A 57,671-nucleotide genomic window follows, 5' to 3' on the forward strand; every position below is an offset into this window, starting at 1 on the left:
TGAGTATGGTGAAAATAACGTTGTTTATGAAGAAGAGTGGCTTAATAATAAGTCAAAACAGATATTAGAAAAGGCAAATATACTTATACTTTCATATGAATTAAACAATAAAGAAGAAAGAATTGGATTGCTGAAAAAATATATCGAAAAGATGAAGTATCACATTATTATATTTCCTAAGACCATATCAGGAGATATAAATATAAAGTGGAATACTACTTTAGTTCCAGTTATTTATATAACACCTGATAGAGAGGAAGGGATACTTAAAAGCAATACAACAAAGAGAGAGGGAGTAATAACAAGTTTAGATATTTTTCCTTATGCAGCAGGTTTGTTTGACATACCAACAGACAGGTTTATTGGCGGAAGTTTTAAGGTTATACCTAAAAGTAAACCAATTGTACAATGTAAAAACTATTTAAAAGAATTTCTCAACCTAAATATTATAAAATACATTTTTCATGGAATAATCATAGTATTGCAGCTATTTGTGATATTTGGCAAAAAGTTAAAAAAGCAAATACGAAAGTTTTTGATGAATACGATACTTTCAATTATATTTTTTTCTCTTTTGTTTGGATTTTTTAAAATACATAGGAGTATTTTCATATACTTCATAATAGTTTCATTGTCTTCATTTTTACTATCATTCTTATTAGTTAAAAAAGAAAATGCTGCATATAATATATCTATTTTTACAAATATACTTATTCTTTATGGGATTTTTTTAAATAACAACATAATATATGATTCGTTTATAGGATATAACAACATAGTAGCTGGTGGAAGATTTTATGGATTAAACAATGAAATTATGGGGGTTTTATTAGCAACTTCAATAATAGTGTATTTTAGTATAAGAGAAAAGATAAAAGATAGAATAGTTTTTTTCTTATTTCTTATAATGTATTTTCCATTAATAATATTGGCTCTGTCTGGGGAATATGGGGTTAATTTTGGAGGCTATATAACTTCTATCTTGATTTTTTTAATTTTAATATATGAAATGTTTTACTACGATAAGAATAATAAAAGTATTATTCTACTGATAGGATTCAGTTTTATATTTCTTTTATCAAACTTTATAGTACAGTTCAATGGATATAGTTTAAACCATATTGGAAAGCTGTTATCAAGAATTGAGATAGTTGGTTTTATTGAATTGTTTGATTCAATAATAAATAAAATGAAGCAGCTTACTATAATGGTTTTAATCCCACCTTGGAGTATTATTTCTCTAGGTCAGCTTTATTATATTTACAAATTATATAAAGATAAGAATATTTGTATAAGAAATTTAAAAAATTCAGAGGTTGGTAAATGTATTTGTGTAATATTTATTAGTTCTATTATTTCGGTTTTTATAAATGACACAGGTATAATATCTTTTGTATATATGAATATTTATCTTATTGCCGTCTTGATTAGTTTACATAATACAAAATTAAGGGCATTGCTCTAGTGCAATGCCCTTTAGCCTTTTTCCATATATACTATATACTAAAAATGTCATTTATGCAAGAAAAAAATAAACTAACTAAGATTTAAAGAGTTTATTAATATTCTTTATTTTATATAGTAATACATGTGTATGAAATATACTTTATTTTTTTATTCTTTTCATATAAAATTACTTTACTGTACTTTACGGAGATGGGAGAGATAATATGTTAGCCAATAAACATCCAGATTATGAAAAAGAAAATAAAAACTTAAATACTACTTATGATTGCATATATGATGAGATAATGCATTTAGAAAAAGAAATTAAAAAGATGGATGAATCGATTAATAAGCTGAAAAAATCGACTAGAGGTAATTATAGTGATGAAATGGTAGTAAAGACTACGATACAAGAAGCTAATAAAAGGAAATATAGGCAGTTGATAAGGGCTCAGTATAAACCATACTTTGGACGGATTGATTTTAGAGAATTAGGTAAAGATGAATTTGAAACTTTTTATATAGGTAAAACTAGTGTTATAAGAAGGGGGGATGAAAAGAGGTTAGTAGTTGATTGGAGAGCACCGATAGCTAGTCTTTATTATAGTGGAGAATTAGGGGATGTGATGTATACAACACCAGATGGTCTAATAATTGGAGAATTAGAGTTAAAGAGACAGTATGAAATTGAAAATAAAAAGCTTATAAATATCTTTGATAAGGGACTTACTCCAATGGACGAATTTCTGCAACAGGCGTTATGGCAAAAGAAGGACAATAGGCTAAAGGATATAGTTACGACTATACAAAGTGAACAAAATGATATAATAAGAGCTGATAAAGATGCGACCTTGATAGTACAAGGGGTTGCTGGTAGCGGTAAGACTACAATAGTTTTACATAGAATAGCCTATCTAATGTATACCTATCAGGATGTATTTACTCCAGAAAATATCCTAATTATTGTTCCTAATAATCTATTTTTAGACTACATTTCAGATGTGCTCCCAGATTTAGGTGTCGAAGAAATTAATCAGGCTACTTATGAGGATTTAGCAATGAAATTGCTTAACAAGAGATATAACTTGAAATCGGTTGAAGACAAGCTTATTAAATTAATAGAAAATAGTGGTATAAATGACAAATATTATGAAAATATTAAATATACATCCTGGTTTAAAGGTTCAATGATATTTAAAAAGATTTTAGATAAATATATAAGAGATATGATTAAAGATTTCGTTCCTAAGATAAGCTTTAAGGTTTTAGATTACGATGTGTATTCATACGAAGAAGTAAAAGAAATGTTTGATAAGGATTTTAGTTACTTGCCTGTCATACCTAGAATAGAAAGAATAAAAAAATATATAAAAGCTAATATAGATGAAAGAATAGAGAAAATTGTAGAAAGTATTAATGAAGATTATCAAAAAATAATAGCTAAAATAAAGAAATTGGATTTAAGTGAGGAAGAAATAAGGCAAGAACTTATCAAGTTATATGATGAAAGGGATAAAAAAATAAACGAGGTAAAAAAAGCTGTTCAAAGCTCAATAAATAAATATTTTTCCATGTGGCCAAAAATCGATATAGATGAGCTGTATAAAAGCATTATTACAGATTTTGATGTAATTAAGAAGTATTCAAATGGAAAAATAGAAGATGAAAAACTTAAGTTTATAATTAGTTACTGCAAAGATAGTTTTGAAAACGATGAAATAGAAAGAGAAGATTTACCAGCTATATTATATTTGAAAATGAAACTGTTAGGTTTAGAATTAAAAGGTAAATTCAGCCATATTATAGTAGATGAAGCACAAGATTACAGTCAGTTACAGATGTATATTTTAAGAAAGTTAAATATTGGTAATTCTTTTACGATAGTAGGAGATTTATCTCAAGGGATACATTCATATAAAGGGATTGGCAGCTGGCAAGATTTAATAAAAGAAGTATTTGATGAGGATTCAACCAAATATTTAACAATAAGAAAGTGCTACCGTTCTACTATGGAGATTATGAATTTTGCCAACGAAGTAATAAAAAATTGGAAAAAGGAAGATATTACTTTTGCAGAGCCAGTTTTAAGATCAGGAGATAAACCTTATATAATAAGAAAGAATAGTGAAGACGAAATTATTGAAGATATAGTAAATAGAATAAAAGGGTTAAAAGATAAGGGATATAAGTCAATAGCAGTTATTTGTAAGACAAATAAGGAAAGTAAAGAAGTCTACGAAAGTCTTAAAGAATATAAAATTACAGATTTACATTTGATTACTGATAAAGATATTACTTATGAAAGTGGTGTGGTTGTAATTCCAACATATTTAGCTAAAGGATTAGAATTTGATGCAGTTTTCGTTCATGATTGTTCAGAAAAGTCTTATCCAAATAATGAGATTCATATAAAGCTTTTATATGTTTCAATAACAAGACCTCTACATGAATTGTATATATATTATAAAGATAAACCATCAGCATTAATTAAAAATATATCTGAAGAATTTTGTAATAAAGGTTAAATAAAAGCTGAATAGTAAACAGAGAACAGAAACCATAGACTCTGTTCTCTATTACTTATTTTATATTAAAATTCTTATCCTTTGATACATCAATAAGTAAGATTATAGAAATTATATTACTTATAGTCCCAATACCTATAACTAATTTATATCCACCTAACTCAAATAGTGATGGACCAATAATAGTAAGCAATAATGCACATGCAGAAATAACAAAATATAATAGTGTCATAAATACAGTTCTTCTATTTGGATATATTTCAGAGCATATAGCTTGAAATGCTGACCAGCCACCATCTAGTCCTAATGCATAAAGAAAGGTTAATGGTATAACCAGATATATTGACTTAATGTAAGGCAATGGTGCTAAAACTAAAGTCATCAAAATAAAGCTTAAAATGCCATACTTCATTTTTCCTATTTTATCGCTTAATATAGCTGCTATAATAACACCTGTTACAGTTCCCAAAGCAGTTAAAGTAAAAACATAACCTATATAAGATTGACTTAAGTTAAAATTATGTTTTAACCAAATAGAAAGGTAACTAAACATAAATATTGGTGCAAGAACTAATGAAAACTGAATTATTAAAAACTTAATAGTTATGGGCTTTTTTGTTATAGAAATTACTTCTTTAAAATTAAGTTCAGAAGAACATGAAATATGTTCGTTATGGTCTTTTGGTAGTTTTACAGATAAAAACAGTATCATAATAGATAATACAGAAACAGACCAATACAGATAATGTATGTTGAAATATTTAACCATATTAGTACTATATATTGGGCTTATAAGAATAGCAATAGCAAATGCAATTCTTAAAATACCAGCACCCTTTCCTCTATTTTCGTAAGGAATAAAATCACTTATGTATGAAAGTAAAGAGGCAGTTAAAGTGATATTTCCTATTCCTATTAACATTCTACCTAAACCAAATACTATAGGGGATGGTGACCATCCAGTTATAAATGTACCTGTTAGAAAGGCTACAATTGCAAATACAATAGCATTTTTCTTACCATATTTATCCGCTGCCATACCAAATAACGGTGAAAATAGACCTATCATCGAAAAACCTAAATTTAGATATATTACGCTACTTTCTTTAATGCTAAAGTAATTAGATAAATAAGGAACAATCGGGCTTATAAAGCTTGATTCAAACGATATAACAAATTGTATAAAAAATACTACAAATAGAGTAAAGTACAAATTCAAAATACCACCCCCAAAACATTTATTAAGACTATTATCGTTTAAAATTATCGAAAAGTAAAGCTACCAATCAATATTCAGAAATTTTAGTATTTTATATTAGATTTGATTGACATACTTGTAATAATATTCTATAATACTTGAAAACCTTTAACAAATGAGCAATGACGATAATTGATAGGAGGGGGAAAATGATAAAAAAATTTATTTCATATTATAAGCCTCATATGAAATTATTTATTTTAGATATGGTATGTGCTTTTTTTGTTGCAGTATTAGACCTAGTATTTCCTATGATAACAAGACAAATAATTAATGACATAATACCAAACGGTAAGATAAGAACATTATATATCTTTACAATAGTATTAGTAGTTTTATATATTTTTAGAGCTGTTTTTAACTATATAGTTGATTATTGGGGGCATGTAGTTGGTACTAGAATGGAACACGACATGAGAAGAGATTTATTTGCTCATCTTCAAACATTAGATATAAGTTACTTTGATAATACCAAAACAGGACAAATAATGTCTAGAATTGTAAATGATTTAAATGAAATATCAGAATTGGCTCATCATGGACCAGAAGATTTATTTTTATCAATAATAATGCTTATAGGTTCTTTTATTATACTTATGACTATAGATTGGAGACTTACATTAATAGTATTTATTTTTGTTCCTGCTATGATATGGTTTGCTATTACAAAGAGAAAGAAAATGACAGAGTCATTTAGAAATGTAAGGAAAAAGATAGCTAATGTAAATGCTCAGCTAGAAAACAGTATTTCAGGAATAAGGGTTGCAAAATCTTTTGCAAATGAAGAATACGAAATGCAAAAGTTCAGTATAGGTAATAGAGAATTCAAGGAATCTAGAGAGTTTGCGTTTAAATCTTTGGCTGAATTTTTTACAGGTATCAATTTTCTATCCAACATGTTAAATGTTGTAGTTGTAAGTGTTGGTGGCATATTTGTATACAAAAAGATAATTAATACTGGAGATTTAGTTGCGTACCTTCTTTATGTAAATTTCTTTATGCAGCCTATTAGAAGACTTACTCAATTTACTCAGCAATATCAAACAGGTATGACTGGTTTTGAGAGGTTTATGGAAATCTTGAGTATAGAGCCCAATATTGTTGATAAAGAAGGAGTTATAGAGCTTAATAATGTTAAAGGTAAAATTGAGCTAAAGAATATATCGTTTAGCTACAATGACAAAAAGAATAAAGTTTTATCAGATATAAATTTAACTATTGAAGCTGGTAAGACATTAGCACTAGTTGGACCTTCAGGAGCAGGTAAGACTACTTTATGCCATTTAATACCTAGATTTTATGAAGTTGATTCAGGAGAAATTTTATTAGATGGAATTAACATTAAGGATATTTCTATTAAATCTTTAAGACGAAATATAGGATTAGTTCAGCAAAATATATTTTTATTTACAGGTACTATAAAAGAAAATATTTTATATGGTAGACCAGATGCTAGTTTTGAAGAAGTAGTTGAAGCTGCTAAAAATGCTAATATACATGATTTTATTATGAGTTTGCCAAATGGATATGATACATATATAGGTGAAAAGGGAATAAAGCTTTCAGGAGGTCAAAAGCAAAGAATATCAATAGCTAGAGTGTTCTTGAAAAATCCGCCTATACTTATTCTTGATGAGGCAACATCTGCTTTAGATAATGAAACAGAGATTATTATTCAACAGGCTTTAGAAAGATTATCAAAAGATAGAACAACTATTGTTATTGCACATAGGTTGTCTACTGTTAAAAATGCAGATGAGATTGTAGTATTAACTGATAAAGGAATTCAAGAAAGAGGAAAGCATGAAGAATTAATCAAGAAAGACGGTTTATACGCTAGACTTTATAAGGCACAATTTAAAGGCTTTATACCAGATAATGTTGCTTAGAATATTTAATGTTTAAAAGAAAAAATATCGGGTATTTAGTTAAAAGATTTGTATATTAATTAAGTAACTTATTACAATCGTAGTTGGAGTATGGAGAATAGAGGAAAGGGGGATAAAAATGGCTGTTTGGAAATGTACAGTTTGTGGAGAAACTAAAGAAGGTAGATGTAGACCTAAAACTTGTCCAAAATGTGGTGCACCTAAAGATAAGTTTGAAAAAGAGAAGTAAAACAATCTTAAAAGCGGCGTTTGCCGCTTTTTATACGTTAATAAAGAAATAATACATATAGATAATTTTATTGAAAAGAAGGTGTTGATTTAGATGTTTAAATGGAAAGATGAATATTCGACTAGAATAAATATTTTTGATGAAGAACATAAGAAACTTTTTGAAATAAGCAACAGATTATATGATTTGATTAATCTAGATGATAAAATAGATAGATATGATGATATTATGGAAGTTATGCATGAAATGGAAGAATATGCAAAGTATCATTTCAAACATGAAGAAGAACTTATGCAAAAATATAACTATCCACCAAGAGAGTTTTTTAAACATATATCAGAACATAAAACTTTTTTCATGGAAGTTGAAAAGGTTATGTCTAAAGATATTGATGAAGAACAAAGAGAAGTATCTGAGCATTTAGTTACATTCTTGGTTGATTGGATTACAAATCACATATTAAAAACGGATATGAAGTATACTGATTTTTTTGCTAGTAAAGACATTTAGGACTAGAAAAAATAGCTCATATGAGAATTTAGCTCGTGTGAGCTTTTTTTTGTTTTAAATTAGGTGTAGCTTATAGAATGAAGAAGGCTAAAGTTTTATAAAATTTTAACTATAAAGAGGAGCTTTTTAATTTTTGTAGAAGTTAATTGAAAAAACTAAAACTTAAAAAAGAAGGTTATATTATGTTTTTTAAGACATCTGATGGAATAGAATTATTCTATGAAGTCTATGGCGAAAAGAAAGATATTCCTGTGGTTTTTATACACAGTCATTATATAAGGTTATATTGACACTAGAGTAGGGAAGTGCTATAATAATAATGCAAACGGTTGCATAAATCTCGACAATTTTTTCTATAACAAGTTTCTAATAAGAGGTGAAATATGAATCTACAAGCAATTTATCACAAACCAAAGAGTAATTTTTGTTATGCATATGATGAAAACGTTATTCATATAAGGTTAAGAGCTGCAAAAGGAGATATAAAGAAGGCTGTCTTGATATATGGAGATAAGTATCAGTGGGATAAAAGACAAGAGTTAGTCATGGAACTAACAGGCTCTGATGATCTTTATGATTATTTTACAGTAGAGGTTAGCCCTAAAAACAAGAGACTTGCATATTATTTTAAGGTCCAGGGAGATGCAGGTGAATTTTATTTTACTGAATGGGGACTTATAAAAGATATTGATGAAAAAGAAGTGTATCTACATTTTTTCCAATATCCATATATGAATAAAGAAGATATTCATAAAGTACCAGAATGGGTTAAAGATACAGTATTTTATCAAATATTTCCTGAAAGATTTTTCAATGGTGATACATCAAATGACCCAGATAATTTAACAAAGTGGGGAGAGCTACCTACTTCAAATAGTTTTTATGGTGGAGATTTAAAGGGGATTATTGAAAAGCTTGATTATTTAGAGGAATTAGGTATTAATGGTATCTACCTTACTCCAATATTTGAATCACCGACTAATCATAAATACGATACTAAGGACTATTTTAAAATAGACCCTCATTTTGGGGATTTGCAGACCTTGAAGGAACTAGTTTCTAAATGTCATGAAAGAGGCATTAGAGTTATTTTAGATGCAGTGTTTAACCACTGTGGTTATTTCTTTGAACCATTTCAAGATGTTATTGAGAAAGGTAAAGAATCACCTTACTATAACTGGTTTCATATACACAAATGGCCAATAGAAACTAATCCTCCAAGTTATGATACATTTGCATTTGTATATCATATGCCTAAGCTAAATACAGATAATCCAGAAGTAAGAGAGTATTTATTGAAAGTTGCTAGGTATTGGATTGAGGAAGCAGATATTGATGGTTGGAGATTAGACGTTTCTGATGAAGTGAGTCATGATTTTTGGAGAGAGTTTAGAAAAACGGTTAAAGGTGCTAAAGAAGATGCTTATATAGTAGGAGAACTTTGGCTTGATGCTTATCCGTGGCTTAGAGGTGACCAGTTTGATGCAGTAATGAATTATCCGGTTATGAGAGCTTTATTACAGTATTTTGCTTATGAAAATATTTCAGATAGACAGTTTAAAGAATTAATTAACAAAACTAGAATGCGAAATACTGAGCAAGTTAATGAAGTTATGCTTAATTTAATAGAGAGTCATGACACTTCAAGATATTTAACGGAGTGTAATAAAGATATAAATAAATTGATGATGACAGCTACATTTTTATTAACTTATGTTGGAACGCCTTGTATATATTATGGAACTGAAATTGGTATGGAAGGCGGCCATGATCCAGATTGTAGAAGAACAATGGATTGGAATAAGGAAAATTGGGATTTAGAATTATTTAATTATTATAAAAAGCTAATCAGATTGAGAAAACAGTATAAAGCATTAAGAAGAGGTAAATTTAAATGGATTGATAATATAGAAGGGATAATAGGGTTTATTAGAGAGTATGAAAATGAAAAAATGTTTATTTTAATTAATAATCATAATTTTGATAGAGAAGTAATATTAAATAATAAAGGCAAGTACATTGACGGTTTGACAGGTGATGTTTTTAAGTCAGACAAAGCTTTATATGTTAATGTACCTAAGTATTCAGCTAGAATTCTTGTTTCTTCTGAAGATTAAAAATAGTTTGACATATTTTCAAAAAAGGTTTATAATTAAATTGTGCAAACGGTTGCAGAGATTAGCAACCATAAAACTAACATAATTATTTTAATTTAAAGAAGGGGGATTTACATGAAAAAATTTCTAAGCTTCTTACTTATTGCTGTACTAGTGTTCTCACTAGTAGGATGTGGCGCTAAACAAGAGCCAGTACAAAACAATAACCAAAATGAGACAAGCCAAGAAAATACTTCACAAGAGAATACTTCACAAGAACTAACTCCTGAACCAGGTGCAAAATTAGTTGTTTGGGAGAGTGAAGGTTCAGAATCAGAATGGATACAATATGTAGCTAAAAAGTTTACTGAAAAGTATGGTGTAGAAGTTACTTATGAAGCAGTTTCTAATGTTGATGCAAAAAATAAATTAGCTACTGATGGACCTGCAGGTGTGGGTGCTGACGTATTTGTTGCTCCTCACGACCATACTGGAGAATTAGTAGCTTCAGGTTTAGTACAGCCTAATGATATAACTGCTGATAGAGTGAAAAACGATTTCATGAAGGCAGCCGCAGATGGTGTTTCTTTTGAAGGACAAGTATACGGTTATCCATTAGCTATAGAAACTTATGCTTTATTCTATAATAAAGATATAATTTCAAAAGCACCTGAAACTTATGAAGAGATTATAGAGTTTGCAAAAACATACAATAATCCAAATGAAAATAAGTATGCTTTAATGTGGGATGTTGCAAACGCTTACTTCTCACACAGCTTTATAGCTGGTAGTGGTGGATATGTATTTGGTAACGGTGGAACAAACAAAGATGATATAGGTTTAAATAACAAGGGTGCTGTTGAAGGTGCTAAGTTCATGGTATCATTAAAAGAAATATTACCATTAAATTCAGCTGATACTAACTATCAAATCATGGATGGTTTGTTCTCAGAAGGTAAAGCAGCTATGATAATAAATGGACCTTGGGCAGTTAAAGGTTATCAAGATGCAGGAGTTAATTTCGGTATAGCTCCACTACCAAAGTTACCAGGAGGAAAACATCCAGCAAGTTTCTCAGGAATTAGATCTATGTTTGTAAGTTCATATACTAAGTATCCAAATGCTGCTAAATTATTTGCTAAGTTTGCAACTTCAGACGAAATGCTTTTAAAGAGATTTGAAATAACTAAGCAGATACCACCTGTTAAAGCTCTTATGAAGGAAGATATTATTAAGAATGATGAAGTTGTAGCACCATTCTTAGCTCAGGCTCAATATGCAGTTCCAATGCCTTCAATCCCACAAATGGGAGTTGTATGGGAACCATATGGAGCAGCATTTGCATCAATGTGGAATGATGGAGTAGATCCGCAAGAAGCACTAGATAATGCAGTTCAAACTATTAAAGAAGCAATAGCATCACAAGAGTAGACTAGAATAAAATAATATAGAATCTAGTCATTTACGGTACCGTAAATGACTAGATTTTTTTAAAGAAAGATTTGTGGTAGGAGGGAGAAAATGAAAAGATCTACTAAGGCCGCAGTACTATCCACAGTTTTCATGGGACTAGGACAATTTTATAATAGAGAGATTATAAAAGGTATAGTTTTCTCTATATTTGAACTTATAATACTTATTTTCACTATCCCATATTTTAAACGCTCTCTTTGGGGACTAATTACTTTAGGAGAAAAACCCTTACACTTTGTAAATGGTATTGCACAAGGTGATCATTCAATTATTCTGTTAATACAGGGTATTATTTCCTTGCTATTAATAGGACTACTTATGGTAATTTACTTTGTAAACATAAAAGATGCAAAAAATACAGCTGAGCTTCTTGAAAGAGGAGAAGAAAGAAGAACATTCAAAGAGTTTTTAAAATATGTTTGGGATAAATATTTTCCAATGTTCATGCTTACACCAACCATTTTAGCAGTTACTTTTGTTACATTACTACCTATAATTTTTACTTTCTGTATTGCATTTACTAATTATTCAAGCCCATATCATTTACCACCAAGGAACTTAGTTGATTGGGTAGGATTAAAGAACTTCCGAAACTTAGTGAAACTAAAGATTTGGAGTTCAACATTTTTAGGTGTTGCTAAATGGACAGTTATTTGGGCAGTTTTAGCAACTATTACAACATATTTTGGAGGATTATTATTAGCATTATTGACTAATGCGAAGGGAATCAAGTTTAAAAAGGTTTGGAGAAGTATATTTATATTACCATATGCTATACCTGGCTTTTTATCTTTGTTAGTAATGCGTTTAATGTTTAGTGGACCAGGTCCTATAAACAACATATTAGTTAAGATGGGTGTAGCACGTATTCCTTGGCTTACAGATCCAACTTTGGCTAAAGTTGTTATATTACTTGTAAACCTGTGGCTAGGTTCACCATATTTTATGGTGTTAATGTCTGGTATTTTAACTAATATTTCTAAAGACTTGTATGAAGCTGCAGATATAGATGGAGCTACAAGTAGACAGAAATTCTATAGAATAACTCTACCAATGGTACTTTATCAAACTGCACCTTATTTAATATTATCTTTTGCTTACAACTTTAACAATTTCAATAATATATACTTATTAACAGATGGAGGACCTGTAAATTCTGCATACAAATATGCAGGACATACTGACATCTTAGTTTCTTGGATTTATAAGTTGACTTTAAACCAAAATCAATTCCATATGGCTGCAGTAATATCAATAATAATATTCTTTATAGTAGCTAGTATTTCATCATACAGTTTTATTAGAACGAAATCCTTTAAAGAGGAGGATATGATAGGATGATAAGTCTGTCAGTAGAAAAAAATACAGCAGGTAACAAAAATAATAAAACTAAAGAGAATAATGGTAAAAGATATTTAACAAAAGTTATATTATATGCTATATTGTTATTTTTATCAATTATAGTACTTGCACCAGTTATTTGGATAATAGGTTCATCATTAAACCCAGGAAATAGTTTATATGGATCTAGTTTAATACCTAAAAACCCAACTTTGATACATTATAAAGAATTATTTATAAAAACTGATTTTGCAAGATGGTATTTAAACACGCTAAAAATTGCAACAATAAACATGATACTATCAGTTATATTTACTACTTTAACAGCTTATGTATTTTCAAGGTTTAAATTTAAAGGTAAAAAAATAGGGTTAGTAAGTATGCTTATATTGCAAATGTTTCCTAGCTTCTTATCTATGACTGCTATATATGTACTATTAATGCAAATAGGATTATTGAACACTCATTTAGGGTTAATACTCGTATATGCCGGTGGACAAATACCATATAATGCATGGTTAGTTAAAGGATATTTTGATGGTATACCAAGAAGTTTAGATGAAGCAGCTAGAATAGATGGAGCTTCAAATTTAACTATATTCAGAAAGATTATTTTACCAATAGCAAGGCCAATAATTACTTTTATTGCATTAACTCAATTTACTGCTCCTTGGATGGATTATATTCTGCCAAGATTAATACTAAGAAGTGCTGATAAGAAAACTTTAGCTATGGCTTTATATGAAATGGTAACTGGACAGCAAAATACTAAATTTACTATGTTTGCTGCAGGTGCTATTTTAGTTGCTATACCAATAACTTTATTGTTTATTTATCTACAGAAGCATATAGTGGAAGGTTTAGCAGCAGGAGCTACAAAAAGTTAATTTAAAATTTGAAAAAGCATATAACAATTTAATATAATTTATAGTATGTAAAGTGTGTAGAAAATGACTTTAAAATGCTTGGTTTAACAATATATCAAAACAAATTAAAAACTAGGCAATAAAATAAAAGTAGGAAGTGAATAGTATGCCAGTTACAATAAAAGATGTTGCTAAATTGGCAAAAGTATCTCCATCGACGGTTTCTAGGGTAATAGCTGATCATCCTAAGATAAGTGATGAAACGAAGAAAAAAGTATTTGAAGCAATGAAAAAATTAAATTATCATCCTAATGCTATTGCAAGAAGCTTAGCAAATAAATCAACAAGGACTTTAGGATTAATATTACCAAATGCTGAAGAAGATTTATTTATAAACCCATTCTTTGTTCAAGTAATGAGAGGTATAAGTGTCTATGCTCAAAAGAAAGGCTACTATATAATGTATACTTACAGTAATAATGAAAATGAAGAGATAGACTTCATTAAAAACTATATTTATAGCAAATGGGTTGATGGCATAATTCTTTTAACTGTAAGAGAAAACGACAAATGTATTGAGTATTTGAAGGAAAATGGAAAATATCCATTTGTTGTAGTTGGTAGACCAGAAAAATCAGATGGAATATTATGGGTAGATAATGACAACTTTAAAGCGATGTATGATGTTGTTAATTATTTAATTAATAAAGGGCATAGAGATATAGCTTTTGTAGGTGGACCTCATAATCTTAACGTTACTAAAGACAGATTAGATGGATATTTAAGGGCGTTAAAAGTACATGGAATCTCTGTTGATGAAAAACTTATTTATGAGGAAGTTGATTTTACAGAAACAAGAGGTTATGAAACTATGATGGAGATTTTAGAATATAAAGAGCCTTCTGCTGTTGTTACAACAGACGACTTGTTGGCTTTTGGTGTTTTAAAGGCTATAAAAGAAAAATCAACAAGCAAAATAGCAGTTGTTGGTTTTAATAATACGCCTTTAGCTGAATATCAGCAACCAAAGCTTACTTCAGTAGACATTAAAGCAGAAAAGTTGGGTTATTATGCAGCAAAGCTTTTGATTAAAAAACTTGAAAATGAAGATGTTGAAACGAACCATTATATAATTGATACAGAATTGATAGAGAGAGAATCTACTATTTAACCCTACTTTGTAGGGTTTATTTTGTATATTTTTGGGGGGATATAATGAGAAAGTTAAGTTTATTTTTAATAATAGTTATGTTAATGCAGGTGTTTGTAGGGTGTGTTAACCAGACTTCAAAAGATGTAAATAAAGACATAGAAAATAAAACTGCAGTTGAAGATACGAAAAGTGAAGAAAATAAAGGTTCAAAATTAATAATTCATTATCATAGATATAATGATGACTATGATAACTGGAGCTTTTGGATATGGCCTTATGGAAAAGAAGGAAAGGCATATCATTTTACTGGTGAGGATGAATTCGGAAAGATTGTAGAAGTACAATTTAATGAAAAGCTTAAAAAAGTTGGAGTAATCCCAAGATTGGGTAACTGGGAAAAGAAAGATATCAATATGGACAGATTTATTGAACTTAAGGGAGATGTAACAGAAGTTTGGATGTTAGAGGGTGTAGAAAAGATTTATTATAACAAAGAAGAGGCTAGTACAAGACCTAAAATATTAAGTGCATTTTTGGATAGTAAAAATGAAATAGTAGTTGAACTTACTAACTTTATGAAATTGACAGGGAAAAATAATGAAGGGTTTACTGTAAAGAGTGCTGACAAAGAGTTAGATATTAAAGAAGTTAAAGCAGTAAAAATTAGAAGAAAAAACTCAAAAAAATATGGTTTTGAGACAGTTATGAATGATACTAAGGTTAGGTTTATTTATTCACCAGACATAATAGGTTATACACCTAAAAAAGATGAAAAAGTATATGTTATAGGAGACTTTAATGGTTACAGTATAGATAAAAAGTTTGAAATGAAATTTAACGAAACTTTTAATGTTTATGAATTGATAGCTGACATTGGAAAAGAAACTGGTATTGAATACGGTCAGAATTTTACTTTCGCTGTGGCATCACAAAAAGATATTACCTTTAAGTATAAAGACAAGTTTATTTTAGATAAATATTTAGGAAAATCAGCAAAGATATTTAAAATACTTTTAAAAAATGATGTAGATCTTTCAGAAAAAATTATTGTATATCATAAAGACTTTAAGGAAAGGAATGTGGAAATGAGAAAAGTACTTGAAAGCGAAGAGTTTATATACACTGGAGATGACTTAGGTGCTACATATACAAAAGACTATACTATTTTTAAAGTTTGGTCACCTGTTGCAGAGAGTATGAAGGTAGTTATCTATGAAGACTATAAAGATAATACAGGCAAAATATATCCAATGTCAAAAGGCGAAAAAGGTGTTTGGGAGCTTAAACTTAACGGGGATTACAAAAATAAATATTACAATTATAGAGTTACTATTAATGGAGTAGAAAAGGAAACTCCAGACCCTTATGCTAAGGGAGCTACTGTAAATGGGAAAATGGGTATGATAGTAGATTTTGATTCTATAAATCCTGAAGGTTGGGATGAACAAAAAATTCCAGCCCCTATAAAACCAACTGAAGCAGTTATATACGAGATGCATGTTAGAGATTTCTCTGTAGATAAGAATTCTGGAATTAAGAATAAAGGAAAATATTTAGCTTTTACTGAAAAAGGAACTAAAGGGCCTAACGGTGAGGTTACAGGGCTTGATCATTTAAAAGATATGGGCATTACTCATATACATTTACTACCGGTGTATGATTTTGCTAGTGTAGATGAAACTAAAGAAGGACAGTATAATTGGGGATATGACCCTTATTTATATAACGTACCAGAAGGTTCTTATTCTACAAATCCTTACGATGGAACTGTAAGAATAAAGGAATTTAAAGAAATGGTTAAAGCATTGCATGAAAATGGTATAAGAGTAGTAATGGATGTTGTATTTAATCATACCTATACAACTGGAAATTCTCCATTTGATATACTTGTTCCTAAATATTATTATAGAACAGATTCTTCTGGCAAATATACAAATGGGTCAGGATGTGGAAATGAAACAGCATCTGAAAAGCCTATGATGAGAAAGTTTATAATAGATTCAGTTAAATTTTGGGCTACTGAATATAAAATAGACGGATTTAGATTTGACTTAATGGCTTTACATGATATTGATACTATGAAAGAAGTAGAAAAAGAGTTAAGAAAAATTAATCCGAATATATTAATTTATGGAGAACCTTGGACTGGTGGTTCATCAGCATTATCCCCAACTAAACAGTTGAGAAAAGGTAAGCAAAAGGGAATGGGTATAGCAGTATTTAATGACGATTTTAGAAATGCTATAAAAGGTGACAATGATGGTGAAGGAATTGGATTTGTAAATGGTGGTTTAGGTTTAGAAAATGAAATTAAAAAAGGAATAGTAGGAATGATTGATTACAGTAGCAGAATAAAAGGATTTACACAAGAGCCTAGTGAAACTATAAACTATGTAAGCTCTCACGATAACTTATGTTTATTTGACAAATTTGAGAAGAGTAATCCAAACAATACTCCAGAAGAAAGAGAAAAGATGAATAGATTAGCATTATCAATAGTTTTAACATCCCAGGGTATACCTTTTATACAAGGTGGTACTGAAATATTAAGAACAAAACAAGGTAATCACAACAGCTATAATGCAGGCGATGAGATTAATAAAATAGATTGGAGTAATAAAAGTAAATATAAAGAAACTTACGAATATATTAAAGGCTTAATAGCATTGAGAAGAAGTCAAAAAGTAATGACACTAGATAAGGCAGAGGAAGTGAAAAAATATTTAAAGTTTATTGAAGCTCCGAAAAATTCAGTTGCATATTTATTAACTTCTCCATATAAAGGTGACTTTAAAAATATTTTAATTATCCACAATGCAAATAAAGAAGAGATAGAAATCAAACTTCCATTAGAAGGAGAATGGAACATCATAGCTAATGAAAAAGAGGTAAATATAGAAGGAGTCAGTGGGGTTAACAAAGCAGTTGAGAGTGTAAAAGTTAAACCATTATCAACTTATATTCTATATAAAAACTAATTAAAAAGCAGCCGGTTTCGGCTGCTTTTCATTTATATATGTTTTAAGAAGGGATTAGTTTTAGTTAGAAGTAAGTATAATTACTTCTAAAGGCTTTAAAGTAATATTTAAACTGCCATTTTTACTATGGTAAGTTTTATTATTAAAAACATCTGTATAACTAGAATTATTATCTTTTAAATTAATAGTTACATCCTTTTCTTTAGTTTGCAGATTGTAAATTATAATAAACTTACTATTACCCTTTTTTCTTATATAAGAAAGGAAATAACTATCATAATTTAACAATTCAAAATCTCCATTATAAAGAGCTTCATTTGAGTTTCTAAGAGACGTTAACTTTTTAAAATAGCTTAGCATTTCTGAGTTATCAATTTTATCCCACTCCATATCCCTTCTATTATCTGGGTCATCTCCACCTTGCATAGCAATTTCTGTCCCATAATATATAATAGGTATTCCTGGATATGTCATTATGAAAGTTAAAGCTTGCTTTAAATAAGCTTTTCCATTCTCTTTTGCTTCAGTTACTAATCTTCTGTTATCATGATTATCTACAAAAATACCATTTAATTCAGGGTTTGTAAAAGCTGATTGTCTTTTTATCGCATTAACTAAAGAGTTAGCTTTTCCAAATCTAGTAAAAGTTTTGCGAAGCCCAGTATAAAGTGGATAGTTTGTCAAAGAATCTATTCCTAATTCATGATATTGTTCTAAATATCTAGGATTATCATGCCAAACTTCTCCTAGTAGGAAAAAGTTTGGATATTTTGATTTAATTTTATAAGCAAACTCATTCCAAAAACTTTTAGGTACATGTTTGACTGTATCAAGTCTCAAACCATCTATTCCTGTTTGTTCAATCCACCATAAGGCATTATCTATAAAATATTTTTTAACTTCAGGATTATCTTGATCTAGGTCAGGTAAACCGAATATCCAGCCTTCTTCAAGTTGTTTTTGGTCATTCCAATTAGAAATATTCTTTTTTGGATGGAACCAATCCTTATATTTTTCATCTTTTAACCATGGAGACTTATACCCTGTATGATTTACTACATAATCAAGTATTATCTTAATATCTCTTTTGTGTGCTTCTTGAACGAGTTCTTTTAAATCGTTTAATGTACCTAAATGTGGATCGACTTTATAAAAGTCATTAATCCAGTATCCGTGATACCCACCATATTCATTTTTAAAAACAGGAGTTATCCAAATAGCAGTTACACCTAGTGATTTTATGTAATCTAATTTTTCTATAATTCCTCTTAAATCGCCACCGTGATATGCCTTTGGATTATTCTTATTTACATCAGGAAAATTATTGTTTTCTTTATTTCCATCATAAAAACGGTCAGTCATTATAAAGTATATTATATCCTTTGAAGAAAAAGTACCACCATTATTTTGTACTTTGTATTTAATTTCATTTGAATTATTAGATTTTGTATCTTCTTTTATATTTTCTATTTGCTGCTTTGTATCAATTATATTATTTTGATTTTGGCAGCCTACAGAAAAAATTAAAGTAAATATTATAAAGAATATTATTAATTTTTTAGGCATAAAAAACCCCCTTGACAATATTTTATTATATTTATAAAATAAATGCAACCGTTTGCATATATTATGTTATAATATTTTGGTAGGAGGTGATGGGGTGGAACTAGGATATTCAAACTGGAGAACTTTTGATGAAGGAATACAGAAAGAATATTTAGTTACAAATGGTCTTGGGAGCTTTTGTTCATCTACTATAATTGGAGCAAATATCAGAAAATATCATGGATTGCTTAATGCTTCCTTAATACCTCCAATAAAGAGATATTTATTACTGTCAAAAATAGACGAAACATTAGAAATAGAAGGAGAAAAATATAAGTTATTTGCTAATCAGTTTATTGGTAAAATTGATAATGGATATTTACGATTAAGGAGATTTAGTAATTATCCTGTACCAAAGTTTATTTATCGAATTAATGATATTAATATAAGTAAAGAATTGGCAATGGAACATGAAAAAAATACTGTAGCTATTATATATAAAGTTAATACTGGCAGTAAAAAGGTGAGGATGACGTTTACTCCATATGTAAACTTTAGAGATCATCATGATACTAGTAAAATAGGTGATTTTAAATATAATCAAAGCTATGAAAATGGAACATTAAAGTTAACTGAGGATAGTACAGGTTTAAGCTTGAAAATAAAATCAAATTGTAAATATGAGGCAAATGAGGATTGGTCCCTGCCTATGTTTTATAAAAATGAAAGAGATAGAGGACTCGAAAGTGTTGATTTTCATTTTATACCTGGAGTTTTTTCTTTTGAAATGGAACCTTATAAAAAGTATAAAATAACTTTTTTAGCTACTATAGAGGATAGCGTTGAATATACTTCAGAAGAAATAATAGAAAATGAAAAGAAAAGACGTACAGAACTAATAAATAAAGCAGGATATTCACATCCTTTTTTGAAGAATTTAGTACTGGCAAGTGATAATTTTATAGTCAAAAGAGCATCTACAAAAACTAAGACAATAATTGCAGGATATCCTTGGTTTACAGACTGGGGAAGAGATACAATGATAGCTTTTACTGGACTTACTTTAACTACTAAGAGATTCGATGATGCTAAAGATATTTTATTAACTTTTACAAGGTATATTAAAGACGGAATAATACCGAATATGTTTCCAGATGAGAATACTCCACCTCTATATAATACAGCAGATGGAACACTATGGTTTTTTTATGCAGTATATAAATATCTTGAATATACTAATGATTTAGAAACTATTAAAGAAGAGATATATCCACATCTTGAAAGCATAATAAGACATCATATTAAAGGTACAATAAACAATATTTATATGGACTATGATGGACTTTTATCTGCTGGAGATGAGGGTACACAATTAACTTGGATGGATGTTAAAGTTGGAGACTGGGTGGTTACACCGAGACATGGAAAGGCAGTTGAAATTAATGCCCTTTGGTACAATGCATTAAAAATTATAGAAGAAATATCAAATAAACTAGGGTATGATGGCAGTAAGTATGGAGAAATAGCAGAAAAGACTAAGAAAAGTTTTCGTGAGAAATTTTGGAATGATAAGGGCAAATATCTATTTGATGTGATACAGAATGGAAAGCCTGTGGACATGCTTAGACCTAACCAAATATTAGCTGTGAGTCTGCCATTTTCGATTATTGATAGAGAAAAAGAAAAGTTAATAGTAGAGAAAGTATATGAAGAACTGTATACTCCATACGGTTTAAGGAGCTTATCCAGAAGACATAAAGAATATATAGGAAAATATGGAGGCGATGTTTTAAAGAGAGATGGTGCATATCATCAGGGGACTGTATGGGCTTGGTTAATTGGTCCTTTTGTTGAAGCCTATGTGAAAGTAAATAACTATTCTAAAGAAAGCAAGCTTAATGCAAAGTATATGCTTGAAGAGTTTTATTATCATATGAAAGATGCATGTATTGGTAGTATATCAGAAATATTTGATGGGAATGAACCTCATTATCCAAAAGGTTGTCCAGCTCAAGCTTGGTCAGTTGGTGAAGTTCTAAGAACATATGTAGAAATAATTTTAGATGGAAATTTTTAAGGCACACAAGAAATATAGTAAAGTACTAAGGAGGGAGATTATGATCAAAAAAACAGAATTTGGTTATGTGATTGAAGGAAGAAAGGGATTTTTAAATATTATTTTCTATGATGATAATATTATACGCTTTGCTTATAGTAAGGATGGAGAAATACCAGAATCCACTCCCGCTGTTATAGTTAGACCTAAAGATATAGAGCACAATCAAGAAGGCAATATAATTAAGACTAAAAGCCTTATAATAGAAATTGATATAGAAAATCTACAAATAAGTATATTCAATAAAAATGGAGAATTAATTAACAGAGATATAAATGTGGATTTAGAAGAAATTAAAATTGAAAAGGAAATTCTTTGGGAAAAAGGATTTTTTGGCCTAGGAGAGAAATATGGCTGGCTAAATAAAAAAGGAACAGAAACTTCAAATTGGAATACTGATGTTATGGGTGTATCTCCAGTTCATAATGCAACTATTAAGGAATACCATACTTCTATACCTTTTTATATTGGATTAAGCAAGAATTTATGCTATGGTATTTATTTTGATAATAGTTATAGAACTTATTTCGACTTAGGTAAAACTAAAGATAATGTATTAAAGTTTAGTTCGCAGGGAGGATATTTAGACTATTACTTTATATATAATGAAAAAGTATCAGAGGTTGTTAAATCATATACTTATTTAACAGGAAGAATGCCTTTACCAAGAAAAGACTTTTTAGGGTATCAGCAGTGTAGATGGAGTTATGAAAATAGAGAAGAGTTAATGGAAGTTGCTAGAAGAATGAGAAAAGAAAATATACCATGTGATGTGCTTTATTTAGATATTGATTATATGAAGGATTATAAAGTTTTTACAGTAGATTCTGATAAGTTCTTTGAATTTAAAGATATGGTATCAGAGCTTAAAGATATGGGTTTTAAGCTTGTTGTTATAATAGACCCAGGTGTTAAAGTTGAAGATGGATACTGGGTATATGAACAGGGCAAAGAAAAAGATTTTTATATAAAAGATAAGAATGGTGAAGTTTATATAGGTGAAGTATGGCCTGGTAAAGCTGTATTTCCTGATTTTCTAAGAGAAAAGGTTAGAAAATGGTGGGGAGAACTTCATAGGGGACTAATAGAAGATGGTGTAGAAGGTTTTTGGAATGATATGAATGAACCTGCTGACTTTACTACAGAATCTAAAGTTGTTCCAGAAGATACGATACATTTAAATGACCAAGGCGAAGAGAAGAGCCATGCTGAAATTCATAATTTATATGGTATGCTTGAAGCTATAGCTACTTATGAAGGGATAAGAAATATTAAGCCTAATGTAAGACCATTTGTGTTGACTAGGGCTGCTTTTGCAGGAACTCAGAGATATGCAGCACTATGGACAGGAGACAATACAAGTATTTGGGAACATTTAGAAGCTAGTATGCCTATGTTCATGAATCTAGGCTTGAGTGGATATTCATTTATAGGAGCAGATGTAGGTGGTTTTATTGGAGATAGTAATGGTGAACTTTTAACTCGCTGGACACAATTAGGAGCATTTACGCCACTATTTAGAAATCATAGTGTTAAAGGGTCTATTAATCAAGAACCTTGGTGTTTTGGAGAAGAAGTTTTAGAAAATACAAGAAAGTTTATTAATCTCAGGTATAATTTTATAACATATCTGTATAATTTAATGAGAGAAAGCTCAATAAATGGACACCCAGCTATTAGGCCGTTATTTTATCATTATCAAGACGATGAAGAAACATATAACATAAATGATCAATTTTTATTTGGAGAGAATATACTAATTTGTCCAATAACAAGACCATATACAAAGGTTAGAATGGTTTATCTTCCTGAAGGTATCTGGTATGATTATTGGACTTTAGAAAAGTTTGAAGGCGGGAGATATATTATTAAAGAAGCTTCAATAGATTCAATGCCTATATTTATAAAGGCAGGAGCTATTATTCCTACGGATAATATAATGCAATATGTAGGAGAAAAAGAGCAGGAAATAACTATTAACTGCTATTTAGGACAAGATTGTGAATATACACTATATTTAGATGATGGAATTAGCTTTGATTATGAAAAAGGCAATTATGCAGAGATAAAGTTTATTATGAAAAATAGTGAAAAAGAAGTTACAATAACATCAGAAGTTATAAAGAATGGATACAAAATTCCTAAAATAAAACTTAGAATTTTAGGTTTAGATTTAAATAGCAAAGTTATTATGAATGGGAATGAATTAGAATTAAATAACCAAAATATAATAGATATTGATGAACTGAATATAGATGTAAAGATTATTAAGTAACATAATCAAAAAACCCCTCTCTAACATATGATGTTATTAAAGTTAAATAGAATAGAGAGGGGGTTTATTATGTATTATAATTATTCATACATGTACGAATACCCAGAGATATACCATGAAGTGTTGCCAAAGGTTAGAGAGTGTATATACAGACATTATCCATATAATTATGGAGTATATCCTTATCCGTACCAAAATCCATATCCATACCCTTATCCTGATGAAGATGAAGTAAGAATAATGGTTGATGAAGTATATGAAGAAATGATAAAAATATATCCAGAAATAGATAAGGATCCATTGGAGAATGGGAGGGCTTCAGCTAATAGAAGACACTATGGTAGAAGAAGATTATTTAAAGATTTAATATTTATTATATTATTAAATGAATTATTAAGAGGTAGAAGACATCCTTATTATGGTTATCCAGGACCAAGATACGGATATTAATGGAAATAAGATGACGGTTCTAATGTATCCTTAAGGAAACATTAGAACCGTCTTTTTGAATTATCATCATAAACTATATTAGATGTTATTCTAATAGTTTAATAGCTTGTACCGATTTCTTCCACTTTTTTTAGCTAATATCATAGCTTTTTTAACACTATTAATAACTTCTTCATCATTACAATCAACAGTAAACTTTGAAATACCTATACTTACTGTAACACTTAGTGTTACTTCATCAAATACAAATTCTTTAGTCATAATATTTATTATTTCAGAAGATATTTTCTCTATAAAATCTTTAGATTTATCTTTTATAATTACTACAAATTCATCAGCATTTATACGAGTTACATCGACATCTAATTCATAATTATTTAAAACAGTTTTAATTCTTTCAGGGACTTCTATAAGAACCTTATCTCCTATATTATAGCCATACTTTTCATTAATCTGTTGAAAATGATCAATATCAATATCTAATATAAAACCGCTATTAATTGAACTAATTTTATTAATTATAATATCTCTATTCATTTCTTTGTTAATCATATTAATCCCCCCACTCAAATTTTGATATGTTAAATTAACTCTAGGAAAAACATTAGTATATAGATTTTTATTTCTATATTTTTTTGGAGAAATACCAAATAACTTTTTAAATGCTCTAGAATAGGATTCATAAGTACAATATTGGTATTTTAAAGCTATATCTAAAATACTCATATTTGATTTTACTAAATCATATGCGGATAGAGATAGGCGGCGTTTTCTTATATAATCTTTAACTGTAGTACCAAGAACATTTGAAAAAACAATATAAAACGAAGATAGTGACATATAGGTTATCTTAGCAATATCTTCAATTTCAATTTTTTCATATAGATGCTCTTCTATATAGTCTATTGCATTTTGAATTCTTTCAATTATTTGCTTTTCAATCATTATACCCCCCCTACAAGATACTTTAATATTATTATATAATTAAGTTTGTTCTAATGTATGACATTTTTTCTAGAGTTAAATTTGATAAATAAAAAAGGCGGCTAAAGCCACCTTTTCTATCTAATGTACATTTTTTCATAATATTCTTCAAGCATTCTCTTAACTGCAAACTTATCCTTTGTACTAAGAACACTATTTCTCATCATTTCTATCCACTTTTCGCGATTGTTATAATAAGTAGGAATAACTTCTTCTAATAGAACTTTATATAGAGCTTTTAAATCATGAGCATCTAGCTTAGCTTCATCTTCACTTTCAAAACCGTCACCAAACTGCCATCCGTTTACGCCATGATTACAAGCTTCAGGCCACCATCCATCTAAAATACTTAAATTCAATACACCGTTCATTGCTGCTTTCATACCAGAAGTACCGCTAGCTTCTTTTGGTCTTCTAGGGTTGTTTAACCAAACATCTGAGCCTCTAGTCAACATTTTACCTATAGTCATATCATAATTTTCTAAAAATACAACAGAGTTAGGATATTTTTTTGTCATTTTAACAATGTTTTCTACTATTTTCTTTCCTGTATCATCTAGTGGATGAGCTTTTCCTGAGAAAACTATCTGTATTTTGCCTTCTTCTAAAAGTGGAGAAATTACTTTTTCATCAGTAAATATGAAGTTACTACGCTTATAAGGAGCTGCGCGTCTTGAGAAACCTATAAGCAACTTATCTGCATCAAGTTTAACCCCATTTCTTTCTTCTATGAATTCAATTAATTTTCTTTTGTTATCCATATGGATTTCCCAAAGATCGCCGTCATTTTCTGCAGCATCAATCATTCTTTCATCTACCCAAGTTGGAAGATGTATTGCATTTGTTATACCTATAATTTCTGATCTGTCATCTATATGAGCCCACATTTTATTTGCAGTTTGACAGTGAAGCTGTGCAACTGCATTTGAAATACGTGAAATTCTTAAAGCAGCAACAGTCATATTAAAAGGAGCTCCACCAATTCTAACCATCTGCTCTAAAGTTAATCCGTTATTGGCACCCATATACATTAATCTGTCTAAATAATGAGACTCATTTCCTTGAATAATTGGAGTATGTGTAGTAAAAACTATTTCTTCTCTGGAAGCTTTTAATGCATCTTCAAAAGACATACCTTTTTCCATTTTTTCTCTTATAAGCTCAAGTCCAGCAAAAACTGCATGACCTTCGTTAAAATGGTAAACATCAATATCAATACCTAGTGCTCTTAATGCTCTAACTCCACCAATTCCTAATACCATTTCTTGAGCTATTCTTTCTTCACCAAACCACCCATAAAGCTGACCTGTTATCCAAGCATCTTCATTTTCAGGAAGGTCAGTATCTAATAAGTAAAGAGGTGCATTACCAAAGTTTTCTACTTTCCAAACCTTACACACAACATCTCTTTGGCGAATTTTAACTGTTACTTTTACTCCTGTATCTTCCATGAAATCATATTCGTAGTTATGGTATGCATCATATGGACGACCATCTTCTCCAATCATTTGATCAGTATATCCTTGTTTCCATTTGATACCTATACCAATAATAGGGAATTCATGATCTTTAGCTCCTTTTAGATAATCCCCCGCTAGTATACCTAATCCTCCTGCATAAGTTCTTAAAGAAGTATCTAGACCGTATTCCATACAAAAATATGCTACCTTAGGTAATTCTTTTGTATTTAACATAATTAAGCCCCCTTTTTAATATTAATCGTTATTTTACTATCAGCTGGTATAGTATATTCTTTATTATATACTCTTAAAGTAAACACATCGCCTTCTTCTTGTTCAATTGTTATTATTTCCTTATCTACAGTTACTTTAAGTAGATGCTCTCTAAATATTATCTTAAATGAATATTTATTCCATGCTTTTGGAATGAAAGGCGAAAAACTAAGTATTCCATCTTTAATTCTCATTCCAGCAAATCCATGAACTATTGCAAGCCAACTTCCAGACATACTAGTTATATGAAGCCCATCATCGGTATCTTTGTTATAGTTATCTAGGTCTAACCTTGCTGTTCTTAAATATAGTTCATATGCTTTTTCTTCATAACCAATTTCACTAGCTATAATTGAGTATATACATGGTGATAATGACGATTCATGTACAGTTTTTGGTTCATAGAAATCAAAATTTCTTTTCTTAGTTTCTAAATCAAATCTGTCATTTAAGAAATATAACCCTTGTATTACGTCTGCTTGTTTAATAAAACAAGAACGTAATATTCTATCCCATGACCAATGCTTATTTATTGGCAATTCCTCTTTTGGAATATCATTAACAGTAAGAAGTTCTTTATCCATGTAGCCATCCTGCTGCTCAAATACTTTTAATGATTCTACATATGGATAATACATTTTATCTATTATATCTTGCCATTTTTCTAATTCTTCATCTTGTAACTTAAGTTTATTTTTTAATTCTTCAAATCTATCAGGATGTTCATTTTTTATATATTTCATAACCTCTAGAGTATATTCCAAATTCCATGCAGCCATTGTATTTGTATACCAGTTATTATTTACATTGTTTTCGTATTCGTTAGGGCCTGTAACTCCTAAAATCATATATTTATCTTTTCTAGGGTTATAATTAACTCTATCAGCCCAGAATCTGCTTGTTTCAACTAATACTTCAAATCCATAATCTAAAAGGTATTGTTTATCATCAGTATATCTTACATAATTAAATATTGCATATGATATAGCTGCATTTCTATGAATTTCTTCAAAGGTTATTTCCCATTCATTATGACATTCTTCTCCATTCATAGTAACCATAGGATAAAGAGCTCCATTTAGACCTAGCTTTCTAGCATTTTCTTTTGCTTTTTCTAAATGATTGTATCTATATATAAGTAAATTCCTAGCTATGCTTTGGTCACTGGTACTTAGGTAGAATGGAAAACAGAATGCTTCTGTGTCCCAATAAGTGCTGCCACCATACTTTTCACCAGTAAAACCTTTTGGTCCTATATTAAGTCTAGGGTCATGACCAGTATAAGTTTGATTTAGTTGAAAAATATTAAATCTAATTCCTTGTTGTGCTTTGACATCACCTTCGATTACTACATCACTTTCTTTCCAAATACGTTCCCAAGCTAAGATATGTTCATTTAATAGAACGTCAAATCCTTTTGAATATGCATTATTAACTTTTTTAATTGCTTCAGATTCGATATTTTCAGTATCATAATCTCGATTTGTTGTAACTGAGATGTACTTATACAATGTATAGGTTTTTCCTTTAGAAGCTGTAAAAAATACTTTGTTTCCAACGTATTTTTCCTTTTCTATAAGTTCAACCTTGTTGGCAGTATTGTTACCATCTTCTTTTATGTCGTATTTCATTGCACAAGTTACATGAAAATCTAGTTTTTTTGTTTTCATGGTTAGAAAGCCTTGTCCTACATCAACAGATTTATTAACTTCCAGCCAGAATTTTTCATTATAATTGGAATCTTCGTTTGATACATCACCATCAAGATACGGGATTAAAGAGATATCAGCATCATGATTTAATGGAGTAATACTGTAAGATATAGCTGCTATTTCTAACTCTGACATACTTAAAAATCTTTTTACTTCGATTTTAGTTTCTCTATTTTTAGAGTCTATTATAGTAAAGCTTCTTAAGAGATAACCATTTTTCATATTAAGTATGCGCTTAAAGTCTCTAACTTTGACTTTAGCTAAATCAATATTTACTCCATTTATTAATACTTTTATACCTATGAAGTTTGTAGCATTTAGTACTTTAGCAAAGTATTCTGGATATCCGTTTTTCCACCAGCCTACTTTAGTTTTATCTGGATAATATACTCCTGCTATATATGTACCTTGCAGAGTATCGCCTGAGTAATCTTCTTCGAAATTTCCTCTAATACCCATATGACCATTTCCAAGACTCATTATGCTTTCATATATTCTGTTTTCTTCTGGGTGTAAATTTTCTTCTATGATGTTCCATTCATCAATTTTAAAGTACTGTTTCATTATTTCACCTGCCTTCTATAAAATACAAATGCAAACGGTTGCACAACAAACAAAAAATAAAAGCCTTCAATTAAATTATATCAGATATAATAAAAAATTTTAAGATTTATTAGAAAATAAATTTAGAAAAAAGTTAGCTTAATTTGACTAATATATATTTTGGAATATAATTATCAATATAATATGCTTTTATGAGTGTTAAAAATTCTAACAACGTATAAAAATATAATATTTAAGGGGGATTTAGATGAAAGCGAGATTTTTATTATTTACTATTTTGCTTACATTTTTTCTTGCAGGTTGCAATATACAAGAAAGTAATGAGCTTGTTTATACAGGTTTTATAGAAGGAGATGAAGTAGATATAAGTACTGAAGTAAGTGGAGTTTTAAATGAAGTTCTAGTTCACGAAGGAGAAGCAATAAAAGAAGGAGACTTAATTGCTAAGGTTGATATAAAAAGTTTAAATTTGCAGCTTAAACAACTAGAAGCTGAATTGAAAATAGCAGAAGCACAGCTTGATAAAATAAAAGCAGGAGCAAGAAGTGAAGAAATAAGAAAAGCCGAAGTTAGCTTAGAAGAAGTTAAAGTACTGTTAGAAGGTGCTAAGAAAGAGTATGACTATAGGTTACAAAATTATAATAAAATAAAAGACCTTTATAAAAATTCTGGTGCATCTGAGCAGCAAGTAAGGGATGCAAAGTCCTTATTAGATAGTTCATATACAAATGTTCAGAGTTTAGAGAAGAAATATTTACAGGCAAAGACACAGTTAGATTTATTATTGAATGGACCTACTGTAGAGGAATTAAATATGGCAAAGGCAAAGGTTGAAAGCATAAATGCACAGATAGAACTTTTGAAATATCAAATTTCAAAAGGAGATATAGTTTCAACTGTAGATGGAGTTATACAGACAGTAAACTATAATAAAGGAGAATTAGTATCTGTAGGTAGTAATATAGCCACAATTGTTGATTTAAACAACCTCTGGGTTAAGGTTTACGTTCCTCAAAAGGAGCTACACAGAGTTTCATTAAACCAAGAAGCACTGCTTACATTAGATTATAAAGATAAGAAAATTAGAGGTAAGGTTGTATATATCTCTCCAGAAGCTGAATTTACACCTAAAAATGTTGAATCAAAAGAAAGTAAGGAAGAACTTGTTTTTGCAGTGAAGATTAAGTTAATAGATAAACCTTTTGAATTAAAGCCGGGTATGCTTGTAGATGTTCATTTGGATGGTGACGTGAAATGACAGAAGAGTTTGCAGTATTGACAAAGAATCTAACAAAAAAGTTTAAAGGGGTTACAGCTGTTGATAAGATAAATTTAAAAATTCCAAAGGGGAAAATATATGGTTTGTTAGGTCCAAATGGAGCTGGAAAATCTACAACGATAAGAATGCTATGTGGAGTTATAACACCATCTAGTGGAGAAGGTAAAGTATTAGGTTTTGATATATATAGAGAATCTGAAAAAATAAAGCATAATATAGGTTATATGTCTCAGAAATTTAGTTTATATGAAGACCTTACAGTGTTAGAAAATTTGTCTTTTTATGCAAGTATTTATTCACTACCTAAAAAGGTTAAGAACGAGAGAATGGCAGAGCTAATAAAAATGGCTGGACTTGAAGGTAAAGAAAAAACATTGGCAGCACATCTTTCAGGTGGTTGGAAACAGAGATTAGCTTTAGGTTGTGCACTAATACACAAGCCAAAGCTGTTAGTTCTCGACGAGCCTACTGCAGGTGTTGATCCAGTTTCAAGAAGAGTATTTTGGGAACTTATTTATAAATTAGCTGAGCAGGGTATAACAATTTTGGTTACAACTCATTATATGGATGAAGCCGAAAGCTGTGATGAAATAGCTTTTATATTTAGTGGTAAGATATTAGCTACTGGTACTCCAAAAGAAATTATTAAAATTAGAAATGTTAAAAATTTAGAAGATGCTTTTATAAGCTATGTAGAAGAAGAAACTGGACAGAAAGTAAGTTCATCCTTTAACGAGATGAGATTTATCCATGGTGGGGAAGTGGGTGAAAGAAAGTGAGTTTAAATAGATTATTATCGATAGTAAAAAAGGAGTTTATACATATAAAAAGAGACAAAGCAAGTCTAGGAATTGCATTAATTATGCCTGTTATGTTTATGCTCATTTTTGGATATGCGGTAAATACTGACGTTGAGGATATAAGTATGGCAGTATACGATCAAGATAAAACCCAAGAAAGTAGGGCGCTTATAGAAAAATTTGCACAGTCAAATTACTTTATACCTAATATTTATGTAAATAGTATTAAAAAAATTGAAAGGCTAATTGATTCTGGAGATGTAAAGTCTGCAATAATAATACCATCAGGTTTTTCAAAAGAATTAAAAAGAGGTAAAAGTCCTCAAGTACAGTTGATTATTGATGGAACTGACCCTACAGTTGCTAGAACAGCACTTCAAAGTGGGCTATTGATTTCAAAGATTTATTCGATTAAATTACAGCAGAAAAATTCAAAACTCAAAGGAATGACGGAACAGATTTTAGGTGGAATAGATATGAGAACTAGGGTATGGTACAATCCAAATCTAGAGACTCCCAAATTTACCATCCCTGGACTTATAGGACTTATTATGCAAAACATAACAGTGATGCTGACGGCATTTGCACTTGTAAGAGAAAAAGAAAAGGGAACTATAGAGCAGTTAATTGTAACTCCTGTTAAATCTTGGGAGCTAATATTAGGTAAGATGATACCATACATTCTTATTGGTTCATCTGAATTCTTAATAGCACTATTCTTTGGTACGTATTGGTTTAATGTACCTGTACGAGGTAATTTACTGCTATTAATTGCATTAGGATTTGGTTTTGTTATATGTGCATTGGCTATTGGAATGCTTGTATCTACTGTTGCAAAAAATCAGCTTCAAGCCATGCAGATGGCTTTTCTATTTTTACTACCTAGCGTATTGTTATCTGGGTTTGTTTTTCCAAGGGAGGCTATGCCTAAGATAATTCAGTTTATTGGCTATTTTATACCACTTACATATTTTTTAAAGATTTTAAGAGGTATAATATTAAAGGGAATAGGCATGGATTACTTATGGAGAGAAGTAATTATTTTATCTACAATGGGTATTTTGCTTTTACTTGTTGCATCATTTAGATTTAAGAAGAAATTAGATTAAAAAAGGAAAGTTTTTAAACTTTCCTTTTTTCTCAAAAATTTTCACCTAGTTTTTTAACTAAACTCTTTCAAGCATTCACTTTTATTTTCATATATTTATTTACCATAGTAGCTTTTTAAAAACTTTATTGGATCTAATAGTTTTCCATTTTTATGCACTTCAAAGTGAACGTGGGGGCCAGTGCTTCTGCCTGTGTTGCCAGATAATGCTATTTTTTGTCTTTTACCAACTCTATCCCCTTTTTTAACAAGTAATTTGCTATTGTGTGCATAATATGTTTTGTATCCGTTCTCATGGTCAATTATTACAATCTTACCATAACCAGATTTCCAGCCAGAATAAGCAACAACACCAGGCATTATTGAATATACTGGTGTTCCGAGTGGAACGCCTGTATCTATACCATCATGATGCCTTCCCCATCTCATACCAAATCTTGAAGTAACTATACCCTTACCTTCAGGTAAATATGCAGCTAATAAATTATCTTCTGGTAATCTTTTAGTACCTTGAACTACTATTTTTATTTCAGGTTCTTTTAAAACTTTTTCAGATAATACTTCTTTACTATCAACTTGCCCGTTAATGGTTATTATTTTTTCAGTTACCTCTTTCTTTCCTAATTTACCATTTTTCTTAACTAAGTATATATTTCTATAAATACTTGGGTCTTTTTTTACTACTACTTTATATAGAATGTTTTTTTCGTAAGTTTTAGTATAATCAGCTACAACAGTTAAAAAAGGTTTTGGTACAATTAGATTGATTTTATCCCCAATATGTATTAGTTCAGGATTTATATTTGGATTAGCTTTGACAATGTCGTTGACTGACATTTTAAAGTTTTTTGCTATTGTCCAAAGATTATCGCCCTTTTTAACTTCATATATTTTCTCTTCAGTTGTACCATTGAGAAGATATTTGATAGTATCTTCATAACTAAGTATTTTGTCTGGGCTTGTTTTTACAGGAATAATTTTTACATCTTCTATTATGTTTACGCTGTTAAGTATAATCTTATCATTATTTGTATCAGGTATGTACATTGATTTAATGTCGTCTAATATTTTTTGAGCTTCTTCTTTAGTGCTAAGATATACTACTTTTTCATCATTTATAGATATACAGTAACTTTCTATTTCGTATTTTAAGTTATCAATAATCTTTTTTTTGAGTGTGTCTAAAGGTGTTATTTCATTATTATTTATAGAAACTTCGGTGAAAGAGAATTTGTTATTGTCAATGTATATTTCTGTATTATCTATTTGTTCAATTTCTTCTTTTATTTTATTAACCAAATTATTTATAATATCTTTATTTTTTACAAATCCAATGCTTATATTATTCATAGAAACTTTAAAAGCAGTAACGTTTTGGTTTGCTGAAACAGTTACAGGATTATTATTATTTTTAACTGTGATGGTAAATATTAAGGCCAGAGATATAAATGTTAAAATAGAAGTGATTATAATATTTCTTTTGTTTACAAATAACTTAGAAAACATACCAATACTCCACTCCCCCACATAATATACTAACAATTATATTTTATCAGAAAAATTTGGCAAGATAAAGGACAAGTAATAGTATTTACACTTAAAAACATAAATGATACACTAGTAAAATAGTTATCTAATTATAAATAAGGGTAAATTAATAATATATAAGTCTGAATTATAGACTATGAAGGGATTGATAGAGTGTACATTTTGGAAGATACCATTTTACCTACTCATGAGAAAATTAAGGCAATAAGAAAGTTTTTGAAGATTAATCAAAAAGAGTTGGCAGGAGATGGTATTGACAGAAGTTTAATTAGCTATATAGAGAATGGGAAAGTTAAACTAAGCAATGAAACTGCTAGAGTTCTAGCTAATAATTTAAAAAAGATATTGCAAAGAAAAAATTTAGACTATAAAGTTGATGCAGATTATCTTTTAGCGGATGAAAAAAAGCAGGTTTCTTATAAGTTAGATACGATTATAGAGAGTTTAAAAACTAAAATAAAAGATTCACCAGATGAGTTTTTAACAGATTTTGATATAGCTGAAAAGTTATTAAGAAAATGGGATATTCCTTCCAAAAAAGCAGCTATTTATGATTTAGCTGGAGATTATTTTTATAATAAGCTAGATTATAGTAAAAGTAAATTCTATTATATGAAGGCTCTAGGCAATTATTTTAGATTAAAGGATTATACAAACTTAGCTAATGTCTGTTCAAAAGTAGGGAAATGTTTAATAAAAAAATCGGACTATGAAACAGCTATTAGTTTGAATGATTATGCGTTATCAATCATGGAAAATTTTGATATATCTGAAGAAAAACTAAAAAAACGAATACTATTCAATAATGCACTAGCTTTATATAAAATAAAATCATATGAAGAAAGTTTGAATTGTTTAAATAAGCTTATATCAGAATTTGAAATTTCGCAAAATTCTAACTATATGGATGTTTTGCAGTTAAAAGGAAATATTTTTACTAGAATTGGAAAGTACGAAGAAGGGCTTAAAATATATAAGCAGCTTTTAGATTTATCTAGGGTAAATAATAATTTAGAGAAAATGGCGTCAGCTTATAATAATATAGGTGAAGTATATTATAAGCTGAATTATGTTGAAAAATCAATTGAGTTTTTAGAGAAAAGTTTGGAAATAAGAAAAGAAATAAATAGTATATATTTAATTTCTACTATTAAATCTTTTATTGATAAATTATTTGAAATTGGTAAGTATAATAAAGCAAAAATGTATTTAATAGAATTATCAGATATTGCAAAGAATAAAGGGGATATGTCTTTATTAATAGAAACGTATTGTAAGCTGATAGATATTTTTATCGTGAGTTCAGTAAGTATAGATGATAAAAATATAATAGATGAGATAGTAAAATTTATAAAAGAGAATAAGAAAATAGAAAAATTAGAAAGATTAATTGTAAGATTATGTGGGTATCTTGTAGATAAGGACATTTACAAAATAAAAGAAATATTAATACAATCTGGATATGTCAAGGAAAATGAATAAATGGAAGGATGATATAAAGATGAAAAAGTTATTCATCATACTTACAATTGTTTTGACCTTGACTACTACAATTGCAGCTAGTGTAGGATATTGTGGTAGTTTAGATGATCCTGAGCCGTGGTCTGTACAATCAGGATAAACTCTCTAGAATTGATTCTGGAGGGTTTTTTAGATGGGAAAAATACAGCAACTTAGTTTAATATTTGAAATAATTGCAAAAAAGTTGTATATATTTTTAGAAAGTAATAAAATATATATAAATGGTTTAAAATGAAATTAGTACTAAGCTGGAAAACTAAAAGTTAGGAGAAGTCTATGAAAAGGCAAATCTTAAACTATCTTTTGGTAGCAATTTTAATAGTAATTACAATATCTTTAATATTGGGAGAAAATAGGATAACAGAAATACCTTTATTATTGCTAAAAATAAATAAAATATATCTTTTAATAGGTATATTATGTATGGTTTTATACTGGGCAATTGATGGATTGATAATATATTATTTAACAAAAATGATTAATTCGAAATCAAGTTTATTAAAATCGATAAAATTTACTATGATTGGGCAGTACTATAATAATATTACACCATTTTCAAGTGGTGGTCAGCCTGCTCAGGTTTATGTAATGGCTAATGAATCTATACCTATTGGAATATCAACATCTATTTTATTAGCCAAATTTATTATATTTCAAATTGTTGTAACATTATTTTCTGTATTTATGTTTGTTATTAAGATAGGTTTTATTTATAAAAATTTAAAAATGATATTGCCTTTTTTTGCAATAGGCATCATTATAAGGCTTTTTGGGACGATAGCTTTAATAACTTTATTTTTTAATCAAGACACTACTAAAAAGTTAATAAACGTTGTTCTACATTTACTACATAAAGTTAAAATTATAAAAAATTTAGAAAAGATAGTACTTAGTTTTGAAGAACATTTAAATGAATATATGATAGGTATCGATAAGATTAAGGAAAATAAAAGAATTTCATTAGAAATATCGTTCCTTACACTTATTCAAATAACCGTATACTTTAGTATAACTTACTTTATATATCTGTCTATGGGTTTTAATAAAGCTTCGCTTTTGGATATTATTTCAATACAGTCTCTATTAGATGTAGCAGTTTCATATATGCCTACTCCTGGTAGAATAGGAACTTCTGAAGGTGGATTTTATTTGTTTTTTAAAGGATTTTTTGGAGTAGCTATGCTGCCTTATGCTATATTCTTATGGAGGATGATAACGTATTATTTGAATGTAATAATAGGTGGAATAATTACTTTAGCGGATTATTTGAAGCGAAAAAACAATAGAGCTTTTTCTGATTAAAGCTGAGAGGATAATCTTTCAGCTTTTACTTTCTTTTCCTGTTATTCTGATATAGATTTAAAATATAGTTGTATTTATAAAAAAATGGGTATACAATTTATATGAATATATGAATATATATTCATACGAAAATAGGTAAAGGGGTGAGAGAATGCATAATGAAATAATTATGAAAGTAAGAAATTTGAGCAAGTTTTATCAAATGGGAGAAGTTCAAGTAAAAGCCCTTCAGGATGTATCTTTCGATATTTATGAGGGAGAATTTGTAGTAATTTTAGGTCCAAGTGGTTCGGGTAAAAGTACTCTATTAAACATACTGGGGGGGATGGATAAGCCGACAGAAGGTGAAGTTTTCTTAAGAGAAGTAGAGATTACTAGTTTTAATGAGAAACAGTTGACTGAATACAGAAGAGAGAAAATAGGCTTTGTGTTTCAATTTTATAATTTAATGTCTAATTTAACAGCTAAAGAGAATGTTGAATTAGCTACAGAAATCTGTAGTAGACCTTTAGATATTGACCAAATATTAGATGATGTAGGCCTTGGAGATAGGAAAAATCATTTTCCATCACAAATGAGTGGAGGAGAACAACAAAGAGTTGCAATTGCAAGAGCAGTTGCTAAAAATCCATTAATTTTATTATGTGATGAGCCAACAGGTGCATTAGATTTCAAAACAGGAATATCAATTCTTTCACTATTAAATAAAGTTAATAAAACTTATAAAAAGACAGTTATAGTTATAACTCACAACTCACCGATTGCTAACATGGCTGATAGAGTAATAAGAATGAGAAGTGGAAAAATTTTAGAAAATAAAGTTAATCCTAATCCAGTTGAACCTGAAAGGATTGAATGGTAATGAAAAGACTTAACTTAAAGCTTTTAAGAAGCATTAAAAATTCAAAAGGGCAGTTTATTGCTGTAACTTTAGTTATTATTGTTGGACTTACAGTATATACAGCTCTAAGCATGGCAGCAGTAAATTTAGAAAGTACCATAAATTATTACTATGATATAACTAATTTTGCGGACTTATATGTACAGGTAGTTAAAGTACCAGAAAAAGCTATTGAAAAACTTAAAAAGATGAATGACATTGAATTTGCAGAAGGAAGGATAGTATTTGATGTACCTATAAAGGTAAAAGATAAAGATGAAAAAGTAAAGGTTAGGATAATTTCCAAGCCAAGTGATTTTAATGGAATCAATTTACTTTATATGATGAGAGGAGAAAATATTGATAATAAATATAAAGACTGTTTAGTGATAAAGCAATTTGCAGATGCTCGAAAAATCGAATTAGGAGATATCTTAAAGCCACAAATATCAGGTAAAACTTATAATTTATCTGTGAAGGGCGTAGTAAGCAGTCCTGAATATATTTATTTAATGGAAAATGAACAGAGTTTTTTACCTTCGCCAGATAAATTTGGAGTGATATATGTAACTAAAGAATTTGCACAAGATAGCTTTGGCTTTAGAGGAAACTATAACGAAATAATAATAAAAGCAAAAAAGGGAGCAAATATAAGCAGTTTAAAGAAAAAAATAGAGAATGAATTAGATAAATATGGGGTAAAAAGAATCATAACAAAAGATGAACAGCTAAGTAATTGGGCTGTTTCTGAAGAGATTAAGGGCTTAAGACAATCTTCAAGTACGGTTCCTTTAATATTTTTAGGGGTAGCTGCAATAATTATGGCTGTAATGTTGACAAGAATGGTAAGGGCAGAAAGAACGTCAATAGGAGTTCTGAAGGCTCTAGGATATACCAATATTCAGTTAATACTGCACTATACAAAATATTCATTATTGGTAGGCTTTATTGGTGCTGTATTTGGTGTCATTATAGGAACTATACTTTCAGGATATATGGCTAAGATGTATATTAAATTTTTTAATATACCAATGCTTAAGATGAATTTTTATTACAAATATATGGTATCAGCGGTTGTTATTTCAATGATTTTTTGTATCATAGCAGGATTATGGGGAGGAAGAAAAGTTCTAAAAATTTTTCCAGCAGAATCTATGAGGCCAGAACCACCAAAATCTGGCGGTAGAATTTTTATTGATAGAATAACTGTACTCTGGAGTAGATTGACATTTACATGGAAAATGGTGTTAAGAAATATATTCAGAAATAAGAAAAGATTTGTTTTTATAACTTTAGGTATTGCTCTTACTTATAGTGTGACATTTTTACCTTTAAGTGCTAAAGATGCTTTTATATCGATGTTCAATACACATTATGGTGAATTTCAGAAAATGGAGTATAATATAAGTTTTAGTAAGCCATTAAATAAAAAGGTTATAAAAGATATAAAAAACATTATAAAGGTAGACCATATTGAGCCCAAAATAGAATATCCGTTTGAAATCGAATATGGACACAAAAGTAAAGTAGTAAACATAATTGGGCTTCAAAAAGATACTAGATTTTATAAATTTACTGATATTGATGATGAGGTTATTTCTTTAAAAGATAGAGGTATTTTCTTAACTGAAGGATTAGCTAAGTATTTGGGGGTAGAAGTTGGAGATAAGGTAAAAATAAAGAACTTTATTCCAGACAAAGAAGATGTATATTTACGTGTTTCAGGCATAATAAAGCAATCACTCGGTATAAATGGGTATATGAATATAAATGAAATGGAAGAAAAACTAGTAGATGATAACATGATAACAGGTGTATATTTCAATTCAGATGATAATGTAAAGAGGAAGCTAGAGAATATGAGTAATATTACATCTATTCAATCTTTACAAGATATGAAAGATGTTTTTAAACAGTTTTTAGATTTAACCATGTATTCAGTTGGTTTAATGACACTTTTTGGTGGAGTTTTAGGTTTTGCTATAGTATACAATTCAACTGTGATGAGCATAAATGAAAGAAGATTAGAGTTTTCATCACTTAGAGTAATGGGATTTTCTAAAAGAGATATTTATAATATGATTTCAAGAGAAAATATGCTTATGACGATTTTGGGAATAATAATAGGATTGCCAATAGGTCAATATATGATAAGGATATTAGAAAATGTATATAGTACAGAAATGTATACTATGGATGTTCAAACTTCATTATTGACATATATAGAAGCTATTTTATTGACAATGCTATTTGTTACGTTAGCACAATTATTTACTCTAAGGAAAATTAACAGATTAGATTTTATCGAAGCATTGAAAAATAGAATTTCATAGAGGGGGTCTTGAAATGAAGAAAAAGGGTTTAATAATAGGTGTAGTAATTGTATTAGCTATTTCTGCTTTTGCTATTGCTAACTCAGTAGGAAAGGCTATAGAAGCAGAAGTATACAAAGTAAGTAAAGGTGATGTTGTTGAATATATTGATGAAACAGCACAAGTTAAGTCTGAGAGCGATAGAATGATATATTCAAAAATGATGGGTGATGTTGATGAAATTAAGGTTGAAGTAGGAGATAGAGTTAAAAAAGGTGATACATTAGTAATAATTAATACTGATAATATAGATCTTGAAATTAAAAGTTTAGAAGCTAAACTTAAAGCTTTAAAAGCAACATATAAAGAAGCTGTAAAAGGACCAGATAAGGAACTAATAAATCAAGCTGAAGCTAAAGTGCGCTTGGAAAAAATTTTATTAGATGAAGCTAATAGAAATTATGAGAATAGCAAAAAGTTATATGAAAGTGGTGCTATAAGTTTTGACCAATATAAAACTGCTCTCGATAATTTGAATTTACAGAAAGAATCATTACAAATAGCTGAAAATGAGCTTGAGCAAATAAAAAAAGGGGCATCTTCTAATATTAAAGAACAATATCTAGCTCAAATTAAAGAGTTAGAGTATCAAATAGATAAATTATATAGAACAAGAGATGATTATTTTATTAAATCACCAGTTGATGGGATGATATTAGACTTGAATATTAAAGAAGGAGATTATTTACAGATAGGAACTCCTGTATTGGAGATAGGAGATAATGAAAACATTTATTTACAGGCTGATGTGTTAGTAGATGAAATAGATAAAATAAATAAAGATACTCAGGTTATTGTTTATAGCGATGAACTTAATATAAACGGATCTGGAAAAGTAAAAAGAATATATCCGAAAGCATTTAGTAAAATATCTGACTTAGGTATAGAACAAAAAAGAGTAAAGGTTGATATAGATTTATTGTCAAAAATACCGACTTTAAAAGTTGGATATGAAGTAGATGTAAAATTTGTTGTAGATAAAAGACAAAATGTAATAGTTGTTCCAGAGAGTACAGTTTTTGACTTTGAGGGAGAAGATTATGTTTATGTAGTTGAACAGGATACAGCAAAATTAAGAAAGGTTAATTTAGGACTTAAGAATGATGATGTTGTAGAAGTTATTTCTGGTCTAAAAGAAGGTGACTTAGTAATATTATCACCAGGCAAGGAGATTAAAGAGGGGACAAAGATAAAGCAAAAAAAATTATAATCTGATAATCCCTAAGCAGTAATTTTGCTTAGGGGTTTGTTTTTTTCACGAAATGGTTGTATGATGAAATGATTATATAAGGATAGGTAAGAACAAATAAAGAAAAGTATAGTTCTGTTTTACTAACTTCATTTATTTATAAATATAAGTTTAAAGTCGGATTGAAAAAAAATAGTTATTATTTTAAAATGGTATATGTATATATACTATATATATGTATTAATTAAAGATACACCACAATATAAAGGGGTTGATTACTTGGTAGCTCGAGTACAGAAACGGAACGGAAACATTGTTGATTTTGACATTCAAAAAATTGAAAATGCAATTTTTGCTGCTGCAAAAGCTGTAGGGGGAGATGATAGGAAAGAGGCAAGAAGATTAGCTGAGATGACAGCTAATATATTGGAAGAAGCTTTTGGTGCTGGGGTACCTACTGTTGAGAACATACAAGATATTGTTGAGAAAGTGCTTATAGAAGAAGGGCATGCTAAAACAGCTAAAGCGTACATATTATATAGGAAAAAACATGAGGAATTAAGAGATGTTAAAAATCTTTTCATGGATGCGGAAAAGATGATTGAAGAGTATGTATCTTTAGAAGACTGGAGAATTAATGAAAATGCAAATATGGGGTTTAGTTTACAGGGGCTGAATAATCATATTGTTGAATCTATAACTAAGAAATATTGGCTCAATAAAATTTATAGAAAAGAATTAAGAGATGCTCATATTAACGGGGATTTACATATACATGATTTAGGACTATTAGCTCCATATTGCTGTGGTTGGGATCTTGAGGCATTATTAATTCATGGTTTTAAAGGTGCATCTGGAAAGATTGAGTCTAAGCCTGCAAAACATTTCCAATCTTTTCTAGGACAGATAGTGAACTGGCTGTATACTTTACAAGGGGAAGCTGCTGGAGCACAAGCTATAAGCTCACTTGATACTTACGTTGCACCATTTATTTACTATGATGGATTAACTTATGAGCAGGTTAAAAAAATTGTACAGAGTTTTGTTTTTAACTTAAATATACCAACTAGAGTAGGTTTTCAGACACCATTTACAAATATAACTTTAGACATCACACCTCATCCTATGCTTAAAAATTTACCTGTTGTAATTGGTGGTAAACGCATGGAAAAAACTTATGGAGAATTCCAAAAAGAAATGGATATGTTTAATAAAGCACTTTGCGAAGTTATGATGGAAGGAGACGGCGCTGGAAGAAGTTTCAGTTTCCCAATACCTACAATAAATATAACCAAGGATTTTCCATGGGATTCTGAGGTTGCAAACTTAATTATGGAGATGACTAGAAAGTTTGGTACTCCTTATTTTGCTAATTTCATAAATAGTGAAATGTCACCTGAAGATGTTAGAAGTATGTGTTGTAGACTTAGATTAGATAATCGTGAATTAAGAAGAAGAGGCGGTGGATTATTTGGAGCTAACCCTCTGACAGGTTCTATAAATGTAGTGACATTAAATATGGCTAGAATAGGTTATTTATCAAAGAATAAGGAAGAGTTCAAAAGAAGAGTTAGAGAGCTAATGGAATTAGCCAAAGAGATATGTGAAACAAAGAGGAAAGTATTAGAAGGCTATATGGAAGCTGGATTATATCCATATTCTAAATTCTATTTACAAGGTATTAAAGATGCAGAAGGAGAATATTTTAAAAATCATTTTAGTACAATAGGACTTAATGGAATGAATGAAGCTTGTGTCAACTTATTTGGTAAAGATATTACAACTGAAGAGGGAAATGAATTTGCAATCGAAATAATGGAATTTATGAATAAAGTAATTCAAATTTTTCAGGAAGAAACGGGAAGCTTATGGAATTTAGAAGCTTCACCTGCTGAAAGTGCATCATATAGATTTGCAAGAATGGATAAAAAGCTTTATCCAAAGATATTTACTCAAGGAGATAAAGAACCGTACTACACAAATTCAACTCAACTTCCTGTAGGCCATACAAAAGATATTTTTGAAGCTGTTAGTTTGCAAGATAAGCTGCAGAGCTTATATACAGGAGGAACAGTTTTTCATGGTTTTATAGGCGAAGAAATAGATAGTGTTGAGGTGGTTAAGGCTTTAATTAAGAAAGTGTTTGAAAATAGTAAAATACCTTATTTTACAGTAACACCGACATATAGTATTTGTCCTGAACATGGTTATATAAGTGGAGAACATTTTAACTGTCCAGAATGTGGAAAAGAAGCTGAGGTATGGACTAGAGTTGTTGGTTTTCACCGTCCAGTTCAATCATGGAACAAGGGTAAAAAAGAGGAATATAAAGATAGGTTAGAATTTGATACGGAATATAGTATACTAAACGATAGGTCTAAAGATGAAAATTCTTTAATTGCGATTAGTGGATAATGTGAAAAGTTTTATAAAAACTTATATTTTCCGTTTTTAAATTGGCAAATAGTGAATGACGAACGACCAATGACAATAATTATAGAGGGTGCTGTTATGAATTTTAAAGGACTACAAAAATCTTCTTTTATTGATTACCCAGACAAAATTTGCACCGTATTATTTACAGGAGGATGTAATTTTAGATGTCCATTTTGTCATAATTCTTTACTTGTCAAAAACGAAGGAGAATTTATTTTAGAAAGAGATATATTAGAGTTTTTGAAAAATAGAAAGAAAATGGTAGATGCAGTATGTATATCAGGTGGAGAACCGACTTTACAGAAAGGATTAGTAAGCTTCATAAGAAAAGTAAAGGATATAGGATACCTTGTAAAACTTGATACGAATGGAACTAATCCTGATGTAATTGAAAAGCTTTTAGACTTAAGGCTAATAGATTATATAGCAATGGATGTTAAAGCTCCTTTATTTAAATATAGTAGTGTAACTGATGTAATGGTGGATATTAATTCAATACAGGAAAGTATTAAATTGATTAAAAATAGCAATATAGATTATGAGTTTAGGACTACTGTATGCAGAGAATTATTAGACCAAGATGATATTATAGAGATTTCAAGAAATATCAGTGGAGCCAGAAGATATATTATCCAGAATTTTAGGGATAGAGAAACGGTATTAGCTGGACAAGGAAGATTTACACCTTATTCAAGGCAAGAGTTATTAGAAGTTGTAAAAAAGATAAAAGGTTTATTTGATGAAGTAAAAATAAGATTTTAAAAAAGAATGGCTAAAAAGCCATTCTTTTTTAAAACTTAAATTTTCTTACTTCTTCTTCAAGATTAACGGAAAGTTCAGCTAATTCTTGAGCTGCAGCAGATATCTGCTGAATTGAAGCTGTTTGCTCCTCTGTTGAAGCTGCTACTTCTTCAGCACTTGCAGCTGATTCTTCTGAAACGGCTGATATACTTTGGATTTCATCTACCATATTATTAGTTTCATTTTTAACCATTTCAATAGCTTCAGCTATATCATTAACTTGATGCAATATTTTATTTATAGAATCAGAAATTTGATAAAATGCATCAGTTGTATTTTGGCTAAGGCTTTCTTGCTCTTTGAAAACTTCCAACGTATTTCTTGTATCTGATACAACATTTTTTATATCTTTGATCATATCTGTTAATATACTGTTTATTTGTTCAACAGAGTCTTGAGATTGTTCTGCTAGTTTTCTTATTTCGTCAGCAACAACACTGAATCCACGTCCAGCTTCACCTGCTCTAGCTGCTTCTATAGAAGCATTTAAAGCTAGTAAATTTGTCTGTTCTGAAATAGAGCTTATAAGATTTGTTATCTGACTAATTTTTTCAGATTTCTTATTTAGGTTTTCTATTGAATTAGAAACCTTTCTAATTGACTCAGCACTCTGTTTAAGTTTACTATTTTGGTCATTAATTATTTCAATTCCACGATCAGCTAATAATTTGGATTCATTTGATAGTTTAGCAGATTCTATCGATTTATCAGAAATAGTTTCAATAGATTTCAATATTTCATTAACAGAATTAGATGTATTTTGAATACTAGTAGCTTGTTCACTGCTACCAGAAGCAAGTTCATCAATTGCTATAGCTATTTGTTCTGATATTTTACTAACCTGAGATGAAGATTCTGAAAGATTTAACGCTGATTTATTAACTTTTTCAGAAGCTATATTGATATTTTTTAATAGATTTTTAAGGTTATTATTCATCTCTTTAAAGGCTAAAGCTAATTTTCCTATTTCGTCTTTGCTTTTTATATCTATATTTTGAGTTAAATCTCCTTCTGATAACTTATTAGCAAAAGCAACCAATTTTGCTATCGATCTTGTTATACTTAAGGAGAATATGTATCCAATTGCTGATGCAGCTAAAATAATTATTAATGTTATTATAAAAGTAAATAATCTAGCTTTGTTAAGTGGAGCAAGAGCTTCTTTAAATGGCTGTTGAACTATTACGCCTCCATTAAGAATAGGCACAGGTTTATATGAACCATAGTATTTTATACCATCAATTTCATATGTTATAGTTCCAGTTTTATTTTTAAGAACTTCTTTTACAGGAGCTATATCAGAATATGATTTCCTTTCCTCGACTATTTTTTTATTTGGATGAGCAAGTATTTTACCCTCAGAATCTACAACAAAACTGAAACCTGCTTTGCCAATAGTTGTCTCTTTTCTAAACCTTTCAATACAACTTAAATCAACTGTACCACCTAATATAGCAATCATTTTATTGTTACTATCAAAAACAGGAGTTGCAATTACTAAAGCTGGTTTGCCAGTAGTTTTTGAGATCAAGACATTACTTACTACTGTTTTCTTTTTTTCTTTTACATCTTTTATGTACTGACGTTTAGATAAATCTGAATAAATAGTTTTACCATCAGACCTTGCTATTTGATAACCTTTTAAATTGGTTACAAATAGTAAAGAAAAGTCATTTTGTTTGGTTTGTATGGCTTTTAATATTTTGGTTTGTGAGTCTCTGTCTAAAGAAATAATCCCCTCAAGATTAGAAATTGATTCTAATAATTTAATTTTTTCACTTAGAAATGTTTCAATTTGTTTTGATAAAATGTTAGATAGGTTACTGCTAGTATCTTCTAATTCATGCAAAATAGTATCTTTCTGATTAAAATAAGAAATTAATCCAGATGTTGCTGAAGATAAGAATACTAGTGTGATAATTATAAGAATAATTTTTGTTTTTAGCTTTAAATTTTTCAATTTAATCCTCCTAACAATTTAAGTGGTATATAATAGAAATATTCGACAAAATATGAGTAAATCCTTCAATCAGTTTTAAGAAGATTAATTTACTTTTTTATGGGTAATGTGTATATTAATATATAAAAATTTTTAATAGAATAGGGGAATTTAGTATGGATGAAATTAAAAAATTAATCGATAAACAGAAAGAATATTTTAGAAAGGGTATTACTTTAGATGTTAGTTTTAGAATTAATAAGCTAAAGGTATTAAGAAGGGCAATAATAGAAAATGAAGGTTTAATTTTAAAAGCTTTAAAAGAAGATTTGAATAAATCCGATTTTGAAGGTTATGAAACAGAGATAGGAATTGTATTAGATGAAATAAGGTATATTATGAAGAATTTAAAATCTTGGGCTAAGCCTAAAAGGGTAAAAACTCCTATAACTCAATTCATATCAAAAAGTTACATTTATTCAGAACCTTATGGCATAGCTTTAATTATTGCTCCTTGGAATTATCCGTTCCAGCTAGTGATGGCTCCACTTATAGGATCTATTTCTGCAGGAAATTGTTCTATTATAAAGCCTTCTGAATATGCACCAAATACTTCTAAGGTAATTTCTAAAATTATTTCGGATAACTTTGAAGAAGAATTTATAGCTGTAGTTGAAGGTGGAATTGAAGTAAATAAGGCCCTTCTTAAGGAAAAGTTTGATTATATTTTCTTTACAGGCAGTGTTAATGTAGGCAAAATTGTAATGGAAGCTGCTTCAAAGCATTTAACACCTGTTACGCTAGAACTAGGTGGAAAAAGTCCATGTATAGTAGATGAAGATACAGATGTAGATTTAGCAGCAAAGAGAATTGTATGGGGTAAGTTTTTAAATGCTGGACAGACTTGTGTAGCGCCTGATTATCTATATCTTCACAAGAATATAAAAAACCGTTTTATAAAAAGTGCTGTTAATTTTATAAAAGAATTTTTTGGAGAAAATCCTCTAAAAAGTGTAGATTATACAAGAATTATTAATATAACACACTTTAATAGATTAAAAAAGTTTTTGAAAGATGGAAATATATTATATGGTGGAGATTTTGACGAAGAAAAACTATATATTGCACCGACAATAATAGATAATATAACTTGGGAAGCTTCTGTAATGCAGGAAGAGATATTTGGACCTATTTTACCTGTATTAGTGTTTGAAGAATTAGATGAAGTAATAAAAACTATTAATATACATCCTAAGCCTTTAGCTTTATATTATTTTTCAAATGATAAAGAAAAGCAGGAACGTGTAATAAAAGAGATTTCATTTGGTGGAGGATGTATAAATGATACTATAGTACACCTAGCTACACCTTATCTTCCTTTTGGTGGTGTTGGTAATAGTGGTATGGGTAGCTATCACGGCAAAGCGAGCTTTGATAATTTTTCACATAAGAAAAGTGTTTTAAAAAAGTCTAATTTGATAGATATCCCTCTTAGATATCCTCCATATAAAGGTAAGATTAAGCTATTAAGAAAGATTTTAAAGTAATTTAAAGCAACCAAATTTTGGTTGCTTTTATGCTTTATTTTAATCAAAGATTTTGTTATTTTTTATATCTAAATGGATGAACAGTAGAAATTTCGTAGTTAAAGTTAAATAGTTCTGGATAGTTCATATAAAAGTTACCGTTTATAGTGGAAGAAGTATGAGTATAAGGCATTGTATTTTCTCCACTTGTAATATTTGTGTATCCTTCTGGTGTTACATCAGTGTATAATGTCCCCATTTGTTCTTTTATTTCAGCTATATTTTTCAATTCAACAGGTTTGGGAGCTTGTAAATTATTGTTTTTTGGTTCTTTCATATTTTACACCTCTGGATTATAAGAATTTAAGAAGGCCAGGATTATCCCTGACCTTTATTTTTTTCTAATAAAATATGACTTCTAACTAAATCTTTATATTTATTCTTTGTATTATAGAAAAAAATATGCTGAATATTTACAGCAATATAGAAATAAATTAGACTTATTATTTATTGTTTCCATTTCATGAATTTATTCTCAATAAAAGCAACTCCTTGATACATTACAGCAGCGAGTATTGCTAAAATAAATACATTTATCATCACTAAATCTAATTTAAACACTTGAAAACCATATACAATTAAATAGCCGATACCTGCTTTTGATACTAAGAATTCTCCAACAATAACTCCGACCCAAGATAGACCAATGTTAATCTTTAAAGCACTAATCATTGTAGGTACACTTGCAGGTATTATGACTTTTGTTAATATTTGGAATTTAGTTGCACCAAAGGTTTTTAGCATTCTTATTTTATCCTCATCTACTTCTTTAAAGCCGTTATATACATTCATGATAGTTATGATAATAGATACAGCAATTGCAGTTGCTATAATACCAGTATATCCAGCACCAACCCAAAGTATTAAAATTGGTGCTAATGCGGTTTTAGGTAGACTATTTAATACTACAAGATATGGGTCTAATACTTTTGAAATGAAATCCGACCACCATAGAAGTATAGCTACTAAAATACCTAGAATAGTTCCGATAGTAAAACCAAATACATTTTCCATAACAGAAATTCCTATATGTTCAAATAGAGAACCATCTTTCAAAAGCTTTATAAACAAATTCCAGATTTCAGATGGATAACTTGTAAGGAATGTATCTATCCAGCCTAGTCGGGCTGAAATCTCCCATAAAAACATGCAAACAATTATTATTGCAATTTGAGTAATTTTAATAGTTATTTTTTTCTTTCTAAGTTTTTTGATATATTCTTCATGCTCTTTAGACATGAACATCCAGCTCCTTCCATATTTTATTGAAGTAGTACCTAAATTCAGGAGCTTCTCTACTTCGCATAGGTGTTCTAATACCATCTGGGCAGGTTAATTCAATATTAACTATATCTTTAATTGTTGCTGGCCTTTTAGATAATACTACAACTCTGTCTGCTATAGATATAGCTTCTGCTATGTGTACAAAAAGACAGAAAAGGGCATTACTGCCCTTGGTTATAACCTACTATATTTATTTCTAATTTTCTACCATCCCACCAAATCTTATCTATTATTTGATTTAGAAACTTCTTTTTTTCTTCAAAGTCAAGTTTATCTACATTATTAGAGAAATCTTTTATTAATTTTAGTATTATGTCAATATTGTTTTTTTCTAGTTCCGTTATTTCTTTGTTTTCATCTAGGTTTTCTAATTTTGTTTTAATATCAACAATTTTGTTATCAAATTCTTCTATCTGCTTAATTATGTATTTAGCAGCTTTAGAATCTTGATTTCGAGATAATTGTAATGTTAAATTATTAATTGCTTTTTTGTATTCTAGTAATTCCTTTTCAAGCAATTCTTTTTCAGAATCTTGATTATTTGATTTTTTATTTAACTTTTCTTTCATCTCATAAAGGTATTTATATATATCACTTTCTTTATAGCTAATTTTTTTAATTTCGTTTATTACGTATTCATCAGCTAAACTTCCATTTAAGTTTTTTATGTTACATTTAGACCCCTTAGACCTTTCTTTAAGTAAACATTTATAGTAATAATAGGTTGAATTTTTTCTTCTGGAAACTGTTATTCTCATTTTAGATCCACAGTTTTTACACCTTAATAAATTAGTAATAAGTCCTATCTTTCCTTTTCCTGCTTTAGGAGCTTTTTCTCGGTTTTTTTCTAATAAATTTTGTACTCTTATCCAGTCTTGAGAAGGAATAGTACCTTTGTGTTTTCCTACTGCAACTATCCATTTAGATTTATCATTTTTTATAACTCTATTTCTTTTTTCATTATGTTTGTTGAAAACCATTAATCCATGAATACCATCAAATTCTTCTTTGTTACTAGCTATATCAGAATTATTTTCTTGGAAATATTCATATATTAGCTCATCGGCTATTACATAAACTGGATTAGTCAGTATTACTTTTAATATGCTTTTATCGAAATATTTACCATTTCTTGTTTTTATATTATTTTCTAAAGTCCAGCTTTCAAGTTGGGTAAGAGAACCAAGCTCAAGGAATTTATAATAAAGAGTTTTAACTAGCTCTAATTCTTTCGATATAGGGGATAGTTTATACATTTTCTTTTTACCTATTTTTTTGTCATCAACGTATATAGGTTGACTTTTAAAACCTGTAGGAGTTTTGCCTCCTAACCATCTTCCTGTTCTTGCTAACTGATGCATATTATCTCTAATCCTTTCTGCTATTGTTTCTCTTTCAAGTTGAGCAAATACTGAAGTTATATACATCATTGCTCTACCCATGGGAGTTGATGTATCAAACTGCTCACGGATTGATACAAAATCTATATTGTTTTTCTGAAGAAGTTCAATGAGGTTAGAGAAGTTTGTTATATTCCTACTGATACGGTCAAGTCGATAGCATATAAGGATATCAAATTTTTTCTTTGAAATATCTTTAAGCATTTTTTGAAATTTAGGTCGGTCAGCATGTCCTCCAGAATATCCTTCATCTTCATATATTAGAAACTTGTCTACATTGAAGTGTTTTTCTGCATATTCTTTACAGAGTTCTATTTGGTTTTTAATAGATTCTCCTTTATCTGTATATTTAGATTTCCTGGAGTATATAGCGATAATAGACAATTATTTCACCTCAATGAACATATTTTCATATTTATGATATGAAAATTAGAATGTAATTATTTAAGGTAATGTTTATATGTAAATAGATATAATGGTTGATATTACATTAAATGCAAATTTGTTTTAACGTATGACAATAGACAAGCTTATATATTGGTTGGTTATTAAAATAAGCAAAGGGAATAGGACAAACAAACTCTCTAATATGATTCATTAGAGGGGGAGATGAAATGAAAAATCAAGAAATTGAAGTTATCGTTAATACTCCAGGTGAAGAAATATTACAAGAAATGATAGCAAAAGCGATAGCGAGTATTGTTATAGATAGGATTAATGGTGTTGGTATAAAGCAAAGAAAATTAATTTATAAAAGAATACTTGAAGATTCTAATAATAAAAGGAATGAAGATATATGTAATTTATAGTATATTAGTACAAATTAATTTTTTGATAATTCTTACTAACTAAATACAAAAAACATATTAGATTTTTTATTAGAAACTTGATTGTAGAAGTACTAATGTTCACTAAAGAAAGTTGATGTTAGAGGGATTTAATTTAATTATTATTTTTAAATTTTACAATTGTGGTAACGTGTTAAAAATTGATAGTGAAGTTATTCTACTTAGACTTATAATATTATACGTTGTTTAAAATTACTTTAATTACTTTTAAAAAGCTATGCAATAATTTTTAATAGCTAAAATACATAAAGAAAGTATTAGAATTCAAAGTTTTGTATATGTGATTTTGTTTTAAGTTCTATTTTTAAAATTATATTTAGTAACTATTACTAATAAAAATTTATTTATATTTTTAAACAAAATGAAGGTATAATTTGACACATATAGAAATTAAAACAAATAAGAAATAGAAAAAGGAGGATTAAAAATGAAAATTGATGAAATGATTAAGATTGCATCTGCTATGAATATTTCTAAAGAAGTAATTGAGAAAAATGAAGAAGATAGAAAGGCATTTGTAAAGAGATTTCCGCTTGACAGATTGCTCGAGATGTCTATAGAAGAATATGCTGACACTTCATCAAAAGATTGTTTCATTTATTGGTTAGAGTTTAAAAATATTTTAGCAGGAATTGGTGGTGGCAATGCAGCTAAATTTGGCATTTACAGGTCAAGTGACGGAAATTATGTTACAGGTACTGGAAAAAATAAACGTATTTTAAAAGGAGAAGAATTAGAAAAACAATTTAAAAATTTAAAGTCTAAGATATATAAAGCGATTATTTTGGCAAAAGAAGACAAAATAGAGGAATTACAAAATTTAGAAGTACCAATTTGGAATATGGTTTTACAAAAAATATTACTTATTTATGTACCTGAGAAGTTTTTAAATGTTTTCACGCCAGAATGTTTAATACCATTAGCAAAAAACTTGCAATTACAAAATATAGTACAAATTAATTCTGATAATTCAGTTGTTCTTAATTACTACATAACAAAAGAATTAAGAAAATATTCTCCATTTAATGAATGGTCATATTACGAACTTGGGGCATTTGTTTGGAATAATTATCATTTTAAACCTAATGAATCATATTGGTTGATAGAATATATATATGGGGAGAATGATTCTAAATTAGAAGAATTTATAAATAAAGGTGTAGTTGGAATAGGTTTTTTAAATACAGACTTAAGTGAATATATTACTAAAGATTTAAAAGATGTAAAGGTATATATTAAGGAAAATGCTAATACAAAGAGTGCAAAAGACGCATTATTAGAGTTTATAAAAATTAAAGAAGGGGATTTTGTTGCTTTGAAATCTACATATACTATTATGACAGAAAAAAATAGAAAACAGTCTGTTATAAAAATATCTGCTATAGGTAAAGTTGAAAAGTCTTTTGATGAAGGGTACAGGTTTGACACTGAGCTTGGTCATACTTTACCTGTAAATTGGATAGATAAAAGTCAAGTTGAATATTTAAATTATACTAGATATAAAAAAACAATAAATAAAGTAACAAATATAGAAGCAATTAAGCAATTTTTTAATAAAATAGATACTCCAATGGAAGAAGATATTATAACAATTAATAGGACTAAAAAAAGACTTAATAAAAATATAATTCTTTATGGTCCTCCAGGTACAGGAAAAACATATATCGTTATGAATAAAGCTCTTGAAATTATTGATAGTGAGATGTATTCAGATATTATTACTTCTGATGATAGTGAATCTAGAGCTAAAGTAATTGATATTTTTAATGAGCTTATAAGCGAAGGGCAGATAGGTTTTTGTACTTTCCATCAAACATATTCTTATGAGGATTTTGTTGAAGGTTTAAAATCAGATGACAAAGGAGGTTTTCAACCTCAAGATGGTATATTAAAAGAAATTTCATATAGAGCAATGTATTCAGCATTAATTGATAAGAATAAAAAAATAGATTTAACATATGAAAGTATTAAAGAAGAGGTAAGAAAGAATATTAATGACAAAACAAAATTTGATTTTAAGAAAGCTAATAAATTTGTTCTAATTATTGATGAGATAAATAGAGGAAATATATCTAATATATTTGGAGAACTAATAACTCTATTAGAAGAAGATAAACGATTATGTGAAACAAATCAAATTACTGTTACGTTACCATATTCAAAAGAAAAATTTGTTTTACCACCTAATCTTTATATTATTGGTACAATGAATACTGCTGATAGATCCATAGCTTTATTAGATATTGCTCTTAGAAGAAGATTTATATTTGAAGAAATAATGCCTAATCCTAACTTGTTAGAACCTATAGAAGATATTGATTTAGTAGCAATGCTAGAAAAAATTAATAGTAGGATAGAATTTTTATATGATAGAGATCACACCATAGGGCATGCGTATTTTATGAATATTGAGACTGTAGAAGAGTTAATAGAAGTATTTAGAAATAAGATTATACCATTGTTAAAAGAATACTTCTATGATGATTGGGAAAAAATCGGACTGGTTTTAGGTGGTATTGGAAAAAACTCTGATGACGATTATATAGTTTATAAAAGTAATATTGATATTGATGAATTATTTAATAATAGTAGCTTAGCATCTAAATATCAATCGAGAGTTCAATATAATATCAAGGATTCTTTTGGTGTTAAGGAGCTGAAAAAAATCTATGAGTAGGCTCAAAAAAATAATCATAAGAGAAAGCTATGATTGGATAACAATTGATAGCAATAAAGAAGGTAGCATAACAAAAGAAGAATATGAAGATCTTATAAATTATCTTGATAATAATTATGAAATAGATAAAATAGTTCAAATAGGATTAAATAAATTAAGATTTATTAATTATGTTGGCTTTATACAACTTCCTTCAGTTTATTTAGAAATATTACCTAAACTTTCTTTAGATAATAATATACATGATTTAACTAAAGATAGAAATATGTTGATGTTTATGTTATCGAAAGTAGGCTATTTTCCTGTTAGTTTAAGCTATAATTCATTTCAGAACTATAATAAATATAATTTGATAGAATTATTTGCACATTTTTTTATAAATGAGCTTCAAAGAGGGATTAACAAAGGTTTACATTATGAATATATTAAGGTCCAGGATAATCTAAACAAACTTAAAGGTAGAATAATAATAAAAAACCAAATTAGATATAATTATTCTAAGAAATATAAAGCTTTCTGTGAATATAGTAAATTTACAATTAATAATTTCTTGAATCAAGTATTTAAAAAAACAATAAAGTTACTAGTTACCAATATAAATAATATAGATTTGAAAAAAGATATAAAAATTTTACAATCTTATTTTAAAGATGTTGATGATATAGTTATTAACTCTGATAAGCTAAATAAAATAATTTTTGATAGACAAAATGAAAGGTTTAAAATTCCTTATCTGATAGCAAAATTTATTCTTTCTAATTTAACTTTTAGTAGTAATGTTGGATTAAATCAGAGTTTTTCTTTCCTTTTTGAAATGAATACTTTGTTTGAAATGTATATTGCTAAATTAGTGAATGAGATTTGGAGTAATGATGGAGAATATACTTCTATTCAAGATAATGTAAAATATCTTTTGATTAATGTTAACAATGAAAGAAATAATATTAAATTAAAACCAGATATAGTTCTATATAAAACAAAATTTAATAATAAGAGGTCAGCAAAAGTGATTATTGACACTAAGTGGAAACATGTTGACAAAGTACAACAGAGTGATATATATCAAATGTATGCTTATATTACATCTTATAATGAAGCGAGTAGATGTATCTTACTTTATCCTAGAGTTTATACAGATAAAGATTATCCAATATGGAGGATAAAAAATACTTCTGAAAAGAAATTTATAGAAGTTAGAACTGTAAGATTAGATAGTTTTACTAATACCATATTTGACTTAAAAAAAATAATTTATGATAATACTATTGGTTAAAATATAGTAACTTTTTACTTCATAAATTAGTTAATTTCAGTTAAATCGTTTAGGAGACTAAAAAGAAATTAATAAAAATGCAACTGAAATTAAAGGATCATAAATTTAAATATGTTAGCAAGAAAGCATAACTTCTTTTGTAGTAAAGAAGTTATGCTTTCTTTTAGTATTAAATAATTTATTTAGAAGTAATGTTTTCATCATCTAATTTATCTAAGTTACTTTGATAAAGAGCTATAAGTAAAGCAGTATTAATAGCAAGGGATTTGTTGTTTTTTATATTTAATTTGTCTTTCATTACTTCTAGAGTTTTATCTAGAATTTTAGAATTAATATTAACAGATTTCTTTCTTTTCTCACTAGCGTAAATAGTTATCAACTCATTACTTAAGATATCAAGCTTTTTATATGGATTATCTTTTTTAATCAAGTCTAATGATTTTTGTATTTTATTAATTTTTCTATTCAAATCATTTATATTTTCATATATAGTTTCTAAGTAATTTAGGATTCCCTTTAAAGTAATATCATTGTTAGTCTTTTCGTGTTGAGCTTTTCCATCATTCTTTTTACATTTATCATTATTCATGTTTACTTCGGTATCTTTCTGTTGTATTGAGGTATTAAATAAATTTAATTGAACTGCATCGTTTTTATCTTCATTTGAACTGGAATTTGTGATAGTCTCTCGAGTATTTTCAGAGTCATTCTCCTTGGAATTATTATCATTTTTATTTAAATCAGTATTTTGAGGAGAATCTATTTTACTTTCCTTCTTAGATGTGTCTATATAAATTTTATTTTTAGGATCCCACTTTTTTTCAAGTTCAGTCTCTATTTTGGATACTATAGTGTGATAGTTGTAGATTTTTTCAGTTTTGTTTTTTGCTTCATCTTTTAATTTTTCTTTTATTTGATGTGGATTCATTCCTTTAGATACGCACTCTTTTATTATATTTATTTCTTTCTCAGAATAATGTCTTATATTCACCATTATATCACTTCCTATTTTATTTATATTACAGAATATTTGAAAATGCTAACTTTTATGACTAGTTGAGCATATACAATTTTGTAGTTTTCAAAAATAAAATAGGTTTTCAAATTAAAATTCAAAAAAATTTTCAATAAGGGAAGTAGTACTTAAAATTGAAAATATTAAATTTTAATTAGGAATAAAATTTTTTTCATTTTAAATAGGCAATATGCCGTGCGTAGTATACTACGCATGGTATATTGCCTATTAATTTTATACTTATAATCTTCGACAAAAAAATCCCCCTATTTTTTAGGGGGTAAGACTATAAGTCATTAATTGGAGCTTTAAATATAATTTCCATACTTTCTATAGAACCATTTTTAGAATTATCCTTTTTAATAATAACAGAGTCTATCAGCATATCAATTATAATTCTTTTTTGAGTTGTTTCTAATTGAGGAAAATCTACCTTTATAAACTTATTAATTGAATTTTTTATTTTATCAATTAATTTTTCTTTTTTCCCAACATTGCAAAATTCTCTTATTTGCTGATTAAGCATATCTTCTTTATATTCAAGCTTTGATTTGAATTCGCATAATATATTCAATTCATTATTTAGTTCACGTTTTTCGGTATCAAGAATTTCAATTAAATCTTTAAAAGTTTCATTGGATATCATTTCTTCTAGTTTACTTAATTTACTTTTGATTTCATGGATTTCTCCATCTAAATCATTTAGCTGACTATTAACATCCTGCAATTTTTTATTGATTACTTCACAGTATCGGTTATAAAGATTATTTACTATGTCTGAATTCAATATTTTAGAAAACTCTTCAACAAATATATTTTCAATAATAGTTTGTTTTACAATGAAATGAGATTGTCTTCCATCTTTAGTTTCGCATTTGTAGACGCTTGGTCTTTCATTTCCATATTTATCTTTACCATAGTTTTTAGGCTTCATGAATGTATTACAGTGACCACAAATTAATTTATCCCTTAAAAGAAATGGAGTATTGTAATATTTAGGATCTTTAGCTTTACTTTTAACATATCTAAGCTTTTTAGAAATATGCCAATCTTGGTCAGTAATTATATTTGCACCTTCAATAATAGGTGACCTAATGATGTTTTTATTATTTGTTTTACTACGTCTGTTCCAAACTATATATCCTATATATGTTTCATTTTTAATAATTCTTTCGATTTTATCTTCAGTCCAATGATGTCCATGTTTATCTTTTTTATTAAGTTCTTTGGCTATTTTTTTGTAACTATATCCATGATTATTATATAAATT

General features: G+C 28.6%; 40 protein-coding genes (2 of these 40 cut by a window edge). 28 read left to right on the forward strand and 12 right to left on the reverse strand.

Annotated elements, in window-relative coordinates:
• Positions 1 to 1,465: the 3' portion of a hypothetical protein gene (locus TR13x_RS03685; RefSeq protein WP_054870551.1), read on the forward strand. Its footprint begins 476 nt before the window's first position; only the last 1,465 of its 1,941 coding nucleotides appear in the window; its start codon lies beyond the left edge, outside the window; its stop codon occupies positions 1,463 to 1,465.
• Positions 1,466 to 1,670: 205 nt separating this feature from the next.
• Complete coding sequence (gene helD, locus TR13x_RS03690) at positions 1,671 to 3,971, forward strand: RNA polymerase recycling motor HelD (RefSeq protein ID WP_054870552.1); 2,301 nt, start codon at positions 1,671 to 1,673, stop codon at positions 3,969 to 3,971.
• Positions 3,972 to 4,026: 55 nt separating this feature from the next.
• Here the strand turns inward: helD and TR13x_RS03695 are convergent, their stop codons facing one another.
• Entirely contained in the window at positions 4,027 to 5,190 is a 1,164-nt protein-coding gene (locus TR13x_RS03695; protein WP_054870553.1) for an MFS transporter, read from the reverse strand.
• A gap of 188 nt (positions 5,191 to 5,378) precedes the next feature.
• On the opposite strand from TR13x_RS03695, the gene TR13x_RS03700 reads away from it, so the two are divergent.
• From TR13x_RS03700 to pulA, 9 genes are all read left to right on the forward strand, one after another.
• Complete coding sequence (locus TR13x_RS03700; RefSeq protein WP_054870554.1) at positions 5,379 to 7,118, forward strand: ABC transporter ATP-binding protein; 1,740 nt, start codon at positions 5,379 to 5,381, stop codon at positions 7,116 to 7,118.
• 118 nt (positions 7,119 to 7,236) lie between these two features.
• Positions 7,237 to 7,347 (forward strand): RCKP-type rubredoxin-like domain-containing protein, encoded by a 111-nt coding sequence (locus TR13x_RS11410; protein WP_152912108.1) that lies wholly within the window; start codon positions 7,237 to 7,239, stop codon positions 7,345 to 7,347.
• A gap of 93 nt (positions 7,348 to 7,440) precedes the next feature.
• Complete coding sequence (locus tag TR13x_RS03705) at positions 7,441 to 7,857, forward strand: bacteriohemerythrin (RefSeq protein WP_054870555.1); 417 nt, start codon at positions 7,441 to 7,443, stop codon at positions 7,855 to 7,857.
• Between the two features lie 383 nt (positions 7,858 to 8,240).
• Complete coding sequence (locus tag TR13x_RS03710; protein WP_054870556.1) at positions 8,241 to 9,974, forward strand: glycoside hydrolase family 13 protein; 1,734 nt, start codon at positions 8,241 to 8,243, stop codon at positions 9,972 to 9,974.
• A gap of 114 nt (positions 9,975 to 10,088) precedes the next feature.
• Positions 10,089 to 11,384, forward strand: coding sequence for a maltose ABC transporter substrate-binding protein (locus tag TR13x_RS03715; RefSeq protein ID WP_054870557.1), 1,296 nt, complete (start codon positions 10,089 to 10,091; stop codon positions 11,382 to 11,384).
• Between the two features lie 90 nt (positions 11,385 to 11,474).
• The gene (locus TR13x_RS03720; RefSeq protein WP_054870558.1) at positions 11,475 to 12,767 is read left to right on the forward strand and encodes a carbohydrate ABC transporter permease; all 1,293 of its coding nucleotides are present in this window, start codon (positions 11,475 to 11,477) and stop codon (positions 12,765 to 12,767) included.
• A complete protein-coding gene (locus TR13x_RS03725) occupies positions 12,764 to 13,654 on the forward strand; it encodes a sugar ABC transporter permease (protein WP_082394773.1) in 891 nt (296 codons plus the stop codon). The genes TR13x_RS03720 and TR13x_RS03725 overlap by 4 nt, the downstream gene beginning before the upstream one ends.
• A 145-nt stretch (positions 13,655 to 13,799) precedes the next feature.
• A complete protein-coding gene (locus tag TR13x_RS03730) occupies positions 13,800 to 14,804 on the forward strand; it encodes a LacI family DNA-binding transcriptional regulator (protein ID WP_054870559.1) in 1,005 nt (334 codons plus the stop codon).
• Between the two features lie 44 nt (positions 14,805 to 14,848).
• Entirely contained in the window at positions 14,849 to 17,764 is a 2,916-nt protein-coding gene (pulA, locus tag TR13x_RS10900) for a type I pullulanase (protein WP_082394774.1), read from the forward strand.
• Positions 17,765 to 17,824: 60 nt separating this feature from the next.
• On the opposite strand, the gene TR13x_RS03740 is transcribed toward pulA, so the two are convergent.
• On the reverse strand, positions 17,825 to 19,330 hold the full coding sequence (locus TR13x_RS03740) for an alpha-amylase family glycosyl hydrolase (protein ID WP_054870560.1): 1,506 nt from the start codon (positions 19,328 to 19,330) through the stop codon (positions 17,825 to 17,827).
• A 94-nt stretch (positions 19,331 to 19,424) separates the two neighbouring features.
• Here TR13x_RS03740 and TR13x_RS03745 point away from each other — a divergent pair, with 94 nt between their 5' ends.
• The 3 genes from TR13x_RS03745 to TR13x_RS11230 all read left to right on the forward strand — a co-directional run bounded on the left by TR13x_RS03745 (position 19,425) and on the right by TR13x_RS11230 (position 24,150).
• A complete protein-coding gene (locus TR13x_RS03745) occupies positions 19,425 to 21,386 on the forward strand; it encodes an amylo-alpha-1,6-glucosidase (RefSeq protein WP_054870561.1) in 1,962 nt (653 codons plus the stop codon).
• A 40-nt stretch (positions 21,387 to 21,426) separates the two neighbouring features.
• Positions 21,427 to 23,700 carry a TIM-barrel domain-containing protein gene (locus tag TR13x_RS03750; protein WP_054870562.1) on the forward strand — a complete coding sequence of 758 codons (2,274 nt, stop codon included), beginning with the start codon at positions 21,427 to 21,429 and terminating at the stop codon, positions 23,698 to 23,700.
• A gap of 69 nt (positions 23,701 to 23,769) precedes the next feature.
• Complete coding sequence (locus tag TR13x_RS11230) at positions 23,770 to 24,150, forward strand: hypothetical protein (RefSeq protein WP_054870563.1); 381 nt, start codon at positions 23,770 to 23,772, stop codon at positions 24,148 to 24,150.
• A 90-nt stretch (positions 24,151 to 24,240) separates the two neighbouring features.
• On the opposite strand, the gene TR13x_RS03760 is transcribed toward TR13x_RS11230, so the two are convergent.
• The 3 genes from TR13x_RS03760 to TR13x_RS03770 form a co-directional block, all read right to left on the reverse strand.
• A complete protein-coding gene (locus tag TR13x_RS03760; protein ID WP_054870564.1) occupies positions 24,241 to 25,095 on the reverse strand; it encodes a diguanylate cyclase domain-containing protein in 855 nt (284 codons plus the stop codon).
• 116 nt (positions 25,096 to 25,211) lie between these two features.
• Positions 25,212 to 26,828: an alpha-glucan family phosphorylase gene (gene glgP, locus TR13x_RS03765; RefSeq protein WP_054870565.1), complete on the reverse strand. Its 1,617-nt coding sequence runs from the start codon at positions 26,826 to 26,828 to the stop codon at positions 25,212 to 25,214.
• Between the two features lie 2 nt (positions 26,829 to 26,830).
• A complete protein-coding gene (locus tag TR13x_RS03770; RefSeq protein ID WP_054870566.1) occupies positions 26,831 to 29,143 on the reverse strand; it encodes a glycoside hydrolase family 65 protein in 2,313 nt (770 codons plus the stop codon).
• Between the two features lie 247 nt (positions 29,144 to 29,390).
• Between TR13x_RS03770 and TR13x_RS03775 the strand changes: the two genes are divergently transcribed.
• Genes TR13x_RS03775 through TR13x_RS03785 form a run of 3 tightly spaced genes read left to right on the forward strand, consistent with a single transcriptional unit; the run spans position 29,391 to position 32,331 of the window.
• The gene (locus TR13x_RS03775; RefSeq protein ID WP_054870567.1) at positions 29,391 to 30,401 is read left to right on the forward strand and encodes an HlyD family secretion protein; all 1,011 of its coding nucleotides are present in this window, start codon (positions 29,391 to 29,393) and stop codon (positions 30,399 to 30,401) included.
• On the forward strand, positions 30,398 to 31,201 hold the full coding sequence (locus tag TR13x_RS03780; protein ID WP_054870568.1) for an ABC transporter ATP-binding protein: 804 nt from the start codon (positions 30,398 to 30,400) through the stop codon (positions 31,199 to 31,201). The genes TR13x_RS03775 and TR13x_RS03780 overlap by 4 nt, the downstream gene beginning before the upstream one ends.
• A complete protein-coding gene (locus tag TR13x_RS03785; RefSeq protein ID WP_054870569.1) occupies positions 31,198 to 32,331 on the forward strand; it encodes an ABC transporter permease in 1,134 nt (377 codons plus the stop codon). Before TR13x_RS03780 ends, TR13x_RS03785 begins: the two co-directional genes overlap by 4 nt.
• A gap of 95 nt (positions 32,332 to 32,426) precedes the next feature.
• Here the strand turns inward: TR13x_RS03785 and TR13x_RS03790 are convergent, their stop codons facing one another.
• Positions 32,427 to 33,836 (reverse strand): M23 family metallopeptidase, encoded by a 1,410-nt coding sequence (locus TR13x_RS03790; RefSeq protein ID WP_054870570.1) that lies wholly within the window; start codon positions 33,834 to 33,836, stop codon positions 32,427 to 32,429.
• A gap of 204 nt (positions 33,837 to 34,040) precedes the next feature.
• Between TR13x_RS03790 and TR13x_RS03795 the strand changes: the two genes are divergently transcribed.
• The 7 genes from TR13x_RS03795 to TR13x_RS03825 all read left to right on the forward strand — a co-directional run bounded on the left by TR13x_RS03795 (position 34,041) and on the right by TR13x_RS03825 (position 44,340).
• Entirely contained in the window at positions 34,041 to 35,360 is a 1,320-nt protein-coding gene (locus TR13x_RS03795) for a tetratricopeptide repeat protein (RefSeq protein WP_152912109.1), read from the forward strand.
• 315 nt (positions 35,361 to 35,675) lie between these two features.
• Complete coding sequence (locus TR13x_RS03800) at positions 35,676 to 36,701, forward strand: lysylphosphatidylglycerol synthase transmembrane domain-containing protein (protein ID WP_054870572.1); 1,026 nt, start codon at positions 35,676 to 35,678, stop codon at positions 36,699 to 36,701.
• Positions 36,702 to 36,852: 151 nt separating this feature from the next.
• Positions 36,853 to 37,563: an ABC transporter ATP-binding protein gene (locus tag TR13x_RS03805; protein WP_054870573.1), complete on the forward strand. Its 711-nt coding sequence runs from the start codon at positions 36,853 to 36,855 to the stop codon at positions 37,561 to 37,563.
• A complete protein-coding gene (locus TR13x_RS03810) occupies positions 37,563 to 39,914 on the forward strand; it encodes an ABC transporter permease (RefSeq protein ID WP_054870574.1) in 2,352 nt (783 codons plus the stop codon). Before TR13x_RS03805 ends, TR13x_RS03810 begins: the two co-directional genes overlap by 1 nt.
• 13 nt (positions 39,915 to 39,927) lie before the next feature.
• Positions 39,928 to 41,163, forward strand: coding sequence for an efflux RND transporter periplasmic adaptor subunit (locus TR13x_RS03815; protein WP_054870575.1), 1,236 nt, complete (start codon positions 39,928 to 39,930; stop codon positions 41,161 to 41,163).
• Between the two features lie 258 nt (positions 41,164 to 41,421).
• Complete coding sequence (locus TR13x_RS03820) at positions 41,422 to 43,557, forward strand: ribonucleoside triphosphate reductase (RefSeq protein WP_054870576.1); 2,136 nt, start codon at positions 41,422 to 41,424, stop codon at positions 43,555 to 43,557.
• A gap of 96 nt (positions 43,558 to 43,653) precedes the next feature.
• Complete coding sequence (locus TR13x_RS03825; protein ID WP_054870577.1) at positions 43,654 to 44,340, forward strand: anaerobic ribonucleoside-triphosphate reductase activating protein; 687 nt, start codon at positions 43,654 to 43,656, stop codon at positions 44,338 to 44,340.
• A gap of 28 nt (positions 44,341 to 44,368) precedes the next feature.
• On the opposite strand, the gene TR13x_RS03830 is transcribed toward TR13x_RS03825, so the two are convergent.
• Positions 44,369 to 46,339: a methyl-accepting chemotaxis protein gene (locus TR13x_RS03830; protein ID WP_054870578.1), complete on the reverse strand. Its 1,971-nt coding sequence runs from the start codon at positions 46,337 to 46,339 to the stop codon at positions 44,369 to 44,371.
• 140 nt (positions 46,340 to 46,479) lie between these two features.
• Here TR13x_RS03830 and TR13x_RS03835 point away from each other — a divergent pair, with 140 nt between their 5' ends.
• Positions 46,480 to 47,865 carry an aldehyde dehydrogenase gene (locus TR13x_RS03835; RefSeq protein WP_369813264.1) on the forward strand — a complete coding sequence of 462 codons (1,386 nt, stop codon included), beginning with the start codon at positions 46,480 to 46,482 and terminating at the stop codon, positions 47,863 to 47,865.
• Positions 47,866 to 47,920: 55 nt separating this feature from the next.
• Here the strand turns inward: TR13x_RS03835 and TR13x_RS03840 are convergent, their stop codons facing one another.
• From TR13x_RS03840 to TR13x_RS03850, 3 genes are all read right to left on the reverse strand, one after another.
• Positions 47,921 to 48,181 carry a hypothetical protein gene (locus tag TR13x_RS03840; RefSeq protein ID WP_054870580.1) on the reverse strand — a complete coding sequence of 87 codons (261 nt, stop codon included), beginning with the start codon at positions 48,179 to 48,181 and terminating at the stop codon, positions 47,921 to 47,923.
• A 170-nt stretch (positions 48,182 to 48,351) separates the two neighbouring features.
• Complete coding sequence (locus TR13x_RS03845; RefSeq protein WP_054870581.1) at positions 48,352 to 49,149, reverse strand: ABC transporter permease; 798 nt, start codon at positions 49,147 to 49,149, stop codon at positions 48,352 to 48,354.
• Positions 49,150 to 49,349: 200 nt separating this feature from the next.
• On the reverse strand, positions 49,350 to 50,972 hold the full coding sequence (locus TR13x_RS03850; RefSeq protein WP_054870582.1) for a recombinase family protein: 1,623 nt from the start codon (positions 50,970 to 50,972) through the stop codon (positions 49,350 to 49,352).
• A gap of 230 nt (positions 50,973 to 51,202) precedes the next feature.
• On the opposite strand from TR13x_RS03850, the gene TR13x_RS03855 reads away from it, so the two are divergent.
• The 3 genes from TR13x_RS03855 to TR13x_RS03865 all read left to right on the forward strand — a co-directional run bounded on the left by TR13x_RS03855 (position 51,203) and on the right by TR13x_RS03865 (position 55,386).
• Positions 51,203 to 51,397: a hypothetical protein gene (locus tag TR13x_RS03855; protein WP_054870583.1), complete on the forward strand. Its 195-nt coding sequence runs from the start codon at positions 51,203 to 51,205 to the stop codon at positions 51,395 to 51,397.
• A 466-nt stretch (positions 51,398 to 51,863) separates the two neighbouring features.
• On the forward strand, positions 51,864 to 54,113 hold the full coding sequence (locus TR13x_RS03860; RefSeq protein WP_054870584.1) for an McrB family protein: 2,250 nt from the start codon (positions 51,864 to 51,866) through the stop codon (positions 54,111 to 54,113).
• Positions 54,106 to 55,386: an McrC family protein gene (locus TR13x_RS03865; protein WP_054870585.1), complete on the forward strand. Its 1,281-nt coding sequence runs from the start codon at positions 54,106 to 54,108 to the stop codon at positions 55,384 to 55,386. The genes TR13x_RS03860 and TR13x_RS03865 overlap by 8 nt, the downstream gene beginning before the upstream one ends.
• A 178-nt stretch (positions 55,387 to 55,564) precedes the next feature.
• On the opposite strand, the gene TR13x_RS03870 is transcribed toward TR13x_RS03865, so the two are convergent.
• Both TR13x_RS03870 and TR13x_RS03875 read right to left on the reverse strand, forming a co-directional pair.
• Complete coding sequence (locus TR13x_RS03870; protein WP_054870586.1) at positions 55,565 to 56,380, reverse strand: hypothetical protein; 816 nt, start codon at positions 56,378 to 56,380, stop codon at positions 55,565 to 55,567.
• A 307-nt stretch (positions 56,381 to 56,687) separates the two neighbouring features.
• A protein-coding gene (locus tag TR13x_RS03875) for a recombinase family protein (protein ID WP_054870587.1) crosses the window boundary here: on the reverse strand, positions 56,688 to 57,671 show its 3' portion. 648 nt of this gene lie beyond the right edge of the window; only the last 984 of its 1,632 coding nucleotides appear in the window; its start codon lies beyond the right edge, outside the window — the gene reads right to left on this strand; the stop codon is at positions 56,688 to 56,690.

The sequence above is a fragment of the Caloranaerobacter sp. TR13 genome (assembly GCF_001316435.1).
Lineage (GTDB): Bacteria > Bacillota > Clostridia > Tissierellales > Thermohalobacteraceae > Caloranaerobacter.

Coding starts and splice junctions, on each gene's coding strand:
- helD (WP_054870552.1), top strand. CDS start 1,671: ATGTTAGCCAATAAACATCCAGATTATGAAAAAGAAAATAAAAACTTA.
- TR13x_RS03700 (WP_054870554.1), top strand. CDS start 5,379: ATGATAAAAAAATTTATTTCATATTATAAGCCTCATATGAAATTATTT.
- TR13x_RS11410 (WP_152912108.1), top strand. CDS start 7,237: ATGGCTGTTTGGAAATGTACAGTTTGTGGAGAAACTAAAGAAGGTAGA.
- TR13x_RS03705 (WP_054870555.1), top strand. CDS start 7,441: ATGTTTAAATGGAAAGATGAATATTCGACTAGAATAAATATTTTTGAT.
- TR13x_RS03710 (WP_054870556.1), top strand. CDS start 8,241: ATGAATCTACAAGCAATTTATCACAAACCAAAGAGTAATTTTTGTTAT.
- TR13x_RS03715 (WP_054870557.1), top strand. CDS start 10,089: ATGAAAAAATTTCTAAGCTTCTTACTTATTGCTGTACTAGTGTTCTCA.
- TR13x_RS03720 (WP_054870558.1), top strand. CDS start 11,475: ATGAAAAGATCTACTAAGGCCGCAGTACTATCCACAGTTTTCATGGGA.
- TR13x_RS03725 (WP_082394773.1), top strand. CDS start 12,764: ATGATAAGTCTGTCAGTAGAAAAAAATACAGCAGGTAACAAAAATAAT.
- TR13x_RS03730 (WP_054870559.1), top strand. CDS start 13,800: ATGCCAGTTACAATAAAAGATGTTGCTAAATTGGCAAAAGTATCTCCA.
- pulA (WP_082394774.1), top strand. CDS start 14,849: ATGAGAAAGTTAAGTTTATTTTTAATAATAGTTATGTTAATGCAGGTG.
- TR13x_RS03740 (WP_054870560.1), bottom strand. CDS start 19,330: ATGCCTAAAAAATTAATAATATTCTTTATAATATTTACTTTAATTTTT.
- TR13x_RS03750 (WP_054870562.1), top strand. CDS start 21,427: ATGATCAAAAAAACAGAATTTGGTTATGTGATTGAAGGAAGAAAGGGA.
- TR13x_RS11230 (WP_054870563.1), top strand. CDS start 23,770: ATGTATTATAATTATTCATACATGTACGAATACCCAGAGATATACCAT.
- TR13x_RS03760 (WP_054870564.1), bottom strand. CDS start 25,095: ATGATTGAAAAGCAAATAATTGAAAGAATTCAAAATGCAATAGACTAT.
- glgP (WP_054870565.1), bottom strand. CDS start 26,828: ATGTTAAATACAAAAGAATTACCTAAGGTAGCATATTTTTGTATGGAA.
- TR13x_RS03770 (WP_054870566.1), bottom strand. CDS start 29,143: ATGAAACAGTACTTTAAAATTGATGAATGGAACATCATAGAAGAAAAT.
- TR13x_RS03775 (WP_054870567.1), top strand. CDS start 29,391: ATGAAAGCGAGATTTTTATTATTTACTATTTTGCTTACATTTTTTCTT.
- TR13x_RS03780 (WP_054870568.1), top strand. CDS start 30,398: ATGACAGAAGAGTTTGCAGTATTGACAAAGAATCTAACAAAAAAGTTT.
- TR13x_RS03790 (WP_054870570.1), bottom strand. CDS start 33,836: ATGTTTTCTAAGTTATTTGTAAACAAAAGAAATATTATAATCACTTCT.
- TR13x_RS03800 (WP_054870572.1), top strand. CDS start 35,676: ATGAAAAGGCAAATCTTAAACTATCTTTTGGTAGCAATTTTAATAGTA.
- TR13x_RS03805 (WP_054870573.1), top strand. CDS start 36,853: ATGCATAATGAAATAATTATGAAAGTAAGAAATTTGAGCAAGTTTTAT.
- TR13x_RS03810 (WP_054870574.1), top strand. CDS start 37,563: ATGAAAAGACTTAACTTAAAGCTTTTAAGAAGCATTAAAAATTCAAAA.
- TR13x_RS03815 (WP_054870575.1), top strand. CDS start 39,928: ATGAAGAAAAAGGGTTTAATAATAGGTGTAGTAATTGTATTAGCTATT.
- TR13x_RS03825 (WP_054870577.1), top strand. CDS start 43,654: ATGAATTTTAAAGGACTACAAAAATCTTCTTTTATTGATTACCCAGAC.
- TR13x_RS03840 (WP_054870580.1), bottom strand. CDS start 48,181: ATGAAAGAACCAAAAAACAATAATTTACAAGCTCCCAAACCTGTTGAA.
- TR13x_RS03845 (WP_054870581.1), bottom strand. CDS start 49,149: ATGTTCATGTCTAAAGAGCATGAAGAATATATCAAAAAACTTAGAAAG.
- TR13x_RS03855 (WP_054870583.1), top strand. CDS start 51,203: ATGAAAAATCAAGAAATTGAAGTTATCGTTAATACTCCAGGTGAAGAA.
- TR13x_RS03860 (WP_054870584.1), top strand. CDS start 51,864: ATGAAAATTGATGAAATGATTAAGATTGCATCTGCTATGAATATTTCT.
- TR13x_RS03865 (WP_054870585.1), top strand. CDS start 54,106: ATGAGTAGGCTCAAAAAAATAATCATAAGAGAAAGCTATGATTGGATA.
- TR13x_RS03870 (WP_054870586.1), bottom strand. CDS start 56,380: ATGGTGAATATAAGACATTATTCTGAGAAAGAAATAAATATAATAAAA.